General features: G+C 71.6%; 50 protein-coding genes, 1 tRNA gene, 4 pseudogenes and 1 riboswitch (2 of these 56 only partly in view). Of the genes and pseudogenes, 27 read left to right on the top strand and 28 right to left on the bottom strand.

Translation table 11 applies throughout. From position 1 onward, the window contains the following. Positions 1-581, top strand: the final stretch of a protein-coding gene (gene kynU / locus ABZ836_RS16165; RefSeq protein WP_356136753.1) for a kynureninase. Its footprint begins 622 nt before the window's first position; only the last 581 of its 1,203 coding nucleotides appear in the window; its start codon lies off the left edge, out of view; it ends in the stop codon at positions 579-581. Positions 582-648: 67 nt separating this feature from the next. On the opposite strand, the gene ABZ836_RS16160 is transcribed toward kynU, so the two are convergent. From ABZ836_RS16160 to ABZ836_RS16150, 3 genes are all read right to left on the bottom strand, one after another. Continuing rightward, positions 649-1,299 (bottom strand): hypothetical protein, encoded by a 651-nt coding sequence (locus ABZ836_RS16160; RefSeq protein WP_356136755.1) that lies wholly within the window; start codon positions 1,297-1,299, stop codon positions 649-651. 103 nt (positions 1,300-1,402) lie between these two features. Further along, positions 1,403-2,113, bottom strand: a complete 711-nt coding sequence (locus tag ABZ836_RS16155; protein ID WP_356136757.1) for a GntR family transcriptional regulator — start codon at positions 2,111-2,113, stop codon at positions 1,403-1,405. Between the two features lie 543 nt (positions 2,114-2,656). Continuing rightward, positions 2,657-3,520 carry an SLATT domain-containing protein gene (locus ABZ836_RS16150; protein ID WP_356136759.1) on the bottom strand — a complete coding sequence of 288 codons (864 nt, stop codon included), beginning with the start codon at positions 3,518-3,520 and terminating at the stop codon, positions 2,657-2,659. Between the two features lie 383 nt (positions 3,521-3,903). Here ABZ836_RS16150 and ABZ836_RS16145 point away from each other — a divergent pair, with 383 nt between their 5' ends. The 6 genes from ABZ836_RS16145 to ABZ836_RS16120 all read left to right on the top strand — a co-directional run bounded on the left by ABZ836_RS16145 (position 3,904) and on the right by ABZ836_RS16120 (position 9,429). Next, the gene (locus ABZ836_RS16145; protein ID WP_356136761.1) at positions 3,904-4,248 is read left to right on the top strand and encodes a YbaB/EbfC family nucleoid-associated protein; all 345 of its coding nucleotides are present in this window, start codon (positions 3,904-3,906) and stop codon (positions 4,246-4,248) included. Between the two features lie 73 nt (positions 4,249-4,321). Further along, entirely contained in the window at positions 4,322-4,921 is a 600-nt protein-coding gene (gene recR, locus ABZ836_RS16140; protein ID WP_356136763.1) for a recombination mediator RecR, read from the top strand. Continuing rightward, the gene (locus ABZ836_RS16135) at positions 4,914-5,573 is read left to right on the top strand and encodes a DUF5063 domain-containing protein (protein WP_356136765.1); all 660 of its coding nucleotides are present in this window, start codon (positions 4,914-4,916) and stop codon (positions 5,571-5,573) included. The genes recR and ABZ836_RS16135 overlap by 8 nt, the downstream gene beginning before the upstream one ends. A 247-nt stretch (positions 5,574-5,820) precedes the next feature. Then, positions 5,821-7,095, top strand: a complete 1,275-nt coding sequence (locus tag ABZ836_RS16130) for an aspartate kinase (RefSeq protein ID WP_356136767.1) — start codon at positions 5,821-5,823, stop codon at positions 7,093-7,095. 511 nt (positions 7,096-7,606) lie between these two features. Continuing rightward, the gene (locus ABZ836_RS16125) at positions 7,607-8,218 is read left to right on the top strand and encodes a SigE family RNA polymerase sigma factor (protein ID WP_356136856.1); all 612 of its coding nucleotides are present in this window, start codon (positions 7,607-7,609) and stop codon (positions 8,216-8,218) included. A gap of 170 nt (positions 8,219-8,388) precedes the next feature. Next, positions 8,389-9,429, top strand: a complete 1,041-nt coding sequence (locus ABZ836_RS16120; RefSeq protein ID WP_361142578.1) for a hypothetical protein — start codon at positions 8,389-8,391, stop codon at positions 9,427-9,429. 39 nt (positions 9,430-9,468) lie between these two features. On the opposite strand, the gene ABZ836_RS16115 is transcribed toward ABZ836_RS16120, so the two are convergent. Then, entirely contained in the window at positions 9,469-10,398 is a 930-nt protein-coding gene (locus tag ABZ836_RS16115) for an SURF1 family protein (protein ID WP_361142575.1), read from the bottom strand. 68 nt (positions 10,399-10,466) lie between these two features. Between ABZ836_RS16115 and ABZ836_RS16110 the strand changes: the two genes are divergently transcribed. Next, a complete protein-coding gene (locus ABZ836_RS16110; protein ID WP_361142572.1) occupies positions 10,467-12,287 on the top strand; it encodes a prolyl oligopeptidase family serine peptidase in 1,821 nt (606 codons plus the stop codon). Positions 12,288-12,390: 103 nt separating this feature from the next. Next, a complete protein-coding gene (locus tag ABZ836_RS16105; protein ID WP_361142569.1) occupies positions 12,391-12,891 on the top strand; it encodes an ATP-binding protein in 501 nt (166 codons plus the stop codon). A 140-nt stretch (positions 12,892-13,031) separates the two neighbouring features. Here ABZ836_RS16105 and ABZ836_RS16100 read toward each other — a convergent pair whose 3' ends face one another. From ABZ836_RS16100 to ABZ836_RS16065, 8 genes are all read right to left on the bottom strand, one after another. Further along, positions 13,032-13,928, bottom strand: coding sequence for an ATP-binding cassette domain-containing protein (locus ABZ836_RS16100; protein ID WP_361142566.1), 897 nt, complete (start codon positions 13,926-13,928; stop codon positions 13,032-13,034). Then, positions 13,925-14,677, bottom strand: a complete 753-nt coding sequence (gene cbiQ, locus ABZ836_RS16095; RefSeq protein ID WP_361142563.1) for a cobalt ECF transporter T component CbiQ — start codon at positions 14,675-14,677, stop codon at positions 13,925-13,927. Before cbiQ ends, ABZ836_RS16100 begins: the two co-directional genes overlap by 4 nt. 5 nt (positions 14,678-14,682) lie before the next feature. Next, positions 14,683-15,348: an energy-coupling factor ABC transporter substrate-binding protein gene (locus ABZ836_RS16090; protein ID WP_361142560.1), complete on the bottom strand. Its 666-nt coding sequence runs from the start codon at positions 15,346-15,348 to the stop codon at positions 14,683-14,685. Then, on the bottom strand, positions 15,345-16,043 hold the full coding sequence (locus tag ABZ836_RS16085) for an energy-coupling factor ABC transporter permease (RefSeq protein ID WP_361142557.1): 699 nt from the start codon (positions 16,041-16,043) through the stop codon (positions 15,345-15,347). Before ABZ836_RS16085 ends, ABZ836_RS16090 begins: the two co-directional genes overlap by 4 nt. A gap of 29 nt (positions 16,044-16,072) precedes the next feature. Then, positions 16,073-16,259: riboswitch (cobalamin riboswitch) on the bottom strand. A 47-nt stretch (positions 16,260-16,306) separates the two neighbouring features. Next, on the bottom strand, positions 16,307-16,876 hold the full coding sequence (locus tag ABZ836_RS16080; protein ID WP_361142554.1) for a GNAT family N-acetyltransferase: 570 nt from the start codon (positions 16,874-16,876) through the stop codon (positions 16,307-16,309). Positions 16,877-17,165: 289 nt separating this feature from the next. Beyond that, a complete protein-coding gene (locus ABZ836_RS16075; protein WP_356136786.1) occupies positions 17,166-17,915 on the bottom strand; it encodes a response regulator transcription factor in 750 nt (249 codons plus the stop codon). A 143-nt stretch (positions 17,916-18,058) separates the two neighbouring features. After that, positions 18,059-18,250, bottom strand: a complete 192-nt coding sequence (locus tag ABZ836_RS16070) for a DUF397 domain-containing protein (protein WP_361142551.1) — start codon at positions 18,248-18,250, stop codon at positions 18,059-18,061. Continuing rightward, entirely contained in the window at positions 18,247-19,122 is an 876-nt protein-coding gene (locus ABZ836_RS16065; protein ID WP_361142549.1) for a helix-turn-helix transcriptional regulator, read from the bottom strand. The genes ABZ836_RS16070 and ABZ836_RS16065 overlap by 4 nt, the downstream gene beginning before the upstream one ends. Before the next feature lie 152 nt (positions 19,123-19,274). On the opposite strand from ABZ836_RS16065, the gene ABZ836_RS16060 reads away from it, so the two are divergent. Further along, positions 19,275-19,733, top strand: coding sequence for an ATP-binding protein (locus tag ABZ836_RS16060; RefSeq protein WP_361142546.1), 459 nt, complete (start codon positions 19,275-19,277; stop codon positions 19,731-19,733). Between the two features lie 181 nt (positions 19,734-19,914). Here the strand turns inward: ABZ836_RS16060 and ABZ836_RS16055 are convergent, their stop codons facing one another. Then, the gene (locus ABZ836_RS16055; protein ID WP_356136791.1) at positions 19,915-20,325 is read right to left on the bottom strand and encodes a RidA family protein; all 411 of its coding nucleotides are present in this window, start codon (positions 20,323-20,325) and stop codon (positions 19,915-19,917) included. A gap of 76 nt (positions 20,326-20,401) precedes the next feature. Between ABZ836_RS16055 and ABZ836_RS16050 the strand changes: the two genes are divergently transcribed. The 4 genes from ABZ836_RS16050 (at position 20,402) to ABZ836_RS16035 (ending at position 24,901) form a co-directional block, all read left to right on the top strand. Then, the gene (locus ABZ836_RS16050) at positions 20,402-20,776 is read left to right on the top strand and encodes a helix-turn-helix domain-containing protein (RefSeq protein ID WP_356136793.1); all 375 of its coding nucleotides are present in this window, start codon (positions 20,402-20,404) and stop codon (positions 20,774-20,776) included. Between the two features lie 175 nt (positions 20,777-20,951). Next, positions 20,952-21,497: a flavoprotein gene (locus ABZ836_RS16045; protein WP_361142543.1), complete on the top strand. Its 546-nt coding sequence runs from the start codon at positions 20,952-20,954 to the stop codon at positions 21,495-21,497. Between the two features lie 1,645 nt (positions 21,498-23,142). Continuing rightward, positions 23,143-24,246: a DUF262 domain-containing protein gene (locus tag ABZ836_RS16040; protein WP_361142540.1), complete on the top strand. Its 1,104-nt coding sequence runs from the start codon at positions 23,143-23,145 to the stop codon at positions 24,244-24,246. A gap of 13 nt (positions 24,247-24,259) precedes the next feature. Beyond that, complete coding sequence (locus tag ABZ836_RS16035; protein WP_361142537.1) at positions 24,260-24,901, top strand: MAE_28990/MAE_18760 family HEPN-like nuclease; 642 nt, start codon at positions 24,260-24,262, stop codon at positions 24,899-24,901. 403 nt (positions 24,902-25,304) lie between these two features. On the opposite strand, the pseudogene ABZ836_RS16030 reads toward ABZ836_RS16035, so the two are convergent. Continuing rightward, positions 25,305-25,677, bottom strand: a pseudogene (locus ABZ836_RS16030) (hypothetical protein); the annotation flags it as partial. A gap of 759 nt (positions 25,678-26,436) precedes the next feature. Between ABZ836_RS16030 and ABZ836_RS16025 the strand changes: the two are divergent. Continuing rightward, positions 26,437-26,571: pseudogene (locus ABZ836_RS16025) on the top strand (mobile element transfer protein); the annotation flags it as partial. Between the two features lie 3 nt (positions 26,572-26,574). Next, positions 26,575-27,346 (top strand): annotated as a pseudogene (locus ABZ836_RS16020) (site-specific integrase); the annotation flags it as partial. Between the two features lie 83 nt (positions 27,347-27,429). Here the strand turns inward: ABZ836_RS16020 and ABZ836_RS16015 are convergent. The 3 genes from ABZ836_RS16015 to ABZ836_RS16005 form a co-directional block, all read right to left on the bottom strand. After that, positions 27,430-27,503, bottom strand: a tRNA-Pro gene (locus ABZ836_RS16015). A gap of 35 nt (positions 27,504-27,538) precedes the next feature. Beyond that, positions 27,539-28,312 (bottom strand): Pr6Pr family membrane protein, encoded by a 774-nt coding sequence (locus tag ABZ836_RS16010; RefSeq protein WP_361142534.1) that lies wholly within the window; start codon positions 28,310-28,312, stop codon positions 27,539-27,541. A 314-nt stretch (positions 28,313-28,626) separates the two neighbouring features. Then, positions 28,627-29,562: a metallophosphoesterase gene (locus ABZ836_RS16005; RefSeq protein WP_361142670.1), complete on the bottom strand. Its 936-nt coding sequence runs from the start codon at positions 29,560-29,562 to the stop codon at positions 28,627-28,629. Positions 29,563-29,640: 78 nt separating this feature from the next. On the opposite strand from ABZ836_RS16005, the gene ABZ836_RS16000 reads away from it, so the two are divergent. After that, positions 29,641-30,105, top strand: coding sequence for a GatB/YqeY domain-containing protein (locus tag ABZ836_RS16000; RefSeq protein ID WP_356136828.1), 465 nt, complete (start codon positions 29,641-29,643; stop codon positions 30,103-30,105). A 176-nt stretch (positions 30,106-30,281) separates the two neighbouring features. On the opposite strand, the gene ABZ836_RS15995 is transcribed toward ABZ836_RS16000, so the two are convergent. Continuing rightward, positions 30,282-32,612: a transglycosylase domain-containing protein gene (locus ABZ836_RS15995; RefSeq protein ID WP_356136830.1), complete on the bottom strand. Its 2,331-nt coding sequence runs from the start codon at positions 32,610-32,612 to the stop codon at positions 30,282-30,284. Between the two features lie 418 nt (positions 32,613-33,030). Between ABZ836_RS15995 and ABZ836_RS15990 the strand changes: the two genes are divergently transcribed. Then, positions 33,031-33,372, top strand: a complete 342-nt coding sequence (locus ABZ836_RS15990; protein ID WP_356136859.1) for a WhiB family transcriptional regulator — start codon at positions 33,031-33,033, stop codon at positions 33,370-33,372. 337 nt (positions 33,373-33,709) lie between these two features. Here the strand turns inward: ABZ836_RS15990 and ABZ836_RS15985 are convergent. Continuing rightward, positions 33,710-34,996: pseudogene (locus tag ABZ836_RS15985) on the bottom strand (ArsA family ATPase); the annotation flags it as partial. Beyond that, a complete protein-coding gene (locus tag ABZ836_RS15980) occupies positions 34,993-35,970 on the bottom strand; it encodes an ArsA-related P-loop ATPase (RefSeq protein WP_361142530.1) in 978 nt (325 codons plus the stop codon). The pseudogene ABZ836_RS15985 and the gene ABZ836_RS15980, both read right to left, overlap by 4 nt. Before the next feature lie 118 nt (positions 35,971-36,088). Between ABZ836_RS15980 and ABZ836_RS15975 the strand changes: the two genes are divergently transcribed. The 4 genes from ABZ836_RS15975 (at position 36,089) to ABZ836_RS15960 (ending at position 38,867) form a co-directional block, all read left to right on the top strand. Continuing rightward, positions 36,089-36,247, top strand: coding sequence for a DUF4177 domain-containing protein (locus tag ABZ836_RS15975; protein WP_107473408.1), 159 nt, complete (start codon positions 36,089-36,091; stop codon positions 36,245-36,247). Continuing rightward, complete coding sequence (locus ABZ836_RS15970; protein ID WP_356136834.1) at positions 36,244-36,708, top strand: RidA family protein; 465 nt, start codon at positions 36,244-36,246, stop codon at positions 36,706-36,708. Before ABZ836_RS15975 ends, ABZ836_RS15970 begins: the two co-directional genes overlap by 4 nt. A 453-nt stretch (positions 36,709-37,161) precedes the next feature. Continuing rightward, positions 37,162-38,040, top strand: coding sequence for an NUDIX hydrolase (locus tag ABZ836_RS15965; protein WP_361142527.1), 879 nt, complete (start codon positions 37,162-37,164; stop codon positions 38,038-38,040). Continuing rightward, complete coding sequence (locus ABZ836_RS15960; protein ID WP_361142524.1) at positions 38,037-38,867, top strand: MBL fold metallo-hydrolase; 831 nt, start codon at positions 38,037-38,039, stop codon at positions 38,865-38,867. Before ABZ836_RS15965 ends, ABZ836_RS15960 begins: the two co-directional genes overlap by 4 nt. 41 nt (positions 38,868-38,908) lie before the next feature. Here ABZ836_RS15960 and ABZ836_RS15955 read toward each other — a convergent pair whose 3' ends face one another. Then, positions 38,909-39,583, bottom strand: a complete 675-nt coding sequence (locus ABZ836_RS15955) for a Crp/Fnr family transcriptional regulator (RefSeq protein WP_108956964.1) — start codon at positions 39,581-39,583, stop codon at positions 38,909-38,911. A gap of 493 nt (positions 39,584-40,076) precedes the next feature. On the opposite strand from ABZ836_RS15955, the gene nth reads away from it, so the two are divergent. The 3 genes from nth (at position 40,077) to ABZ836_RS15940 (ending at position 43,169) form a co-directional block, all read left to right on the top strand. Further along, positions 40,077-41,093, top strand: coding sequence for an endonuclease III (nth, locus tag ABZ836_RS15950; RefSeq protein WP_361142667.1), 1,017 nt, complete (start codon positions 40,077-40,079; stop codon positions 41,091-41,093). A 109-nt stretch (positions 41,094-41,202) separates the two neighbouring features. Further along, positions 41,203-41,886, top strand: a complete 684-nt coding sequence (locus ABZ836_RS15945) for a CoA pyrophosphatase (protein WP_361142521.1) — start codon at positions 41,203-41,205, stop codon at positions 41,884-41,886. Between the two features lie 83 nt (positions 41,887-41,969). Then, positions 41,970-43,169, top strand: a complete 1,200-nt coding sequence (locus ABZ836_RS15940) for a MarP family serine protease (protein ID WP_356136840.1) — start codon at positions 41,970-41,972, stop codon at positions 43,167-43,169. 654 nt (positions 43,170-43,823) lie between these two features. Here ABZ836_RS15940 and ABZ836_RS15935 read toward each other — a convergent pair. The 5 genes from ABZ836_RS15935 to ABZ836_RS15915 form a co-directional block, all read right to left on the bottom strand. Then, positions 43,824-44,777 carry an alpha/beta hydrolase gene (locus ABZ836_RS15935; RefSeq protein ID WP_356136842.1) on the bottom strand — a complete coding sequence of 318 codons (954 nt, stop codon included), beginning with the start codon at positions 44,775-44,777 and terminating at the stop codon, positions 43,824-43,826. Further along, complete coding sequence (locus ABZ836_RS15930) at positions 44,774-45,265, bottom strand: phage holin family protein (protein ID WP_356136844.1); 492 nt, start codon at positions 45,263-45,265, stop codon at positions 44,774-44,776. Before ABZ836_RS15930 ends, ABZ836_RS15935 begins: the two co-directional genes overlap by 4 nt. Before the next feature lie 314 nt (positions 45,266-45,579). After that, positions 45,580-46,965, bottom strand: a complete 1,386-nt coding sequence (gene nhaA, locus ABZ836_RS15925) for a Na+/H+ antiporter NhaA (protein WP_361142516.1) — start codon at positions 46,963-46,965, stop codon at positions 45,580-45,582. 486 nt (positions 46,966-47,451) lie between these two features. Further along, the gene (gene acs / locus ABZ836_RS15920) at positions 47,452-49,410 is read right to left on the bottom strand and encodes an acetate--CoA ligase (protein ID WP_356136848.1); all 1,959 of its coding nucleotides are present in this window, start codon (positions 49,408-49,410) and stop codon (positions 47,452-47,454) included. A gap of 588 nt (positions 49,411-49,998) precedes the next feature. Further along, positions 49,999-52,500, bottom strand: coding sequence for a SulP family inorganic anion transporter (locus ABZ836_RS15915; protein WP_361142513.1), 2,502 nt, complete (start codon positions 52,498-52,500; stop codon positions 49,999-50,001). 316 nt (positions 52,501-52,816) lie between these two features. Between ABZ836_RS15915 and ABZ836_RS15910 the strand changes: the two genes are divergently transcribed. Beyond that, positions 52,817-54,070: a hypothetical protein gene (locus tag ABZ836_RS15910; protein ID WP_356137591.1), complete on the top strand. Its 1,254-nt coding sequence runs from the start codon at positions 52,817-52,819 to the stop codon at positions 54,068-54,070. Between the two features lie 120 nt (positions 54,071-54,190). Here the strand turns inward: ABZ836_RS15910 and ABZ836_RS15905 are convergent, their stop codons facing one another. After that, positions 54,191-55,171, bottom strand: a complete 981-nt coding sequence (locus ABZ836_RS15905) for an ATP-binding protein (protein ID WP_361142510.1) — start codon at positions 55,169-55,171, stop codon at positions 54,191-54,193. Between the two features lie 200 nt (positions 55,172-55,371). On the opposite strand from ABZ836_RS15905, the gene ABZ836_RS15900 reads away from it, so the two are divergent. Then, complete coding sequence (locus tag ABZ836_RS15900) at positions 55,372-56,196, top strand: oxidoreductase (RefSeq protein WP_356137587.1); 825 nt, start codon at positions 55,372-55,374, stop codon at positions 56,194-56,196. A gap of 416 nt (positions 56,197-56,612) precedes the next feature. Here the strand turns inward: ABZ836_RS15900 and ABZ836_RS15895 are convergent, their stop codons facing one another. Continuing rightward, positions 56,613-56,695, bottom strand: the 3' end of a protein-coding gene (locus ABZ836_RS15895) for an HAD family hydrolase (RefSeq protein ID WP_356137585.1). It continues 748 nt past the right edge of the window; the window shows 83 of its 831 coding nt (coding positions 749-831); its start codon lies beyond the right edge, outside the window; the stop codon is at positions 56,613-56,615.

Below are 56,695 nucleotides of genomic sequence, written 5' to 3'. Positions count from 1 at the left end.
TGCCGGTGGGACTGGACGAGCACGGGGTCGACCTGGCGGTCGGCTGCACGTACAAGTACCTCAACGGCGGGCCCGGCGCGCCGGCGTACCTGTACGTCCGGAGCGACCTCCAGGAACGGTTCGACACGCCGCTGCCGGGGTGGAACTCGCACGCCGAGCCGTTCGGGATGCGCCCCGACTACGCGCCCGCCGCGGGCGCGGTGCGGGGGCGGGTCGGCACGCCGGAGATCCTCTCCCTCCTCGCGCTCGACGCGGCGCTGGACGTCTGGGAGGGCGTGGACATCGCGGCGGTGCGGCGGAAGTCGCTGGCGCTCACCGACTTCTTCCTCGAGTGCGTCGACGCGTACGTGCCCGAGGGCGTCGTCGAGTGCGTGACGCCGCTCCCGCACGAGGAGCGGGGCAGCCAGGTCTCGCTGCGGACCGCACGGGCCGAGGAGGTCATGTCCGCGCTCATCGCCCGCGGCGTCGTCGGCGACCACCGCCGCCCCGACATCCTCCGCTTCGGCTTCACCCCGCTCTACGTCGGCCACGCCGACACCGAACGCGCGGCCCGCACCCTCGCGGAACTCCTCCGTCCCTGACATCCCCTGGCCCGCCCCCGGCCGGGGGGCGGGCCCCACCCCCGCCGGAGCGACGGGGGCCGGGGCGTCAACTGAAGACGATCATGGAACCCTGGGCCAGGCTCCGGACCGCCGCCGCGTGCAGCCCGAGCCACACATGCCGCTCCCGGGCGAACGGACTCGGGTCGTACGGCGCCGGATCCGCCGGTTGCTCCAGCTCCGTCGGCGACGACGGCGGCGCGGGCGCCGCGGGCGGCGCGGCCGGGTCGATGCCCAGCGCCGGGGCCACGAACTGCAGGTCCCGCAGCAGCCCGTGCGAGGACCCCAACGGCCCTCCGTTGTCCAGGAGTTCGTCGTTGACCAGGGGGTAGGGGAAGTCGACCGGCAGGTACGACCCCGCGTGGTCGTAGTGCCACACGAGGTGCGACTGCTGCGCCGTGGACTCGAACATCTCCAGCAACTGCTCGTAGTCGCCGCCGAGTTCGTCCACCGGCGTCACCGGCAGCCCGCAGGCCTGGAGCAGGTAGGCCCGTCGCAGGAAGTGCAGTGCCTCGTAGTCGAAGCCGGCGACCGGGGCGACCTCGCCCGAGGTGCCCGGCATGTACTGGTGGATCGGCACCGGCTGCGCGCCGGTCGCCATCAACGCCCGGTCGTAGAGCGCGAGTTCCTCGGCGAAGGGGTTGTCCGGGGTGTGGCACAACACGTCGACGAGCGGGACCAGCCACAGGTCACAGGCCAAAGGACGACTCCTCGGGTCGGAGGTGGAAGGGGAAGCGTAGTGGGTGGGGGCCGTCCGGCCCCCGCGGAACCCGTGCAGAAGTGGTCCCCCGGGAAGGGGACGTCTACCCGTCCCCGGCGGTGAGCCGCTCCACGAGTTCCAGCGAGAACGCGTTGCTCTCGGCCACCAGCCGCTGCGACTCACCGGTGTCGCCCCGCCCCAGCGCGTCCACCAGGGCGGTATGGCCGGCCCACATGTGGGCCCGCAGGTCGGCGAGCCGCCGCAGGTGCTGCACCGTGCACACCCACGCCTGCACGCGCAGCCGGTGCAGGAAGTCCGACAGGTACGGGTTGCCGAAGAGGCCGCTCAGCTCCCGCCAGTAGCGCAGGTCGTAGCCGATCAGCACGGACAGCTCGCCGGAGTGCGCGGCCCGCTGGCACTCCTCGCCGCGCCGCCGCACCGCCGCCAGCGCCGTGGTCTCCGCCGCGTCGGGGAAGGACGGGCCGGCGACCGCGGCCCGGTCGGCGAGCCGCAGGAACATGCCGTCCGAGATCAGCGCCCGGGCCTGCACGATGTGCCGGAAGTCCTCGGCGGTGAAGGCGCGCACCCGGAACCCGCGGTGCTGCACCGCCTCCAGCAGCTCCTGCGCCGCCAGGTCGACCAGTGCCTCGCGGACGGGGGTGGCGGAGACGCCGTACTGCTCCGCGATCTCCTTCACGGTGAACTCCTGGCCGGGGTGCAGCCGTCCGGCCAGCACCTCGTCCCGCAGGGCCTCGGCGATCTGCTGCCGCAGGGTGCTGCGGGTCACCGGGCCCGGGGCGCCGGTCGCCCCCATCGGCGTTCTCCCTTCCCGGTTCGTCACCGCCGCGCCTCGGCCGAGCCGTCCGTGTACGTGTGTGTACGCGGTCACCTTAACCAGCGGGCGGGAAGCCGGCCCGCGGCCCTCCTCGCCCGGGGGAGAGCGCCGTCACGCTTCCGACCGGAGCTGTCGGGACCGCGGGACACCGGGACGGTGCCCGAGGAGTTCCTGGGGGAGTGGTCCGCCGTCATCGAGAACGCCGCCGGGACGAACGAGCGGCAGCTCACGGTCGTCCAGGGCGACGTGGGGGACCCGGTGCCGACGCTGGTGGCGTCGGGGCCGCTGGAGGGCACGGCCTCCTCCTACCGCTGCGTCTTCGAGGCCGACCTCACCCGGGCGCCCGGCGGTGACGGCGAGCTCCGCCTGGGCCCCTCCCGGGTGGTGGACGGTGCGCCCCTGTCCTCCTGCAGCCCCGGCGACCCCTCGGTCCTCACGGTCTCCCCGGACGGCACCCTCACCCGCCGCATGACCGACGGCGAGAGCCTCACCTGCACCGCGGGCCGACCGGCGGCCCGGGCGTCACCTCGCCTCCGGCGGCCGCTGGCGCGGCATGTTGGGGCGGGGCGCGGCGAGCGAGATGCGGCCGTGGGCGCCGACGGGGACGGGCGGGTCGCTGCGGGAGGGGTCGAGGGACGCGCGGGCCACGGAGGGGAGTTCCCCCCGACGGAACTCCCCCATCCAGTCCGCCGTCTCCGCCCGCACCAGCTCCGTGACGTCCTCGGAGAACCTCCGCAGCACTCCCAGGCACCGCTCCGCGGCCTCCCCGGCCGTGCCCTCCGTCGGTCCCAGGACCTCCCGCACGTTCTCCGACGCCCAGTCGAACTGCAGCGCCTGCAGCCGCCGCTGCACCGCCTGGGCGGTGGCCATGTCCCGCATCCACCCGGAGGTCACCCCGAAGAACCGGTCCGCGCCCGCGCAGCCGAGGGCCAGCAGCAGCGACAGGTACCCCCACGGGGCCGCTCCGTCGACCACCTCGGCGAGGTCCAGCAGCGGCAGGCCGGCCGCGAGGACCGCCCCCGCCGCCGCGCCGCCCCGCAGCGCCCGGGCGGTGCGCCGCTTGCGGACCCGGTCCGCGAGGTACCACGCGCAGGTCTCCAGCGCGCACCGCTCGACCCACCGGTACAACTCGTCCAGCCGCCGGGCCGGGACGTCCCAGTCGCCCTGGGGGAAGGGCCGGCCCGTCAGGTCCCCGGGGAGCCCGGGCCCGGAGCCCCCGGGCCGTCGCCCGGCGCCCGCGCGCCCCCAGGTCCCCGCCGCCTTGCCGGCCCGGCCGCCGCCCACCGGCCGCGCGTCCGCAGCGGACGTCCCCTCGGACCGTCCGCCCTCGCGCGGCGGCGACGGCGGCTCCTCGGACCCGCTCCCCGGCATCTCCGGCTGACTCACCCGGCTACTCCCCACAACCTGTTGACGATCCCTGCCGACCCGTCGGCCGGCACCCTCCCGCACCCGCCCCCCGCAGCGCGACCTCAGCCCGTACCGTCACTGTGGGTAGTGGCATAGTCACGTGGCGTGCTCCGGTGTCGGCGTCCTTCCTACCCCCCAACGAGTGGCACAGGCGGCGGTTTGAAACGCGGTTCCGCGCGAAGTGGCCCGTGATCAGGCGCAGGACCCCCGACACGCTCACCCGAAAGTGTGACGGGGCGCGTGCCGGGTCGACCGCGTAGGCTCGTGCAGGAGGGGTGAATCTTTCCGCCCCGACAGGACAGACGTGTGTTGTTCCGCGCGACCGCAGCGTCGTGCGACCGTACGAGCCCAGGAGCTGAATCGTGTTTCCCGGTGGTGGCCAGCCCAACATGCAGCAGCTGCTCCAGCAGGCCCAGAAGATGCAGCAGGACCTGGCCCGCGCCCAGGAGGAGCTGGCGAACACGGAGGTCGACGGTCAGGCCGGCGGCGGCCTGGTCCGCGCCACCGTGACCGGCTCCGGCGAGCTGCGCGCCCTGGTGATCGACCCCAAGGCGGTGGACCCGGAGGACACCGAGACCCTCGCCGACCTGGTGGTCGCCGCGGTGAAGGCCGCCAACGACAACGCCCAGCAGCTCCAGTCGCAGAAGCTGGGCCCGCTGGCCGAGGGGCTCGGCGGCGGCAGCGGTATTCCCGGTCTGCCTTTCTGACCGGGGCGGCGGCCACTACCGTACGTAGGGAAAGGCGGCTCCGCCGGGAGCACCGAGGAAGGCAGGCAGGGCGTTGTACGAGGGCGTGGTCCAGGACCTGATCGACGAGCTGGGAAGACTTCCCGGCGTCGGTCCCAAGAGCGCGCAGCGCATCGCCTTCCACGTCCTGCAGGCCGAGCCGACGGACGTCCGCCGGCTCGCCCAGGCGCTGATGGAGGTCAAGGCCAAGGTCCGCTTCTGCGCCACCTGCGGCAACGTCGCGCAGGAGGAGCAGTGCGCGGTCTGCCGCGACCCCCGCCGCGACCCCTCCGTCATCTGCGTGGTGGAGGAGCCCAAGGACGTCGTGGCGATCGAGCGGACCCGCGAGTTCCGCGGCCGCTACCACGTGCTGGGCGGCGCCATCAGCCCCATCGAGGGCGTCGGCCCCGACGACCTGCGGATCCGGGAGCTGCTCGCGCGGCTCGCCGACGGCAGCGTCACGGAGCTGATCCTCGCCACCGACCCCAACCTGGAGGGCGAGGCCACGGCGACGTACCTCGCCCGCATGATCAAGCCCATGGGCCTCAGGGTCACCCGCCTGGCCAGCGGCCTCCCGGTGGGCGGCGACCTGGAATACGCGGACGAGGTCACCCTCGGCCGCGCCTTCGAGGGGAGACGACTCCTAGATGTCTGACGCGACGCTGCACTCCACGGCACAGGATCCCGGCGACTTCGCCGTCCAGATCGCCGACCAGGTCGAGAGCTTCCTGGTGGCGGTCACCGAGGTGGCCCGGGGGGACGAACCGGACTCCGCGGTCCCCTTCCTCCTGCTGGAGGTCTCCCAGCTGCTGCTGGCCGGCGGCCGCCTCGGTGCGCACGAGGACATCGTGCCGGACGAGCGGTACGAGCCGGACATGGGCCCGGAGCCCGACGTGGACGAGCTGCGGGAGCGGCTCGCCGCGATGCTGGACCCGGTCGACGTCTACTCGGAGGTGTTCGACCCGTACCAGCCGCGCCGCGCGCCGGTCCCGGCCCGCATCTCCGACGACCTGGCCGGCGTCATCACCGACCTGCGGCACGGCATGGCGCACTACCGCGCGGGCCGGGTGACCGAGGCGCTGTGGTGGTGGCAGTTCTCCTACCTCTCCAACTGGGGCGCGATGGCCTCGGGCGCGCTGCGGGCGCTGCAGTCCGTGGTGTCGCACGTCCGGCTCAACCAGCCCCTGGAGGCGCTGGACGGCCTGGACACCGACGAGCACCTCGAGGAGGAGGCGCTGGCGGAGGCCGCGGGCGAGGTCATGTTCCAGGAGATCGCCGGTCCGCTCGGCCTGCGCCGCGTGAAGTAGTCCCCTCCGTCGCTTCTCGTTCCGGCTGCTCAGGGGTTTACCGTCACCCGTTCGGGGGAGGTGCGGTTCGGCCGGGGTGGTGCGGGAGCCGCCCCGGTCGCCTGTGGGCGGCACCGCACAGCGTCGTGCAGAAAACGGACATCTCATCATCCGGTTGACCGGATGGGATTTTCGGCCGCTCGTTAGACTGAATCGACCGCCGCACACCTGTGCGTGCGGAGAGAAACGAAGCGAGCGAGGAGCGCACGTGGGCCTTGTCGTGCAGAAGTACGGAGGCTCCTCCGTAGCCGATGCCGAAGGCATCAAGCGCGTCGCCAAGCGGATCGTGGAGACGAAGAAGAGCGGCAACCAGGTGGTTGTCGTGGTCTCCGCGATGGGCGACACGACGGACGAGCTGATCGATCTCGCCGAGCAGGTGTCACCGATCCCTGCCGGGCGCGAGCTCGACATGCTGCTGACCTCCGGAGAGCGGATCTCCATGGCGCTGCTGGCCATGGCGATCAAAAACCTGGGTCAGGAGGCCCAGAGCTTCACGGGCAGCCAGGCCGGCGTCATCACCGACTCGGTCCACAACAAGGCGCGCATCATCGATGTCACGCCGGGTCGCATCCAGGCCTCCGTGGACGAGGGCAACGTCGCGATCGTCGCCGGTTTCCAGGGCGTCAGCCAGGACACCAAGGACATCACCACCCTCGGCCGCGGCGGCTCCGACACCACCGCCGTCGCCCTCGCCGCCGCGCTGGACGCGGACGTCTGCGAGATCTACACCGACGTGGACGGCGTGTTCACCGCCGACCCGCGCGTGGTGAAGAAGGCCCGGAAGATCGACTGGATCTCCTTCGGCGACATGCTGGAGCTGGCCTCCTCCGGGTCCAAGGTGCTGCTCCACCGGTGCGTGGAGTACGCCCGCCGTTACAACATCCCGATCCACGTGCGGTCGTCCTTCAGCGGGCTGCCGGGCACCTGGGTCAGCAACGAGCCGAAGCAAGGGGAGCAGCAGGTGGAGCAGGCGCTCATCTCCGGTGTCGCCCATGACACCTCCGAGGCCAAGGTCACGGTCGTCGGCGTGCCCGACAAGCCGGGCGAGGCCGCCGCGATCTTCCGTGCGATCTCCGACGCGGAGATCAACATCGACATGATCGTGCAGAACGTCTCCGCGGCCTCCACGGGCCTGACGGACATCTCCTTCACGCTGCCGAAGTCCGACGGCCCCAAGGCCATCGAGGCGCTGGAGAAGGCCCGCACCGAGATCGCCTTCGACTCGCTGCGCTACGACGACCAGATCGCCAAGATCTCCCTGGTCGGCGCCGGCATGAAGACCAACCCGGGTGTCACCGCGGACTTCTTCGACGCGCTCAGCCGGGCCGGCGTCAACATCGAGCTGATCTCCACCTCGGAGATCCGCATCTCGGTGGTCACCCGCGCCGATGTCGTCAACGACGCGGTGCGCGCCGTGCACAGCGCCTTCGGGCTCGACTCGGAGAGCGACGAGGCCGTCGTCTACGGCGGCACCGGACGCTGATCCTCTCCGTTCGGCCACGACCGGTGGACGCCCGTTCCGGGTGACCGACCGGCCGGTGGAACCGGGGCCCGCCTTTCCTCGTCTTCTGGCGAGGAAAGGGGGCCTTTTCCGCTTTCGGCGGGCCTCAAATTCCCTGGCCAGCGCCTGATTCGTTTATATGATCGACGTCCGGCGGCCCGGGCAGGCCGCCGCGAAGGCACTTGCCTCGGCACCGGTCCTCGTCCGAGGATTCTCCTTTCCTCCCCGCCCTCCGGCGGAGCGGGGGAGGGCCGGTGCGGTCCGGGGGGACGCCGCGCCTCCCGCCGTGAGGGCGGACGGGGGGTGTCGAGGGACATGAGGGGAAGAGCGGGGCGATGAAGAATTTCGCGACGGATTCGACGAGGGCGTACAACCCTCGGCAGGGTCGGGCCGTCCAACGGGCGTGGCAGAGGTTCTCGACTTCCCCGTGGCGGCGCGCAACACCGGCCTGCGCCCCCGCCGGTCCCCCCGACCCGGCGGTCCGCCGGGCGGCATGCCGGTGATCGCGCCGATGCCGTCGGCGCGACGTGCCCGTGTTCCCGCTCCCCGGAAGGGCGACGGCGCCGCCGTGCCGCCCCAGGCCGTCGCGGGCGCCGGCACGACGGCCGAGGCCGGCACCACGGTCGACCTGCTGACCGCGACCTACCGGGAGCACTACCGCTCGCTGCTGCGTCTCGCCGCGCTGCTGCTGGACGACACCGCCTCCTGCGAGGACGTCGTCCAGGAGGCGTTCATCCGCGTCCACTCGGCACGCCGCCGGGTCCGTGACCCGGAGAAGACCCTCGCCTACCTGCGGCAGACCGTCGTGAACCTCTCCCGCTCCGCGCTGCGCCGCCGCATCCTCGGCCTGAAGCTCCTGTCGAAGCCGATGCCGGACATGGCCAGCGCCGAGGAGGGCGCCTACGACCAGCTGGAGCGCGACTCCCTGATCAAGGCGATGAAGGGGCTGCAGCGCCGCCAGCGCGAGGTGCTGGTGCTGCGGTACTTCTCCGACATGACCGAGGCCCAGGTCGCCGAGACGCTGGGCATATCCGTGGGCTCGGTGAAGGCCTACGGCTCGCGCGGCATCGCCGCCCTGCGGGTCGCGATGGGAGCGACCGCATGACCGAGCCCGAGGGCAAGGGGCGGCAGGACGGGCCCGGCCGGTTCCGGCCGTCCCGCGCACGCCGCACCCGCCACTCCTGGCATCCTTTGCTCCCGTCGGACACCGATCCGGCGCCGGAGCCGAGCCGTACCGGCCCGCACCGACCCGAACCGCACGGTGGGAACCAACCTGTGAACGAACGCCCCGACGAACAGAGCCTCGGGTCCGGGCTCGGTCCGGACGAGGCGGAGCTCCGACGGCTGCTGCACCAGGCCGTCGAGGACCTCGAGCCCCAGGACGACACCCTCGACTACCTCCGGCGGGCCGTGCCCGCCCGGCGGGCCCGCAAGCGCCAGGCCCTCGTGGGCGTGGCCGCCGCCGCCCTGTTCGCCGGCACCGCGGTGCCGACGGCGCTGCACGTGTCCTCGGCGGGCTCCGCGGAGGACGTGCGGGCCGGCGGCGCGGCGGGCAGCCCGGAGGTGCAGGGCGGCCAGGGCGACGACCTGAACGCGGGCGCCGGCGGCGCCGGCCGCGAACTCCCCGGCCTGCCCGGCGTGACCGAGGACGTCGAGTCCCCGGGCGCCGACTCCGAGGGAGGCGAGGACGGCGGCGCCGAGACCGCCCCCGCGGCGGCCCCCGCCTGCACGGCGGCCCAGCTGTCGGTCGCCGCCCCCGAACTGGGCGCGGTCGGCGGGGACGGCAGCGTCCCGGGCGTGTTCCGGGTCTACAACTCCTCCATCGCGGGCTGCGCGGTCACCGACCCCGGCACGGTCTCGGTCACCGCCCAGGGCGACGCCGACCCGATGCGCGTCAGCGTCGCCCGGCAGGCGGGCGAGGGCGAGGTGGAGCGGCTGCTGCTCGGCCCCGGCCAGTCCTACCTGATCCGCGTCTCCTGGGTGCCCTCCGCGTCCTGTCCCTCGACCGACCCGGTGGACCCGCCCCCGACCACGGGCTCGGACGGCGGCACCTCCGGCGGCACCGACAGCGGCACCACCGCGCCTCCCACGGTCGGCGGCGGCACCGACGGCCGGGTGGGCGCGACGGGCGGCGACAGCACCGCGGACGGGGTGACCACGCAGCTCGGCACCGCCCGGACGAACTCCGGCGGCGGCAGCGTCCTCGTCACCTACCACCCGCAGGGCTCGGACGGCGCGGCCACGCCGGCCTCCCTGACGATCCCGGGCGCCTGCGCGGGCACCGTGTACCGGACGGGCATCGTCGCGGGCGGCTGACGCGACACCGGGGGCGGCCGGCGCCCGCGCCGCGGAGCCTCAGCGGGCGGCGGGAGCGGACTCCCGCCGCCCGCCTTCCGGGTCCACCGCCGCGCCGTCGCCGCCCTCGCGCTCGCCCTGGCGCTCGTCCCCGCCCTCGCGCTCGTCCCCGCCTTCGCGGGAGTCCTGAGCGGCGTCCTGGACGGAGTCCTCAGCGGCGTCCTCGGGGAGGATGCCCAGCTCGGCGTCGCGGGCGAACTCCACCTCGCGGCGCAGCAGGCGGAACCACATGAAGACGACGAAGCCCGCGAAGACGAACCACTCGCCGGTGTAGCCCAGGTTCTGGAAGGCCTTGAGGTCGAGGCCGCTGTCCGGCGCGGCGGCGGGCGGCACCGCCTTCATCCCCGCGTCGCCCTCGTTGAGCGTGACCCACGCGTCGTACACGTCGTACGGCACCAGGTTCACCAGCGAGGCGGCGCTGATCGCGCCGGTCTGCCCCTCGGGCAGGCCCCCGGCGGCGGGCACGCCGTCCTGGCCGGGCGTCTCGGACACCTGGAGCGCCCCGGTGACGGTCACCTCGCCCCGCGGCGGCGCGGGCGCGGCGGCCGGGTCGGGCTCGCCGGGCAGCCAGCCGCGGACCACCGGGAGCGCCTTGCCGCCGTCGGTGCGGAGCAGGGTCAGCACGTAGTAGCCGGGCCGCTCGTCCAGCGCGCGGTCCGGCACCAGGAGCTGCTCCCCGTACCGACCGGTGGCGGTGGCCTGGTCGCCGACCGTCTGCTTGTCCACGGGCAGCAGTTCGTCCACCGGGCGGGCGGTGCGGGGGTCGGCCTCCCGGTCGGCGGCGGCGCGCGCCGTCGCGTCGCGGTGGCCGTCCACGCGGGCCTCGAACCGGTCGAGCTGCCATGTCCCCATGAACACGCAGAACGGCACGGCGAGCAGCAGGAAGACGTTGATCGCCCACCAGCGGGGCGTCAGCAGGAACCGGTACACGCCGCCAACGGTACCGGTGCCCTTCCCCCGGCCCTCCTGCGGGCGTCCCCGGCAGGCAGTATGGGGGCATGACTGACAGCAGCGGGCCGGCCGAGACGCCGGAGACCATGCCGGACTGGGAGAAGCGGTTCAGGGCGCCCCGGGTGTCCCTCCCCGACTGGGCGGAGGACGCCCCCGACCGCTCCCTGTTCGTCTCCAACGCGACAGGAACCTACGAGCTCTACGCCTGGGACCGTGCCACCGGCGCGCAGCGCCAGGTCACCGACCGACCCAACGGCACCACCGACGGCGTGCTCACCCCGGACGGCGCCTGGATCTGGTGGTTCGACGACACCGACGGCGACGAGTTCGGCGTCTGGCGCCGCCAGCCGTTCCACGGCGGCCCCGACGAGGAGGCGGTCCCCGGCCTGGAGCCGTCCTACCCCGCCGGTCTCGCCCTCGGACGGGACGGCCGCACCGCCGTCGTCGGCCGCTCCGCCGACGAGGAGGGCACCTCCATCCACCTGGCCCGCGAGGGCGAGGACCCGGTGGAGATCTACCGCCACCAGGAGTCGGCCGGCGTCGGCGACCTCTCGCACGACGGTTCGCTGATCGCCGTCGAGCACACCGAGCACGGCGACGCCATGCACTCCGCGCTGCGCGTGCTGCGCCCCGACGGCGCCACCGTCGCCGAGCTCGACGACACCAAGGGCGGCACGGTGGAGCTGGGCCTGGAGGTCCTCGGCTTCGCCCCGGTCGAGGGCGACACCCGCCTCCTGGTCGGGCACCAGCGCCGTGGCCGCTGGGAGCCGATGGTCTGGGACGTCGCCACCGGCGAGGAGACCGACCTGGCCCTGGAGCTTCCCGGCGACGTGAGCGCCGAGTGGTACCCGGACGGCTCGGCGCTGCTGATCGCGCACAGCTTCGAAGCCCGCAGCGAGCTGTTCCGCCTCGACCTGGCGACCCGCGCCCTGGCGGAGATCACCACCCCGCCCGGCACGGTCTCCGGCGCGACCGCCCGGCCCGACGGCAGCGTCGAGTACCTGTGGTCCTCCGCCGCCGAGCCGCCGGTGGTGCGTTCCACCGCCGGCCGCGTGGTGCTGGACCCGCCCGGCGCGAAGGCGCCCGCCTCGGTGCCGGTGGAGGACGTCTGGGTCGACGGTCCCGGCGGCCGCATCCACGCGCTGGTGCAGAAGCCGGCCGGGGCGAGCGGCCCGCTGCCCACCGTCTTCGACATCCACGGCGGCCCCACCTGGCACGACAGCGACTCCTTCGCCGCCGGCCCGGCCGCCTGGGTCGACCACGGCTACGCGGTGGTCCGGGTGAACTACCGCGGCTCCACCGGGTACGGCCGGGAGTGGACGGACGCCCTCAAGCACCGCGTCGGCCTGATCGAGCTGGAGGACATCGCCGCCGTCCGGGAGTGGGCGGTCTCCTCCGGTCTCGCCGACCCGCGCCGCCTGGTCCTCACCGGCGGTTCCTGGGGCGGCTACCTCACCCTCCTCGGCCTGGGAACCCAGCCCGACGCGTGGGCGGTCGGCATCGCCGCCGTCCCGGTCGCCGACTACGTGACGGCGTACCACGACGAGATGGAGGCGCTGAAGGCGATGGACCGCACCCTCCTGGGCGGCACCCCGGAGGAGGTCCCGGAGCGCTTCGAGGCGTCCTCCCCGATCAGCTACGTCGACCGGGTCACCGCCCCGGTCTACATCTCGGCGGGCGTGAACGACCCGCGGTGCCCGATCCGGCAGGTCGACAACTACGTCAAGCGGCTGGAGGACCGCGGCGCGGTCCACGAGGTCTACCGCTACGACGCCGGCCACGGGTCCCTGGTGGTCGACGAACGGATCAAGCAGCTCCGCCTGGAGCTGGACTTCGCGGCGCGGCACCTCCCCGGCGCGGAGGACTGACACGAACTGTCCGTAGCCGCCGGGGGCGCGCGGATATACGCAACGTCACCATTCGTTCACGGTGCGATGCGTCAACGCCCTCCGAGCGGGATACGGATAGGCCGTGCTCACAGATACGACCAGCTCCGACGACAACCCCCGGCGGCGCGCGTCCGAGCGGCGCGCGCCGGCGGCCGGGGGACCCGGACACCCGGAACCCCTGGTGTTCGGGGCCCAGTTCAGGTCATCGCCCCGCGGGGCCCGGCAGGCCCGGCACTGCGCGGTGCGCCGGCTGGCCGAGTGGGGGCATCCCCCGGCCTCCGACCTGTCCTGCGCGGTCGCCCTGCTGGTCGGCGAGCTCGCCGCCAACGCCGTCCGCCACGGCCGCGTGCCGGGGCGGGACTTCGCGCTCCGCCTGACGGTCGACGAGCCGTCCGGCATCGCCCGCGTCGAGGTCGTCGACGCCTCCGAGACCCCGCCGCCCACGACGGCCGCCGCCCAGGCCCCGGGGGACGCGGAGTCGGGCCGCGGCCTGTTCCTGGTCGACACCCTCGCCACCCGCTGGGGCTCCCACCCGCGGGAACCCATCGGCAAGATCGTCTGGGCGGAACTGAAGATCAACTGACGCCGCGGCCACGGGCAGTACTCACGGTGCGCCGGACGGCGCCCCTGGCCCGGCGGCGGCCTCACGCGGCGCCCGGCGCGGTGGCGGGCCCGGGCGGCGGTGACGGTGGCGCGTGGGGGCACCGTCCCGCGTCGGCCGTGTCACAGCTCGCCGTCCGCCACCCACCGCGCGAGTTCCTCCGCCGTGCGCGGCACCGGCACCGGCCACGGCGCCGCACGCGCCCCGCGCGCGTCCCGCAGCGCCGCGCCGACCGCCACCCCCCACGGCAGCCGCAGTCCCGCCTCGCGCAGCACCTCCGCCCGCGCCAGCAGTTCCCCGGCCGCCCCCGCCCGTGGCCCGGACGGCGTCAGCAGGGCCACGTCGTCCGCCCAGCGCAGCGCCAGGTCCACGTCGTGGGTGGCCATCAGCACCGTGGTCCCCGCGTCCCGCAGCCGCTCCAGCGTGCCCAGCAGCCGTTCCTGCCCCTCGGGGTCGAGCCCCGCCGTCGGCTCGTCGAGGACCAGGACCCGCGGCCGCATGGCGACCGCCCCGGCGATCGCCGCCCGCTTGCGCTGCCCGTAGGAGAGGAGATGGGTGGGCCGGTCGGCCAGCGCCGTGATGTCGAGCGCCGCCAGCGCCTCCTCGACCCGCCCCCGGACCTCCTCCTCCGGCAGCCCCAGGTTCAGCGGCCCGAACGACACGTCCTGCGCGACCGAGGCCGCGAACAACTGGTCGTCCGGGTCCTGCACCACCAGCTGCACGGTGGTCCGCAGCCGCGTCAGTCCCGCCCGGTCGTACGACACGGGCCGGCCCTCCAGCTCCACCCGCCCGGACAGCGGCCGCAGCCCGCCGCCCAGCAGCCGCATCAGGGTGGTCTTGCCGCTGCCGTTGCGTCCGAGCAGGGCCAGCGCCCGCCCCTCGCGGACCTCCAGGTCGAGGCCGTCGAGGACCGGCGGCCCGTCCTCGTACCGGAAGGACACACCCCGCAGGGCGACCGGCGGCGGCGGCGAGGGCGGCGGCGACGAGGGGGGTGGTGGTGGCGACGGTGGACGGCTCATCCGAGGGGTCCTTCCAGTACGGCGCTGAGGACGGCGATCCCCGCCAGCAGCGCGAGACTCGCGAGGGTGAACGCCGCGGAGACCCGGGTGGACGGCACCAGCACCCGCAGGGTCCCGTCGTAGCCCCGCCCCGCGAGCCCGTCCTGCAGGCGCCCCGCCCGGTCGAAGGCCCGGACGAACGCGATGGCCCCGAGCCCGCCCAGCGACCGCCAGGTCGCCGCCCGGGTGGTGTGCCCGAGCCGCGCGGCCTGCGCCTGCCGTACCCGCCGCACCGACTCCAGCAGCAGGAACGTCATCCGGTAGGTGACCAGCGCGACGTCCACCACCGCCGGCGGGACCCCGGCCCGCACCAGGCGGGGGAGCAGGTCCGACATCGGCGTGGTGAAGGCGAAGAGCAGGACCCCCAGCGAGGCCGCCGAGCTCCGCAGGAGCAGTTCCCCGGCGCGCACCGGCCCGTCGGGGGCGAGCCCCACCAGCGGGCCGTGCGGACCGCCGACCCGCACCAGCAGCGTCGCCGCGCCCGTGAGGCAGAACCCCAGCGGCACCCGGTACGCCCGCCACAGGCGCCCGGCCGGCACCCGCGCCGGCCCCAGCAGCAGCACCAGCGCTGCCGCCAGGACCAGCGCCGCGCCCGGCCAGGGCGGCAGCGAGACGGCCAGCACGGTCAGCCCGAACCCGAGCACCGCCTTGTCCACGGGATGACGGCGGCGCCAGCGACTGCCGTGCGCCGCCGTGTCGATCGACAGCACCGGCGTCAGACCCGTCCGGAGCCCGGCGCGTCCCCGCGCCCCTCGTCCACGGCCCCGTCCGCGCCCTCGGCCCCCGACCCGGTCACCGAACCGGCAGCCGAACCGGCCCCCGACCCGGCCCCCGACCCGGTCACCGAACCGGCAGCCGACCCGGCCCCCGAACCGGTCACCGACCCGGTGGCGGACCCGGCCCCCGACCCGGCAGCCGAACCGGCGGCGGACCAGGCCCCCGACCCTGCAGCCGATCCGGTCACCGAACGGGCAGTCGATCCGGCGGCGGACCCGGCGGCCGACCCGGCGGCGGGCCCGGTCACCGACCCGGCGGCGGACCGGGCGGCGGACCCGGCGGCCGTCCCCAGGGCCGCCACCGCCCTGGCCTCGCCCTGGCGCCGTCCCCGCCACAGCCCCAGGCAGTAGGCGACCACTCCCGCGCCCACCGCCGCCTGCAGGGCGAACAGACCCGACTCGATCTCGCCCGACGGCGGCTCGTAGACCGGGGAGAACCACGGCCGGTAGTCCGGGTCGATCTCCTGGATCGCCACCTCCGCCTCGGCGTCCGCACCGGCGAACGGCTCCTCCTTGTGGTCCCCCAGCCCGAACGCCACCGGCAGCACGGCCAGCAGGACGACGCCCAGCACCAGCAGCAGGTTGATCCGCGCGTTCCGGCTCATCGGGCCACCGCCTCGGCGTCGGCCTTGCCGCGGGTGCCCGGACGCAGCCCCAGCCGCGCCAGTTGCCCGCCGTTGGACTGCGCCAGCAGCCGGACGACCAGCACCGTGAGCAGCCCTTCGCCGACCGCGAGCGGGATCTGCGTCACCGCGAAGATCGAGCCGAACTTGCCCAGCGCGCCCGCGAATCCGCTCGCCGGGTCCGGGAACGCCAGCGCCAACTGCACGCTGGTCACGCAGTAGGTGCTCAGGTCGGCGACGAACGCGGCGCAGAACACCGCGACTTCGAGCCCCGCCCCGCACCGCCGGGCGAGCAGGTACGCCCCGTACCCGGCCCAGGGGCCGACCACGGCCATGGAGAAGACGTTGGCCCCGAGCGTGGTCAGCCCGCCGTGCGCGAGCAACAGGGCCTGGAACAGCAGGGTGACGGTGCCCAGCACCGCCACCACCGGGGGCCGGAACAGCACCGCCCCCAGCCCGCTCCCGGTGGGGTGCGAGCAACTACCGGTCACGGACGGCAACTTGAGCGCCGACAGAGCGAACATGAAGGCACCCGAGGCTCCCAGCAGGAGCGTGCTCTCGGGATGCTCCCTCACCTCACGGGTGAGTCGGCGTACTCCGTGGACGACGAACGGCGCGGACGCGGCGCCCCAGGCGACCGCGTGCACGGGAGGAAGGAACCCCTCGGCTATGTGCATGGCTCAGCAGACCCTCTCCAGCACCTCGTGGATGGACGACGCGCCTTGGCCGGTCTCCTGGCTGACGGGTACCACACGCCCGTGCTCCGCCTTCCCGGGTCCGTGAGGACCCAGTGGCTGCCCGCGAGGGCCGGAGCCGGACTTCCCGATCACAGTGGCGAGGGCCGCACCGGCATCACACCGGATTTCCCGTTCACCAAGGCGTTGTGACAGTAATGGGGCAGCCGCCCACTGACAAGCGAGCCTCCCGCCGCTCCGCCGGGTCAGGGACGGTCCAGCGCCCAGGTCTGCAGGACGTACGGCCGCCCCTTCTCCTCCCCGGTGATCAGCGGGACGTCCAGCCGCCGGAACCCCGCCCTGGTGGCGACGGCGACGCTGGCCGCGTTCTCCGCCTCCAGCTCGAGGATCACCTGCCGCGCTCCCAGCTCCTCGAAGGCGTACGAGGCCATCACCCGCACCGCGCGGGCCGCGAGCCCCCGGCCCCGGTGCGCGGGCCCCACCGCGTACCCGATCTCCGTCCCCTCCGGCGACCGCCGCAGCATCACCTCGCCGAGCGGTGCCCCGCCGTCCACCGTGACGGCGAGCAGCACGGCCGTCCCCTCCGCCCGCAACTGCCGCGTGCGCACCAGCCGTTGCCGGCCCGCCTCCTCGTCGAAGGGGGAGACGATGGGCGTCCAGTAGGCGATGTCGGGGTGGTCGAACAGGGCCGGCATGGCGGCCACGTCGTCCTCCGTCCAGTCACGGAGGACGAGACCCTCCCCGCGCAGCTCCATCCGCTCCGGGAACGCGGGCTGCTCGGGCCGTTCGGGCTGCTCGGGCGGTGCATCGGTCATGGCAGGGCCTCCAGGCGACGGGCGACGGGCGACGGGCGACGGGTACGAACGCGCATCCTGTCTCCCACCACCCGCCCCTGTCAGCCGCTTTTCCGCCCCGCTGCCACGGCCGCCGCCCCGGCGGCACCGGCCCACCGCCCGCCCGCACGGGCGCCGCACTCCTTCGCACCCTCCGACGCCAGGCACATCCGCCGCCCCCGCACCCCCGGGAGTCCGCCGTCCGCCCCGCCCTGTCCCCCGGCGGGGGGCCCTGCCGGCTCCGCAGGGGCCCCGAGCGGCCCTGCGGCCCTCAGGGCTCGAACCGGTAGCCCATGCCCGGCTCGGTGATCAGGTGGCGGGGGTGCGAGGGGTCCGCCTCCAGCTTGCGGCGCAGTTGGGCCATGTAGACGCGCAGGTAGTTGGTCTTGTTGCTCTGGTAGGCGCCCCACACCTCGTGCAGCAACTGCTTCTGCCCGACGAGCCGGCCGGGGTGGCTGAGCAGGATCTCCAGCAGGTGCCACTCGGTGGGCGTCAGGCGCACCTCCTGCCCCTCGCGGGTCGCCCTCTTCGCCACCAGGTCGACGGTGAACGAGGCGGTCTCCACCACGCTGGTCTCCGTGGCCGACGACACCGCCCGGGTGCGCCGCACCGCCGCCCGCAGCCTCGCCAGCAGCTCGTTCATGCTGAACGGCTTGGTCACGTAGTCGTCCGCCCCGGCGTCCAGCGCGGCGACCTTCTCGTCGGAGCCCTGGCGCGCCGACAGCACCAGGATCGGCACCCTGGTCCAGCCGCGCAGACCCCCGGTGACCTCGACGCCGTCCATGTCGGGCAGCCCCAGGTCCAGCAGGACCACGTCCGGCCGCCGCGCGGCGGCCAGCCGCAGGGCGGTGAACCCGTCGGGCGCCGCGTCCACCCGGTACCCCCGCGCCCGCAGGTTCAGCACGAGCGCACGGGCGAGCTGCGGGTCGTCCTCCACCACCAGCACCCGTGTCGCCGCGGGGCCCCTGTCCCCGCAGCCGCGGTCGGCCGCCACCGGTGCGTCGACGGTCGGGGAAGGCATGGCGGCTCCTGCACGAGGGTCGGAAGAACCTGACCTCCCCAGGAAACGCGCAGTTCAGCGGGTCATCGTACTTTTTGACGCCTTCCATACGACCCCACCGCCGAACTTTGACGCCTCCCTGACGCCGCCACAGATGCCCGGACTCAGCAGGCGGTGTCGGCGGTGTGCGCGGTGAACGCCGCCCAGGCGGCGGGGGCCACGAGCAGGGGCTGGATCCGGGTGTCCTTGGAGTCGCGCACGTGCACAGCCTGCTGGGTCAGGGCCACCTCGACGCAGTTGCCACCGCCGCCGCCGCTGTAGCTGCTCTTGAACCAGACGAGTTCGGTGGTGCTCATAGCGCTCCTCGCATTTGCTCCAGCAGGCTCGCGGTGGCCGTGCGGCTGAGAGCCTGCGAGCGCATCTTTCCATAGCGGCGGAGCATCGCACTGACGAGTCTCGGGTCGGTGACGAGAGCGCTGGTGTCGTGCGCTTCGACGTACCCCACCCACTTGTTGTCCTGGGTTTCCGCCAGGTACTGCGGTCCCTCGAACCCTGAGTGGTCCTCCTGGCACAGCGGCATGACCAGGATCTCCACGTTGCGGCGCTGTCCCTGTTCCAGCAGGTTGTCGACAAGCACGCGAGTGACCTCACCACCTCCCAGTCGGCGTTGCAACAGGGCCTCTTCGATCACGAACGAGAACTCGGTGTTGGGGCGCTCAGCCAGCAGGCGCTGACGTTCCAGGCGAGCCGCAACCTGACGCTCGAACTGTTCCTCGCAGAGGTGCGGCAACCTGCGCTCGAAGATGGCCCGGATGTACGGTTCCGGCTGTAGCAAACCCGGGATGGCGCAGGCCTCGTACGCATACAGAGACACCGCCTCCTCCTCGATGCCCGCCCACTGGCGGAACCAGGACGCCAGCCCCGCCCTCCGCGTGAGGCTCCGCGCCGCGGCGCCCAGCACCTTGGCCGCGGCGGCCCCGAGCGACGGTTCCGCCCGTGCGGGCAGGTCGCTCGGCGGGAACCTCTTCCCCTGCTCGATCTTGGCGACGTAGGCCGTGGAGTACTGCACCCGGTGGGCGAACTCCTCCTGGGTGAGCCGAGCCTGCTCCCGCAGGGCCTTCAGAACCGCCCCGAAGGTCTTGAGGCTGTCGGACAGGTCGTGCTCCCCGTTCGAGCCACCACCCGCCCCGGTCCCGGCACCGCCTCCGCCGCCGTTGTCCGTAGCCATGCAGCCGCCCGCCTCCCTGTACCGTCGCACACCGAACCCCGCCCAGAGTCACGTAACGTGACCCACCCGGTCCACCGGGTGAACCAGTACAGGCGAATCTGTATCGGCGTCGGTCCTGTTGACGAGGCGCGGACGGCGGGACCGTGGGCCGCATGCCGATGCCACAGACCCAAGCCGACGTCACCGTGCGTACGTTCGATCAACGGTTCTCCGCGACCCGCCGTGGCGCGCGCCTCGCCCGCCGTCTCGCCGCGCACCAACTGGACGTGTGGGGCGTGCCCCGCGGCACGCCGGCGTCGGACGCCATCGTGCTGATCGTCGCGGAGCTGAGCGCCAACGCCGTTCTGCACGGACGCGTACCGGGGCGTGATTTCGCGCTGCGGCTCGTCCACGGCCCGGCGGCCGGGCTGGTGCGCGTCGAGGTGTCCGACACGCATCCCGCCCAGCCGGTGGCCCTGGTCCCGGCCGCCGACGCGGACGGGGGCCGGGGCCTGCTCCTGGTCGCCGCCCTGGCCTCGCGCTGGGGCGTGGCGGAGCGCACCGGGCCGGGGAAGACCGTGTGGGCGGAGGTCGACCTGGCGGGAACGGGACCCTCCCCGGTCCCCTCGTGACCGCGCGGCCATCCGTCACCCCTCGCCCGGCCGCCCCCTCTGGCAAGCGGGATGCCCTGTCACCCCAGAAGGGGGGCGGAAGCGCCGGGCGAGGCTCCGGGTACGACCACCAGGTCGGTGCACCGGAGGTCGGCGCCCCCTCGGCCCGTGACGTCACGGCTGAGCCGCATCGCCTGGAGGATCAGTCGATGAGCGCGGTCGCTTCGACCTCGACGAGTACATCCGGTTCGAAGAGGTGCTCGACACCGATGAGGGAGGCGGGCGGCATCGGAAGCCGGAGCCCGATCTCGTCGGCGACCGCCTCCACCCCGCGCATGAAGTCGCTGATCTTCTCAGGGCTCCACCGGGTCACGTAGAACGTCAGGCGCAGCACGTCCGCGAAGGACGCGCCCGCGCCCGCCAGCCCGAGGGAGGTGTTGCGCAGCGCCTGGGTCACCTGCCCGGCCAGATCACCCGGCGCGACCGGAGTCCCGTCGGCCTGGCGCGCGATCTGCCCGCTGACGTGGACGTGCCTCGTCCCGGTGCCCACGGCGACGTGGTGATACGGGGCCGGTTGCAACATCCCTGCGGGCGTGAAGTGCTGAACAGTCATGCTCTTCCCTTCTCCTACTAAGTATCCTCAAGCTACTTAGTAGGAGAAGGACACTTCAACGAGACCAGGTTTCACCATGGATACCGAGGGCGAACTCCGCATCGACGCCCCGCACCGCGAACTGCTCGACCAGATCCTCGACAAGTGGTCGCTCAGCGTCCTCAACGAACTCTGCGAACGCCCGTGCCGCTTCAACGAACTGCGCCGGGCCATCCCCCGGGTCACGCAGAAATCGCTCACCGCGACACTCCGGCGACTCGAGCGCAACGGCGTGATCGAGCGCGAGCTGGTCTCCACCCGCCCCGTGGCGGTCATGTACCGGATCACGCCCCTCGGCAAGACCCTCCGGCACCCCGTGGACGTCCTGCTGGCGTGGGCCTCACAGAACATGCCCGCGATCGAACGCGCACGCGAAGACTTCGACACGAGGGAAGAAGAAGCCCACCTCTGACCGGCGGCACGGTCGAGCGCCGCCACCTCCTCATGCGCCGCCAGATCCCCGTCCCCGACCGCCGAGCGGCCCTGCGGAAATCGAGGCCGCCCGCGCCTACTACCAGCAGGGCCGCCTGGCCGAGGGCCACCGGGCCCGAACTCCACCGCTTCAGCCGTCGACTGGGAGTCCCCGCGTGACCGCAAAGCATCCGTTCCTGTACGTCGTCGTCTGCGCCGCCGGTATCGCGGGCGACGTCCACAAGCTGGTCAGCGCCGCGCAGAAGCGAGGGTGGGGCGTCGGCGTCATAGCCACGCCCCAAGGGCTCGGCTTCCTCGATGCCGAGGCGATCGAGGCCCGGACCGGCTACCCGATCCGCTCAGCCTGGCGCAGCCCCGGTGACCCGCGCCCGCTCCCGCCTGCCGACGCGATCGCCGTCGCGCCGGCGACGTTCAACACGGTCAACAAGTGGGCGGCCGGCATTGCCGACACCCTCGCCCTGGGCATCCTGTGCGAGGCGTACGGGCTGGGTACACCGACCGCTGTCCTGCCGTACGTGAACGCTGCCATGGCCGCCCACCCGGCGTACGGCCGGAGCCTGGAACAGCTGCGGGAGATGGGGGTGCTGGTCGGGACGTACGAGCCGCACCGTCCGAAGGCAGGCGGGGGAGCGGACCGCTTCCGGTGGGAGGAAGCACTGGAACTGCTGGCTCCCGCGTTGGTGCGAAGAGGGGCCGACTGAGGTTGGCGGTGGAGGCGCCAGGTGGGGGCTTGGCTGAGGCCGGTGGCGGTGTTGAGTTCCGGGGCCGCATCTCGCTGAAGCGACTCGGCGGGCCGGGTTCCACACTGCTGGGGCACGACCGGCGGCTCCGCGGCCGCCGCGCGGTAGGCGCGGCGCAGGTGCGGTGCCGGTGCTGAGTGGCCTCCAACACAGACCAGGCCCGGTGCTGATCTCTCAGCACCGGGCCTGATCTGGTGCTTCGGCTGTCGGGGTGGCGGGATTTGAACCCACGACCTCTTCGTCCCGAAGCAACTCGGGCGGACGTCTGGCCTTGGGCTGGCGTGGCACTCACCTGCACTGACGGTCCGTAGACGTTCGTGCTCGTCTGCCGAAGTTCGTCAGCGTTGTCACGCAGTTACAGTAGGCACTCACCGCGCAACTCTGACTCACTTCTTGCGGCGCTTGCTCGCCCTCTTCTGCAGCTCAGCTTGGCCACGCTTCGTCCAGTCACCTTGGTGGCGGTAACAACGCGAGGTGCCCTTCATCGTCTTGTTGCGGCAGCTGCCTCGATCCGTCGGCCAACCACACTTGCCCTGCTTCCACTCACCCACGGTCCTTACCCCTCCCACTGGTCCGCCTTGGGTTCGGGAATTCAGTCTGGAGCACCTTGCCTACGCAGGGCAGGGCGCATGGCCGATGGCATCAGGGGATCCGGGCGCACACCGGTCAGTACGTCGAACCTCACGGGTCTGCCACTGACCACCCCTATAGGAGAGAGGTTGGGGGATGTACGGGCTGAGTTGTGACTTTGCTGGCCGTGTAAGCGCGCGGCTACTCGACCAGTGAGCACCGGTGTTGATCCTGAATGACCCTTGTATCTGCCACGGTTGTGGCACGAACCTCAGCCGATGACAGTCAGCCACGATGGCGGGTGAGCCGACCGACCAGGCCCGCGTGTGCCTCGCCGCACCCTCACCGGCCTCGGCCACGCTGCCCTGGAGTCGACCTGAGCCATGACGGCCAGCACGTGATGTCGTTGCCTGAGCCCTCAGCCTGGGAAGCTGCGGGCATCTGGCGTCTTTACGGGCGCTGACCTGCGCGAACATTCATTGTGAGGCATGGCCGGGCCAGACCGTCTCACTGTGGTTCCCTGCGGCTCCCCGCTCGATCTGGTGCGGTTGTGGAACCGTGTGGCGTCGGGGGTTCTACTCGCGAGGCGCGTGTGGGGTGGCGAGCTGGGTGCGGCAGCGTTCACCTGGGTCATGGACGGCTGACCGCTGGAGCATGCGGACGGCTCCGGGCCCCACCCGAACGGTTGTGCACAGCGCTGAATGAGAAGGAAACTGAGAGGGCGCACGGCAGCAGGAGTTCGATCAGCTCTTGTGCCGGCCGTCGTGCTTGCCTCCCTACGGGACTGTCCCTCACCCCGCTTCCATCAACCTCCGTCACGCCGCCAACCGCCGTCGACCAGAGCAAGCCACAACGGTAGACCAGTGAGGCTCAGGCACGCTCCCACTCCCAAAGCCATCGCTTGGCCCATGACACCTGGCCCGGATCAACGACCGGCCCGGCGAGTCAAGATCACTCCGACTTGAGTACGAAGACAGAGACAGGCAGCTTTGGCAACTCCTGCCCGTATGAAACGGACGACTGCTATTCTTCATGCATGACTCTAGAGGAACAAATCAGCGGTTATCGTCGGCAAATCGCCACTGATTCTTACCCGATGTCGATCGGAGAGCTTTCCAATCTTTATCGTGACGGCGAGATCGATATTCATCCTGAGTTCCAAAGGATTTTTAGGTGGGAAGAAAGCCAGAAGAGTCGGCTGATTGAGAGCATTCTCCTGGGAATCCCGCTTCCTAGCGTGTTCGTGGCACAGAATGAAAATGGTGTTTGGGACGTAGTCGATGGCGTGCAACGCCTTTCGGCAATCTTCCAGTTCATGGGCATTTTGAAGGACGAGGAAGGCGTACGGTATAAGCCGCTTGTCTGCTCAACTGCGCCTTTCTTGACTCTACTGGACGGCTGCTCTTACGAACCCGTAGAGGGAGCACAGCGATCGCTTGATTCAACTCAGCGCTTGGATTTCAAGCGCGCTCGCGTGGATATGAAAATCATCAAGAGGGAAAGCGACAATAGGGCGAAATATGACCTGTTCCAGCGACTTAATTCATTCGGCTCGGTCGCCACTCCGCAGGAGCTTCGTAACTGTCTGCTCGTCAGTATGAGCAAGTCCCACTTTGAATGGCTCACCGAAGTTTCACAGATCCCTGCTTTCCTAGAGGCATTGGAGCTTCCTGATCGGCTCGTTGATGAGCGCTATCATATGGAGTTGGCTCTACGATTCGTATTTCTCCGCAACCTTGCAGAATCGGAAATTGCGTCGATTGGTAACATTGGTGACTTTCTTACCTCCGAGCTCGTCGCTTTCGCCGAATATGACACTGCACGCCTCGAGGCGGAGAGTGCCATCTTCAGGAAGGTGTTCGAGGTGATTGTGGCGGCTGGTGGAGGAGAAGTTCTGCGGCGGTGGAACCCCGAAAAGGGGCGTGCGGAAGGCCCGTTCTCCTTGACGGCGTTCGAAGCAATCACGTTGGGCATGGGTTACCACCTTCCGCGGATCGAAGCAGATCCTTCCGAAGTGCGGAGTAAGCGTGTGGAGCTTTGGATGGACCCTGCCTTCTCGGCCCGCCACGCGACTGGCGTACGCGCCGATCAGCGAATGAAAAAGACAATTCCATTCGGTCGTCGGCTTTTCGCGCGCTGAACGGAGAGCCCTCGTGGATCTGCAAAAGTTCGGCGAAAAGGTGCAAAAGGATCTAGCTCACCGAAAGCTGGAACTATCTCGGCTTACTGTAGCGATCCAAACTCCCTTCACTGACCAATCGCAGAAGAAACTGATGTGTCGAGCGACGGTCGTTTTCACTTACGCTCATTGGGAAGGGTTTGTTAAAAGCGCGAGCGCGTTCTACATCAGGCATATCAACGGGCAGCGAATTCCGGTCCATAATCTTAGAAACTGCTTTCAGGCTGCCTACGTGGCGAGTCACTTCAAACGCGCCCAGAATAGTTCCAAAATCAGTTTCTTGGAAGAGGTGTTGACGTCGATCGACGCGGACCGAAATGGGATATTTTCGATAGCCCCGGATAAATACATAGACACGGAGAGCAACCTCTCGTCGACGGTATTTAAGTCGCTCGTTACTGGGTTGGGTCTTCCATATTTGGGTGCATATTCAACTCGCCAGGCATTTATCGACGAGAAGCTCGTGTGCGGGCGTAATCAGGTAGCGCATGGTGAGTTGACTGTCTTCACTGAGACAGATGCTGCTGAGAGGCTAAGTTCCGTTCGGGACCTCCTGGATCTTTATGCCAACCAGCTACTTGATGCCGCCCGGGACAAAACGTACTTGGCCTCTTAATTTGCAAAAGTTATCGACTAGAGAAATTGCATTGCTCCCGTTGCGGCTTGATGTTGCACAGCGGTTGGCGTAGCGACTTTGGGCTGGAGCTGCTTTGGCGCGAGTGATCATGACCCCGTTAAGATTCCGGCGCGTCGGGCAGGTAATGGACCTGCCCGGTAAAGCACGACGTTGGGGTCATGATCTGCGAGGCTCGGGTCAACTTGGCTGCCTAAAAGCCGCGAAGCCGATCGCCCCAGCCGCGACGTAGCCTTCTCTGACATCAAGCGGCTGACTGCTCAGTGCGCGGTACGGGCGCCGGCCGGGTTGGAGCGGGTCGGAGGTAGGAGCGCAGGCCCGGCCGGGGCTGGGCCTCGCGCGGTGAGCGGAGCGAGCTGCCTTGACCAGTGAGGTCAGTTGTAACTCAGTCTGTGGTGCCCGGCTGGAAGCTGTGTGCGCAGGCCGGGAGTTCAGCGTTCTGCCGGTGTGCGAGGGGCACGAAGAGGACGCCGCATTGTCCATGTGACGCGGATGTGAGCGTGCGTGATGGTCACGGTGCATGGCTCGGAGGGCAGGGGGCCCGTCGGGGTCTCGGCGCGTTGATCGTGCAGCCATGCCCATGCTTGGTCAGATGCGTCGGAGTCGAGAGCCGGTGAAGATGGTGCGCAGGGCGATGGCCACCCATCGGTTCGCCTGGGGCGCCGACTACGCGTCGAAGAGGCCAGGAGTGCCGGCCCCTGTGTGGTGGTGACGTCCTCGGTCCAGCATTCGCACCAGTAGCCGCGGGTAGGCCCGTTCCATAGGGCTGCTCCCGGGGTGGGAGACGAGGACGTAGCGGGTGCTCTTGTCGTACAGGGTGATCTGGTAGCCGATGCCTACAGTTAGGTAGGCGAGGGCTCGTTCGCGCTCTGCCTCGTCCGACAGCCATGTAGTCCGGGCTGCGAGTATGGGGCGTCGAGTTGGTTGGTGATGTGGCGCGTGCGCCCCTGTGACCAGTGCAGGGCCAGGCGCGGGCTGCTGGCCTCGTGTGCCGCCATGGGAATGGAGCACGCCTCGTTGAGGGGTAGGCGGCGGCCCTGCACTGGCACGGAAGAGGCTGCCTGCCGGGGTTCGGCGTTTCGGGGAGCGCGGATGTTCTCCCTGCCGGGTGGATTCGGGTGATGAGTTCCGCGGTGACCGTGTGGCCGCCGTGGCTGTCGTGGACGACGACCCGGTCGGCGAGTCGCGCTGACCACGGCACCCTCCTCGTCCACTCGTCGCCGACCATGCGCGACAAGGCCAGTGACACCGCGGGCAAGGAGGCATCCGAGGGCGTCGAGGACCAGGAGGACGCGCCCGATACCGCGCCGGAACCTCCGGCGCCTCTGGCAGTCGAGTCGGCACCGACCCCGGTTTCGGCCCCGCCGCCGGTCGCCACTCTCCGCCGCCTTGGTCGAGCACGCCCGCAAAGTTGCCGCCGAGCAGCACGCCCGCACCGGAACGGCCATCGACACCTCGACTCTGCGCGCCCGCCCATGGCCGACGCCATCGCCGCCCACCTCTGAAAGGAGGCCCACATGAGCGCCAAACGCCGCTTCCGCTCCGTTACCGGCATTGGCCCAGTCCAGGTCGGCACGTACTACGACGGCCGCGGCCGGGAGAAGCGCATCGCCGCCTGCACGGCCCCGCGCTGCGGCTTCTCCGCCGACTACGGCTGGCTGGCAGCCAAGGCGAAGACGCTCCGCACGCGCACTCTCCAGGCAATTCACTCGTGCCCCAACCGCGCGGTCAAGCGGGCCATGGCCCGGGACAAGGTGAAGCGGAACATCGTCGAGCTGTGCTCGTGCCCTGGGGCAAGCCGGGCGCCCTTCGAAGGCGCACACCTTCGCTCATGCCGGGGCCGTGCGCAAGGGGGCGAGGGAACCTCGGTGTACGCGTACATTGTCGTCGCCTTGCTGACCGGTGCCCGTACCGAGGAACTGCGGGCGCTCACCTGGGCCCACGTCTCCCTCAAGGGCAAGCCGGATGTTGACCCGCCGCAGCTTCCGCACATCGCGGTGTAGCGCTCGGTCCGGCGGGGCGGGGACACCAAGACCCGGAAGTGCCGGCGCACGCTCTTTCTGTCTGCGCGCTGCGTCGAAGCCCTTCGGCAACAGTTCGAAGCTCAGGGATGGGATCGGCTGGCGGCAGGCGAGAAGTGGGAGGAAAACGGGCTCGTCTCGCCAACGTCCGCCGTGCCTTCCGCCAGGCGCTCAAGGGCATCGACGGGATCAACGCTGACGAGTGGACGCCCCGGGAGCTCCGACACGGCTTTGTGTTCCTGCTGTCCGACCGTGGCGCACCGCATGGAAGTGATCTCCCAGCTCGTCGGGCACTCCCGGGACGGCCGCGACCGAGGAGGTCTACCGGAAGTCGATCCGGCCCGTGATCGACACCGGCGCCGTGGTCATGGACGGGATCTTCAGTGTTGATCAGCAGCGACCGTAGACACACGGGAAGCGGTAGTCACGCAGACCAAACAGGTGAGGCACCTACTGGAATCAGTAGGTGCCTCACCTGGTGTTTCTCTGTCGGGGTGGCGGGATTTGAACCCACGACCTCTTCGTCCCGAACGAAGCGCGCTGCCAAGCTGCGCTACACCCCGATCATCTCCGCGTTCCCGCGGCGACGACGTTTACTTTAGCCCACCGGTGGCCTGAGACGAAATCCGGTTTTCGGGCGGCTGCGGACGAACCCCGGGCACAGGCGGTCGACGCCGACCAGCAGGACGCCGAGCCCGTAGCAGGCGAGGATCAGGAGGAGGGCGTTCCCGACGGCGGAGAGGGTGCCGTCGTGGCCGGCGTCGAGGAACGGGAGCGGGGCGCGGCCGGGCGCGTCGGCCGGGAGCAGGGTGGTGCGGACCAGGACGAGGCCCGTGTAGGTGAGGGGGTAGAGCAGCCAGGCGGTGGCGTGGCGCAGCCGCAGGGTGCGTGGGGCGGTCAGCAGGAGCCAGTCCAGCAGCGCCGCGACCGGGGTGACCACGGTGAGCAGCAGGGCGGCGACGGTCGCCCAGGGGGCTTCGGGGCCCGGGTCGGAGAAGGAAGGGCGGCCGGGGATCGCGAAGGCGTGGACCAGGGCCGCGAGCAGGACGTACAGGAGCGCGGCCCCGGTGAGGGCGGGCCGCACCGGGCGACCGGCGCTCCAGGCGCGCTGGGCGGAGACGGCCAGGACGACGGCGAGCAGGACGTTGGCCTGCACGGTGAAGTGGGTGAGGGCCTGGAACGGGCGGCCCAGGACCAGGCAGATGGTCACACCGCCTGCCGCCGCCAAGGCGGTGAACAGACGGAACAGCGCCGTGAAGGGGCGACGTGAGGGGGGTATGACGGCTGTCGGCGGGACGTACGAGGGCGTCAGCCTGGCCCAGCCCGGCACCGCGGGGAGGCCCGGTATGTCCCTGGGAAGGGGAGCGGTCATGCCTTCACGCTAGGCAGAACGGGGCATACCGGGCGATTTAGCGCGGCTGAACGGGGGAATTCTGCGGGCGTTGCGGCAGGTGGGGGCGGCGGTCGGACCTTCTCGCCGGTCAGACCGCCGCCCGTCAGACCCGGCTGCTGCCGAGCAGGCCCGGCTGCCGGACAGGCCCGGCTGCCGAGCCGAGCCCGCTGCCGAGCAGAGCCCGCTGCCGAGCCGAGCCCGCTGCCGAGCAGAGCCCGCTGCCGAGCCGAGCCCGCTGCAGAGCCGAGCCCGCTGCCCGTCAGCCCCGGCTGCCGGGCAGATCCCCGCGCCGGTCAGACCGCCCAGTCCGTGCCGACCAGCGTCAGCAGCGTCGCCTCCGGCGGGCAGGCGAACCGGAACGGGGTGTACCGGTTGGCGCCGCAGCCCGCCGAGACGTGGAGGTAGGAGGTGTTGCCGTCGGCCGTGTGGGTGGACAGGCCCTTCACCCGGTCGGTGTCCAGGTCGCAGTTGGTCACCAGGGCGCCGTAGAAGGGGATGCAGAGCTGCCCGCCGTGCGTGTGCCCGGCGAGGATCAGCGGGTAGCCGTCGGCGGTGAACGCGTCCAGCGACCGCAGGTACGGGGCGTGCACGACGCCCAGGGCGAAGTCGCCGGCCCCGGACGGGCCGCCCGCGACCTCGTCGTAGCGGTCCCGCTTGATGTGCGGGTCGTCCAGCCCGGTCAGCTCCACCGACACGCCGTCGACCTTGAGGGTGCCGCGCGTGTTGGTGAGGTTCAGCCAGCCCGCGTCGTCGAACGCGTCCCGCAGCCCCTCCCAGGGGTTGTGGATCGCGCCGACCGCCGGCTCGTTGCCGTTCAGCCCGTGCTTGCCCTGCGCCTTCTCCACCAGGTAGCGGGCGGGGTTGCGCAGCTTCGGCCCGTAGTAGTCGTTGGAGCCGAAGACGTACGCCCCCGGGAACTCCATCAGCGGCTCCAGCGCGTCCAGCGTCTCCGGCACGCCCTCCGGGTCGGAGAGGTTGTCCCCGGTGTTGATGACGAAGTCGGGCCGCAGCCCGGCCAGCGAACGCAGCCACCGCTGCTTCTTGCGCTGCCCGCTCACCATGTGGATGTCGGAGACCTGCAGGACCCGCAGCGGTCGCATCCCGGGGGGCAGCACCGGAACGGTCACCCGTCGGAGCCGGAACGAACGGGACTCGAACCCGGCGGAGTAGACGAGACCGGCGGCGGCGACCGCCGTGATGCCGAGGGGGACCTTGTAGAGCGCGCGCATGCCGTCCATCGTGTCAGGGTGCCCGCTGGACCGTAAATCAAGGGGCGTTGGCTGCGACGCACCTGCGACAATCAAGCCATGACCACGCTCAAGTCGAAGCTGCAGGAAGACCTCAACGCGGCGATCAAGGGGCGCGACGAGCTGCGCTCCTCGACGCTCCGGCTCACCCTCACCGCGATCACCAAGGAGGAGGTCTCGGGTACGGAGAAGCGCGAGCTCTCCGACGACGAGATCCTCAAGGTGATCACCCGCGAAGCGAAGAAGCGCCGGGAGGCCGCGGAGGCGTTCGCCCAGGGCGGGCGGGCGGAGAGCGCCGAGCGGGAGAAGGCCGAGGGTGAGGTGCTCGCGGAGTACCTGCCCCAGCAGCTGGGCGACGACGAGCTGAACGAGCTGGTGGACCAGGCCGTCGAGGAGGCCCGCGCGGCCGGCGCCGAGGGGCCGAAGGCCATGGGGCAGGTCATGAAGATCGTGAACCCGAAGGTGGCCGGGCGGGCGGAGGGCGGCCGGGTGGCCGCCGCCGTGAAGCGGCGCCTGCTGGGCTGACACGGCTCCCGTCGCTCGGATGACAGCCCCTGGGGTGCCCAGGTGACTGCCCCGCGGCGGCCCGGCTCCCCAACGGTCCCGGCTTCCCAACGGCCCCGTTCCGTAACGCGATCGGCCCCTTCCCGCAGCGTGCGGGAAGGGGCCGATCGCCGTACGGGCGGAAGGGCGGGCGGGCGCTAGGGGCCGTTGCCCCCGCCGTTCTCGTTGCCCTGGATCCAACCGCCGATGGTCGGATCGGTGGGCTGTGTCGTGCCGCCGGTGAGGTCGCCGCCGGTCAGACCGCCGAGGGTGAGACCCGCGTTCGTGGCCGTCCCGCCGCGGTCACCGCCCCCGTTGCCGCCTCCGTTGCCGTTTCCGCCGTTCAGGAAGCCGCCGAAGAGGCCCTCGCCGGGCCGGCCGTCGTTCTCGTCCTCGTCCTCGTCCTTCTCCCGGTCCAGGTCCGGGATGTCGACCTTGCTGAAGGACGGGGCCTCCTTGCCGGCGAGGGCGCCGGTCATGGCGTCCTTCCAGATGGGCCCGGGAACCTGGCCGCCGTAGACCAGGGCGTGGAACCGGCCGCCGATGGTGATGTTGCGCATTTTCACCTGCTGCGTCGGGCTGCCCACCCAGACCGCGCCGGACAGGTTCGGCGTGTAGCCGACGAACCAGGCGTTGCGGCGCTCGTCGGTGGTACCGGTCTTGCCCGCGTTGTCACGGTCGCTCAGGCCCGCCTGCTTGCCGGTGCCGGAGTCGACCACGCCGCCCAGCAGCGTGTTGATGGTGTCGGCGGTCTTCTCCGACATGGCCCGCGAGCAGGTCGACTTCGGGACCTCGAGCGTCTTGGTCTCGTTGCCGATCTTCTGCGTCACCGACTCGACGGCGACCGGGGTGCAGTACATGCCGCGCGAGGCGAAGGCCGCGTAGGCGGAGGCCATGGTCAGCGGGGAGACCGACTCGGTGCCCAGGACCACCGCGGGGCTGGCCTGCGGCAGCTTCTTGCCGTCGCCCTGGACGACGTGGAGCTTGTTGGCCATGTCCAGCACCGGGCAGAGGCCGATGTCCTGGACCATCTGCACGAAGTAGGTGTTGACCGAGAGGGCCATCGCCTCCTTCAGCCGGTACGGGCCGACCTCCGACTCGCTCTCGTTCGGAACCTTCTCGCCCGTGGTGTTGACGTACCGCTCGCCGCCGCAGCTCTCCACCGTCGGGTAGGGCATCTCGTACGGCGAGGAGTACTGCTGAGTCGCCGGCCGGCCCGCCTCTATCGCGGCGGCGGCGACGAACGGCTTGAACGTCGAGCCGGTCGGGAAGCCGGCGCTGTTGCCCATCTTCAGGTCGGCCGAGAAGTTGATGACCGTCTGGTTCTCCTTGGCCACCGAGCCGTACGGCCGGGACTGGCCCATGGCCACGATCTTGCCCGTGCCGGGCTCGACCAGGGTGGCCGCGGCGGCCACCTTGTCGTCCTTGTTCACGTGGTTCGCCAGCGAGGCCTGCACGGACTCCTGGGCCTTCGGGTCCAGGGTGGTGCGGATGGTCAGACCGCCCTGGTACCAGAGCTTGGCGCGGGTCTCGCGGTCCTTGCCGAACACCGGGTCGTTGAGGAAGACGCTGCGCACGTAGTCGCAGAAGAACGCGGCGCCCTTGGTGGCCGTGATGCAGCCGTTGCGCGGCTGCTTGATCTTCAGACCCAGCGGCTTCTCCTTGGCCGCCGCGGCCTGCTTCTGCGATATGTCCCCGACCTGGGCCATCCGGTCGATGACGACGTTGCGCCGCTTCTCGGCCGTCTTGGGGTTGTTGACCGGGTCGTAGCGGGTCGGCGACTGGACCAGGCCGGCCAGCAGAGCGGCCTCCTGGAGCTCCAGGTCCTCCGCGGACTTCGAGAAGTAGCGCTGGGAGGCGGCCTCGACGCCGTAGGCGGACTGCCCGAAGTAGGTGATGTTCAGGTAGTTCTCGAGGATCTTCTTCTTGCCGAGTTCCTCTTCGACCTGGATCGCGTACTTCAGCTCCTGGATCTTGCGGCCCAGGGTCTGCTGGGTGGCCTGCGCGACCTTGTCCGGGTCGTCCCCGGCCTCCTCGACGAAGACGTTCTTCACGTACTGCTGCGTCAGCGTGGACGCGCCCTGGGTGACCTCGCCGCTGCGCGCGTTGCTGTTGAGCGCGCGCAGCACGCCCTTCAGGTCGATCGCGCCGTGCTCGTAGAAGCGGGCGTCCTCGATCGCGACGATCGCCTTCTGCACCAGCGGCGACATCTTCTTCAGCGGCACCACGGTGCGGTCGCGGGAGTAGACGGACGCGATCTTCTCGCCCTCGGCGTCGAGGATGGTGGTGCGCTGACTGAGCGGAGGCGTCTTCAGGTTGGCCGGGATCTCGTCGAAGCTCTCGACCGACCCCTTGGCCGCGAGGCCGAGTGTCCCGAAGGCGGGCAGGGCGATGCCGGCCAGCACGCCTCCCGCGAGGACGCTGATCCCGAGGAACTTCGCGGCCTGCTGGACTGGCGACAGGCCTCCACCCGAGCGCTTGTTTGGCATGAGGGCAGCCTACGTTCTCGTTTGCCGGACAGAGGTAAATGCCTTGGCCTAAGCTGCTCCCGGCTGTCACGACAGCGGGTGCGAGCGAGGACCCGTATGTCGGGACGTCCGACGGCCCCGGATCGTTCCTGGACCGCCCGATCTTCTTCCCGGGGGATGCCCGAATCATCCCTCCGTGAGCAACGCCATCCGTATTGCGGGGAGTGGTCTGTCCCGATCCGCCGCGATGATCAGATTTGTCGCCAGGCCACTCCTCCGGGTGATCTGCCGCTTACCCATAGTCCGTTCGGACCATTCAAGATTGGGCCCGTCGGGGGTGTTGCACTCTGTCCACCTTCCGTAACGTCCTCAACTGGCGGCGGTGAATATGCCGCTGCCGCCGTGGGGGAGCCTCGATTCGGGAGAGGACGGCGCCGGTATGGGCTGGGTAACCGACTGGAGTGCGCAGGCGGCCTGCCGCACTACCGATCCGGATGAACTGTTCGTTCAAGGAGCAGCGCAGAACAGGGCCAAGGCGGTGTGCACCGGATGCCCGGTGCGGACGGAGTGCCTGGCCGACGCGCTCGACAACCGCGTCGAATTCGGCGTGTGGGGAGGCATGACGGAACGGGAGCGCCGTGCGCTGCTGCGCCGGCGGCCGACCGTGACGTCGTGGCGTCGCCTGCTGGAGACGGCGCGCATGGAGTACGAGCGGGAGGCGGGAATCCTGCCGCTCGACGAGACGGACGAGCACTACGAGAACTACGCGGCGGTGAGCTGACCGCCGCGGTGTGGTGAGCCGTCGGCAGGGCGGCCGTGGAGGGCGGGAGCCGGGGTCAGGTCATGACCCCGGGCCGCCGCTTCGCCGTTTCCGCCCGGCCGGGTCGGTGACGTCACCGCGTCCGGGTGCCCGCCTGGTCGGCCGCGTCCGACCGCCCCGGAGGCGCCGGGGGTGATGGGGGTGCCGGGGTCTTCGAGTCCGGCTCCGCGCCGCGCTGCGGCGGCTCGGGTGACACCGGCTGTGCCGGCAGGTCGGCCTGAGCGGTCTGCTGCTCGGTCGCGCCTTCGGATCCGCGCGCGTCGGCATGGCCGGCGCGGGGTGCGGAAGCGGTACGGGGTGCGGCGAGGTGTTCCCCGATGCCCCGGAGCCCGGCGAGGTCGTGGACGTCGCCCGCCATCGCGGGCACCTCGGTCACGGGCACCTCGGGGTGGAGGGCCGTGAATCGGTCCCGGGTGCGCTGCTCGCGGGCGATCAACCGCATGCGCTCGGCGTGCAGGCGCAGCAGTCCGGCGGTGAGCCGGTCGACATCGGACGGTGCCTGCGCCGCGGGCCTGGACGTGGCGGGGGAGCCTGGATCCGGGTGGCCGTCGGGAGCAGGGAAATCTGAACTGCCTTGTGTATCGGGTGAGTTACCCGCAGCTTTCCCGCTCGTGTGATCAACAATGCCGTCGGCCGGGAAATTTTCCCCCTCCAGGGTTTCCGCCGCGGCGATCGCCCGTTCGGCCGACAGGTCGGCCGCCTCGCTGCCGTGCACCCGGTTGAGCACCAGGCCGGCCAGGGGCATCCTCTCGGCCGCCAGCCGCTCCACGAAGTACGCCGCCTCGCGCAGCGCGTCCCGTTCGGGGGCCGCCACCACCAGGAAGGCCGTGCCGGGGGCCTGGAGCAGCCGGTAGGTGGCCTCGGCCCGGCTGCGGAAACCGCCCAGGGTGGTGTCCATGGCGGCCACGAAGGTCTGCACGTCCTTCAGCAGGGAGCCGCCGAGCAGCTTGCCCAGGGTGCCGGTCATCACCGACATGCCGACGTTGAGGAACTTCATCCCCGCCCGGCCGCCCAGCTTCGCCGGTGCGGTGAGGAGACGGATCAGCCGGCCGTCGAGGAACGAGCCGAGCCGCTCCGGGGCGTCCAGGAAGTCCAGCGCCGAACGGGAGGGCGGGGTGTCCACCACGATCAGGTCCCACTCGTCCCTGGCCCGGAGCTGCCCCAGCTTCTCCATCGCCATGTACTCCTGCGTGCCGGCGAAGCCCGCGGAGAGGGACTGGTAGAAGGGGTTGGCCAGGATGGCGGCGGCCCGCTGCGGGTCGGCGTGCGCCTCGACGATCTCGTCGAAGGTGCGCTTCATGTCCAGCATCATCGCGTGCAGCTCGCCGCCCGCGGCGTCGTCCGTCCCGGGCACCCGGCGAGGGACGTTGTCCAGCTCGTCGATGCCCATCGACTGGGCCAGCCGCCGGGCGGGGTCGATGGTCAGGACGACCACCTTGCGGCCGCGCTCGGCGGCCCGCAGACCCAGCGCCGCCGCGGTGGTCGTCTTGCCGACGCCACCGGACCCGCAGCAGACCACGATGCGGGTCCGGTGATCGTCGAGCAGGGGGTCCAGGTCGAGTTCTCGCTCGGCGTCCAGGCTCATGACATCCCTCGGGTCCGCAGCAGTGCGGCCAGCTCGTAGAGGCCGGCCAGGTCGACTCCGTCGGTCAGCAGGGGCAGCTCGGCCGTCGGGAGGCCTATCGCGTCCAGCGCCTTCCGTTGCCGGCGCTCCAGGGTGTGGCGCTCCGCGTACTCCTCGGCCTGCCTCAGCAGCGGGTCCACCAGCCGCTCCGCCGCCCCGCCCCGCCGGGCGCCGCCCAGCCCCGCCGCCGCCAGCGAGCCGGCCACCGAGGCGCGCGGCACCGAGTCGGCCAGCCGCAGCCCGTCGTCGTCCAGGAGGGGCGGACGGACCATGTTCACGATCACGCGGCCGGTGGGCAGGTCCGCCGCGTGGAGCTCGGCGACGCCGTCCGCCGTCTCCTGCACGGGCATCTCCTCCAGCAACGTCACCAGGTGCACCTGCGTCTGCGGGGACTTCAGCACCCCCATCACCGACTGCGCCTGATGGTGTATCGGCCCGATGCGCGCCAGGCCCGCCACCTCGTCGTTCACGTTGAGGAAGCGGGTGACGCGGCCGGTCGGAGGAGCGTCCATCACCACGTGGTCGTAGACGAAGCGGCCCGCCTTGTCCTTGCGGCGCACGGCCTCGCAGGCCTTGCCGGTCAGCAGGACGTCCCGCAGGCCGGGGGCGATCGTGGTGGCGAAGTCGATGGCGCCGAGCTTCTTCAGGGCGCGGCCGGCGCTGCCGAGCTTGTAGAACATCTGGAGGTAGTCCAGCAGCGCCAGTTCGGGGTCGATGGCGAGGGCGAACACCTCGCCGCCGCCGGGCGCGACGGCGATCTTCCGCTCCTCGTAGGGCAGCGGCTCGGTCTCGAAGAGCTGCGCTATGCCCTGACGGCCCTCCACCTCCACGAGTAGGGTGCGCTTCCCCTCGGTGGCGAGGGCGAGCGCGAGGGCGGCGGCGACCGTGGTCTTCCCGGTCCCGCCCTTGCCGCTGACTACCTGGAGCCTGCTCACGTCGTGAGCCTAACCATTCGCGGTTCCCTCACGCCGGTGCCTGTGGACAAACGCCGTGCCCGGCGCACGCCCTGTGGACAACTCGGGGGGCCGTCGGGCCAGCGGTTAAAGTCGCCCCATGAAGAAATGGGAATACGCGACCGTCCCGCTCCTCGTGCACGCCACGAAGCAGATCCTCGACACCTGGGGCGAAGACGGCTGGGAGCTCGTCCAGGTCGTGCCCGGGCCGAACCCGGAGCAGCTGGTGGCCTACCTGAAGCGGGAGAAGCAGGCGTGAGCAGCGTCGAGGCCCGCCTCGCCGAGCTGGGGGTGACGCTGCCCGAGGTGGCCGCCCCGCTCGCCGCCTACCAGCCGGCGGTGCGCTCGGGTGCGTACGTGTACACCAGCGGGCAGCTCCCGATGATCGAGGGCAAGCTGCAGGTCACCGGCAAGGTCGGGGCCGAGGTCACGCCCGAGGAGGCCAAGGAGCTGGCCCGGGTCTGCGCGCTGAACGCGCTGGCCGCGGTCAGGTCGGTGGCCGGGGACCTGGACCGGGTCGCCCGCGTCGTGAAGGTCGTCGGCTTCGTCGCCTCCGCCCCCGACTTCACGGGCCAGCCGGCCGTGATCAACGGCGCCAGCGAGCTGCTCGGCGAGGTCTTCGGCGACAAGGGTGTCCACGCCCGCAGCGCCGTGGGCGTGGCCGTCCTTCCCCTGGACGCGCCCGTCGAGGTCGAACTCCAGGTGGAACTCACCGATTGATTCCCCGGCCCCCGGCGGCCCGCACCCCACCGCCGCCGGGGCCCACGGACCAGCCCCCGCCCACCCCACGCCGCCGTCCGGCACGGGGTGGGCTCAGGCCCCACGTCCGCAGGCGGCGGCTCGCTTCGCGTCCGACGGAGCCCTTCGGGCAGGGAGCGGGGCGGGAAGCAACCAGTGCCGTCCGCCGCGCCGCCGTCCGCCGTCCGCCGCGGCGCCGTCCGCCGTCCGCCGCGCCGCCGTCCGCCGCGGCGCCGTCCGCCGTCCGCCGCGCCGCCGTCCGCCCGGCCTGCGCACGTGCCGCGCCGGGTTCGGTCCGGGACGGTTCGGTCCGGTCCGGTCCGGGACGGTCCAGAAGCCGCTCTGCCGCGGACCTGCCGGGCGGGAGCGGCCGAGGACCATGCGCCCCACCCGGCACCCCTCGAAGATTCCCCCGGCTCCGGATAGCCTCCCCGCATGGCGAATGGTCAGTGGTACCCCCCGGAGTGGCCCGAACGGATACGCGCCCTCGCGGCCGGCACCCTCACCCCCGTGACCCCCCGCCGGGCGGCCACGGTCATGCTGCTGCGCGACACCGGTCACGGCCCCGTCGTGCACATGCTCCGCCGCCGCGCCTCCATGGCCTTCGCCGGCGGCGCCTACGCCTACCCCGGCGGCGGGGTGGACCCCCGCGACGACGACCGCCAGGTCCGCTGGGCGGGACCCTCCCTCGCCGCCTGGGCCGACCGCCTCGGGGTGGACGAGCCCGCCGCCCAGGCCATCGTGTGCGCCGCAGTGCGGGAGACCTTCGAGGAGGCCGGCGTCCTGCTGGCGGGCCCCACCGAGGACACCGTCGTCGGCGACACCACCGGTGAGGACTGGGAGAAGGACCGCGCCGCCCTGGCCGGGCACGAGCTGTCGTTCGCGGAGTTCCTCGACCGCCGCGGCCTCGTCCTCCGTTCCGACCTGCTCGGCGCGTGGGCCCGCTGGATCACCCCGGAGTTCGAGACCCGCCGGTACGACACCTTCTTCTTCGTCGCCGTCCTCCCCGAGGGCCAGCGCGCCCGCAACGTCTCCACCGAGGCCGACCGCACCGTGTGGACCCGCCCGGCGGACGCCGCGGCCGGCTACGACCGGGGCGAACTGCTGATGATGCCGCCCACCATCTCCACCCTGCGCACCCTCGAGGCGCACGCCACGGCCGCGGAGGCGCTCGCGGCAGCGTCCGCCCGCGACATGACGCCGGTGCTGGCCGAGGCACGCCTGGTGGACGGCGCGGTCGAACTGGTCTGGCCGGGCCACGAGGAGTTCACCAAGCGGGTGACCGCCGACGTCACGGAAGGACCGGGCGCATGACGAACGCCGCCGCCCTGCCAGGACAGCCCCGCGGCGGGGTCCTGTCCGGCCCCGCAACCGCCCGCACCGTCAACGTGCTGGCCCCCAACGCGTCCCCGATGACCCTGGACGGCACCAACACCTGGATCGTCGCCGAGCCGGACTCCGGGCTGGCCGTGGTGGTCGACCCGGGGCCACTGGACGAGGGCCACCTGGCGAACGTCGTCGCCACCGTGGAGCGCTCCGGGCGCCGGGTCGGGCTGACCCTCCTCACCCACGGCCACGCGGACCACGCCGAAGGAGCGAAACGTTTCGCCGAACTGACCGGCACCGCGGTCCGCGCCCTCGACCCCGCCCTGCGCCTCGGCGACGAGGGGCTCGCGGCCGGGGACGTGGTGGACGTGGGCGGGCTGGAGATGCGCGTGGTGCCGACCCCGGGCCACACCTCGGACTCGCTCTCGTTCCACCTGCCGGCCGACCGGGCGGTCCTCACCGGCGACACCGTCCTGGGCCGCGGCACCACGATGGTGGCCCATCCGGACGGACGGCTCGGCGACTACCTGGACTCGCTGCGGAGGCTGCGCTCCCTGACCGTCGACGATGGCGTGCACACCGTGCTCCCGGGCCACGGACCGGTGCTGGACGACGCCCAGGGGGCCGTCGAGTTCTACCTGGCGCACCGCGCCAGCCGCCTGGCCCAGGTCGAGACCGCCGTGGAGAGCGGCTGCCGGACCGCCGAGGAGGTCGTGACCCACGTGTACGCGGACGTGGACCGCAGCCTGTGGCCGGCGGCCGAGCTGTCGGTCCGCGCCCAGCTGGAATACCTGCGGGAGCACGGGCTGGTCTGACCGGCCCGTGCTCCCGTCCGGAGCCCCCGCGGGGCGTTCGCTCAGCGGCTGCGCTTCGCCAGGCGCTCGACGTCCAGCAGGATCACCGCACGCGCCTCCAGCCGCAGCCAGCCACGGCCGGCGAAGTCGGCCAGCGCCTTGTTCACGGTCTCGCGGGAGGCGCCGACCAGCTGGGCCAGCTCCTCCTGCGTGAGGTCGTGGACGACGTGGATGCCTTCCTCGGACTGCACGCCGAAGCGGCGCGACAGGTCGAGCAGCGCACGGGCGACGCGGCCCGGAACGTCCGAGAAGACCAGGTCGGACATCTGGTCGTTGGTCTTGCGCAGGCGCCGGGCGACGGCGCGCAGCAGGGCGGCGGCCACCTCCGGACGCGCGTTCAGCCAGGGCTGGAGGTCGCTGTGGCCGAGGCCCAGCAGCTTCACCTCGGTCAGCGCGGTGGCGGTCGCCGTGCGCGGGCCCGGGTCGAAGAGCGACAGTTCGCCGATCAGCTCACCGGGGCCCAGGACCGCCAGCATGTTCTCGCGGCCGTCCGGGGACGTGCGGTGGAGCTTCACCTTGCCCTCGGTGACCACGTACAGGCGGTCACCCGGGTCGCCCTCGTGGAACAGCGCGTCGCCGCGTGCGAGGGTCACCTCACTCATCGAAGCGCGGAGCTCCGCGGCCTGCTCGTCATCGAGCGCCGCGAAGAGCGGGGCGCGCCGCAGAACGTCGTCCACGAGATCTCTCCTATTCGACCTGCTCAGGGAATCCGGTCCCCCCGGTTACCGTCCGTACCACCGGTCTTCCAGGGGTCCCAGTTCCCCATTTTGCCGGACGGTCCAAACAGTGTGATCTGTCACAAGGATGCCGCACTGGTGTGCCAGACATCGCGCCAGGGGCCCAATTGGGCCGTGATCCCCGGGGTACGCGGCGGATGTCGGTGCGGAGCCTTAGGCTGGCCGGGTGTCCGAAACGCCGACGACTACACGGCCCACGCGGTCCGACCGGGTGATCGGACAGGGTGATTCCGCCGACGGCGAACAGACCACGAATGGAGCGACGAACGTGGCGGACGACGAGGCTCGCCGACCGGACCGAACCACCGAGCAGCGTCCCCGGCGGACGTCGAACGCCGGGACGAGCCCCGTGGTGGGCGGGGAGGAGAACGCGGCGGAGAACGCGGCGGAGAGCGCCCCTTCCGCACGCGCGCCGCAGGAGAAGGGCTCGGCGGTGAAGGCTCCCGCGAAGGCGAGCCCTGCGAAGAAGTCCGTCGCGAGGAAGACCCCTGCGGCGGCGAAGAAGGCTCCGGCGAAGAAGACCCCCACGGCGAAGGCCCCCGCGGCGGAGAAGACCGCGGCGGAGAAGACCGCGGTGAAGAAGACCGCCGCGGCGAAGGCGCCTGCGGAGGGTGCTCCCGCGAAGAAGGCGCCCGCGGGTCAGGGCCCGGCGGCGCGCAAGGTGGCGGCGGGGAAGCCGGAGTCGCGGGTGGCGCTGGTGCGGCGTGCCCGGCGGATCTACCGCGAACTCGCCGAGGTGTACCCGTACGCGCATCCCGAACTGGACTTCGAGAGCCCGTTCCAGCTGCTGGTCGCCACCGTGCTCTCCGCGCAGACCACCGACCTGAGGGTCAACCAGACCACGCCCGCGCTGTTCGCGGCGTACCCCACTCCCGAGGACCTCGCCGCGGCCGACCCGGAGAAGGTGGAGGAGATCCTCCGCCCCACCGGTTTCTTCCGGGCCAAGACCCGTTCCGTGATGGGCCTTTCGAAGGCCCTGGTGGAGGAGTTCGACGGAGAGGTCCCCGGCCGGCTGGAGGACCTGGTCAAGCTGCCCGGCGTGGGCCGCAAGACCGCCTTCGTGGTGCTCGGCAACGCCTTCGGCCGCCCGGGCATCACCGTGGACACCCACTTCATGCGCCTGGTGCGCCGCTGGAAGTGGACCGAGGCCACCGAGCCGGACAAGATCGAGGCCGAGATGGGCGCGCTCTTCCCCCAGCGCGACTGGACCATGCTGTCCCACTACGTGATCTTCCACGGCCGCCGGATCTGTCACGCCCGCAAGCCCGCCTGCGGGGCCTGCCCGATCGCCGAGCTCTGCCCCTCCTACGGGGAGGGCGAGACGGACCCGGAGAAGGCGAAGAAGCTGCTGAAGTACGAGAAGGGCGGCTTTCCCGGCCAGCGCCTCAAGCCGCCGCAGTCCTACCTGGACCACGGCGGCATCCCGGCCCCGCCCCTGGGCAAGGAATGAAGGAACCGGCAGACCTGTTCCGGCGTGAGGAACGATGGGTGGCCCACGGGACGTTGGAGAGGGAGCGGGGGTGGCGATGACACGGGCGAGTGATGCGGACCGCGGTGCGATGACGATGTCCGGCGGCGGGATCCGCCTCTCCGGTGAAGGGCTGCCGTCCTGGCTCGACCCCGTGGTGCGGGCCGCCGAGACGGTGGAACCGCGCCAGCTCAGCCGCTTCCTGCCGCCCGCGGACGGCGGCGGCCGCCAGTCCGCCGTGCTGGTCCTGTTCGGCGAGGGTGAGCAGGGCCCGGAGATGCTGCTCACCGAGCGGGCCGGTTCACTGCGATCGCACGCCGGCCAGCCGTCCTTCCCCGGCGGCTCCCTCGACCCCGAGGACGGCGACCCGCACACCGACGGCCCGCTGCGCGCCGCGCTGCGCGAGGCCGAGGAGGAGACCGGCCTCGACCCGGCCGGCGTCCAGCTCTTCGGCGCGCTCCCCAAGCTCTACATCCCGGTCAGCGGCTTCGTGGTGACGCCGGTGCTGGGCTGGTGGCGCGAGCCCAGCCCGGTCGGCGTCGTCGACCCGGCCGAGACGGCCCGTGTCTTCACCGTCCCGGTCGCCGAACTCACCGACTCCGCCAACCGGGCGGTCGCGGTGCACCCGAGCGGTTACCGCGGCCCGGCCTTCCTGGTGCGGTCGGCCCTCGTCTGGGGGTTCACCGCGGGGATCATCGACCGGCTGCTGCACTTCGCCGGCTGGGAACTCCCCTGGGACCGCAACCGCGAGGTGTCCCTCGACCACAGGTCATGACCGGGGACCCGACGGGAAATGGATGACGGTGGGCCCCGGCGGGCAAGACGCTGCCGGGAGAGGACGAGGCGAGGCGTGACGCGTTGAACGTGCTGGACATTCTGTTGCTGATCGCCGCCGCCTGGTTCGCGGTGGTCGGATACCGCCAGGGCTTCGTGGTCGGCATCCTGTCGGTGATCGGCTTCCTGGGCGGCGGCCTGATCGCCGTCTACCTGCTCCCGGTCATCTGGGACGCGCTCACGGACAACTCCGAGGTCAGCACGGTCGCGGCGGTGGTCGCGGTGATCGTGGTCATCATCTGCGCCTCCGTGGGCCAGGCGCTGACCACCCACTGGGGAGGCAAACTCCGCCGCCGCATCACCTGGTCGCCCGCCCGGGCGCTCGACGCGACCGGCGGCGCGCTGGTCAACGTGGTGGCGATGCTGCTGGTGGCCTGGCTGATCGGGTCGGCGCTGGCCGGGACGACGCTGCCGACGGTCGGCAAGCAGGTGCGGTCCTCCCAGGTGCTGCAGGGAGTCTCGCGGACCCTGCCGGAACAGGCCGACACCTGGTTCGCGGACTTCTCCTCCGTACTCGCCCAGAACGGCTTCCCGCAGGTCTTCAGCCCCTTCGCCAACGAACCCATCCGCGAGGTGGCCCCGCCGGACCAGGCGCTCGCCAACAGCGAGGTGGCGGTACGGGCCAAGCGGTCCATCGTCAAGGTGGTGGGCACGGCGACCGGCTGCAGCAAGGTGCTCGAGGGCACCGGTTTCGTCTTCGCCGGGCAGCGGGTGATGACCAACGCGCACGTGGTCGGCGGCGTCGACGAGCCGACCGTGCAGATCGGCGGCGAGGGCCGCCGCTACGACGCCACCGTGGTGCTCTACGACTGGCAGCGGGACATCGCCGTCCTCGACGTGCCGGGCCTGCCCGCCGATCCGCTGCGGTTCGCCTCCACGGAGGCGGAGAGCGGGGACGGCGCCATCGTCGCCGGGTTCCCGGAGAACGGCGGCTACGACGTGCGCGCCGCCCGCGTGCGCGGTCAGATCCCGGCCAACGGGCCCGACATCTACCGCCGTTCCACGGTCCAGCGCGAGGTGTACTCGCTGTACGCGACGGTCCGTCAGGGCAACTCGGGCGGGCCGCTGCTGACCGCGCGCGGCGAGGTCGTCGGGGTCATCTTCGCCAAGTCGCTCGACGACCCGGACACCGGCTACGCGCTCACGGTCGACGAGATCCGGGAGGACATCGAGCGGGGCCGCACCGCGGACCAGCAGGTCGACAGCGACCAGTGCGCGCTGTGACACTGCGGTCCTGACGCCGCCGTCCTGCCCGCCGCCGTCCTGGCGCCGGACTCACGGACGGGAACGGCACGGCGGGTGACACCGGAGCTCGGGCAGGGCCGCGGCTCGGCCGGACGCCGGAGCCGCGGCGCCGGAGAAGGGGAAAGGGCCGCCGTCGGGGCCCCGTAGGCGGAGGTCGCCCAGCGCGCGGGCGCTCCCGTTCCGGGGGCTCGCGCGCCGGGCGGCGCCGGTCGAAGGGTCAGGGGCGCTGTTGGCGCAGGCGCACGGAGACCCAGCGGGCCCGCCGGCGCAGTATGCCGCCGATGCCCACGCGGAGCTCCGTCGCCGGTGGCTGCGGTGCCCCCCGGCGGCTGCCGGCCGGCCCACCGGCCGAGCGGCGGTCACGTGCTGCGTCACTGAAGTCGTACGTCCAGCCCATACCCCGACGTGTGCCCCTGGCCCAAGGTCGATAACCGTGCCGGAAGGCCCTATTTGGCCTATGCGGCAGGCATGGGCTGTTCGTAGGACAGACATCCCGGTCCGCATAACGGGCGGCGAGCCGACCGGACCGGGCTCCGGCCGGGGGGCGCACGCTCCGTGTGTGCGCGCCGGGGTGCGCCTCCGCGCCCCTGGGGGAGGGGCGGGCTGCGAGAGCGAGGCGGACCTCGCCGGCCCTCAGCGGTCCGGCTCGGGGTCCTTGAGCCAGTTCACCAGCTCCGTGGAGAAGGCCACCGGGTCCTCCTCGTGCGGGAAGTGGCCCAGGCCGTCGAAGAGCCGCCACCGGTACGGCGCCTCCACGTACTCCCCGGACCCCGCGGCGGTGCGGGTGCGCATCACCGGGTCCAGCGACCCGTGCAGGTGGAGCGTCGGTACCCGGACGGGACGTCGCATGCGCCGGTTGAACTGCAGGCCGTCCGGCCGCACGAGGGAACGCACCATCCAGCGGTACGGCTCCACGGAGCAGTGGGCCGTGGAGGGGATGCACATGGCCTGCCGGTACAGGTCGATCGCCTGCTCGTCCGGCCCGCCACCGGGCCCCGACCACTCGCGGATCAGACGGCCGACCAGCTCCCCGCCGTTCGCGGTGAGCTGCCGCTCCGGGACCCAGGGCCGCTGGAAGCCCCATATGTGGGACCCGGCGGAGCTCTGCCGGACGTCGGAGAGCATCGCCGACCGCCACCGGCGCGGATGGGCCATGGACGAGACCGCCAGCCGCCGCACCAGCTTGGGCCGCATCGCCGCCGCCGTCCACGCCAGATAGCCGCCCAGGTCGTGGCCGACCAGAGCGGCGTCCGGCTCGCCCAGCGACCGGACGACGCCGGTGATGTCCAGCGCCAGGTTGGCCGGGTCGTAGCCACGAGGCGTGCGGTCGCTGCCGCCGACGCCCCGCAGGTCCATCGCCACCGCACGGAAGCCCGCGTCGGCGAGCGCGCCCATCTGGTGGCGCCACGTCCACCAGAACTGCGGGAAACCGTGCAGCAGCAGGACCAGCGGACCGTCGCCCAGCTCGGCGATGTGGAACCGGGCGCCGTTGGCGGCGACGTCGCGGTGGATCACCTTCCTGCCGTCGGGCAGGTCGATCCGTACCGCCGAGGCGGGCTGCGCCCAAGGAGTGGCTGGGTCGGTCATGACGTCGAGCGTGCCACAGAGTCGAGCTGCTTGGCGTACGGGTCGGCGGGCGCCGTGGCCGGGCGCGGGTGCGGCTTGGCCTTCTGCAGGATCTCGGCGGTCCGCTTCATCTCGGCGCTCACCTCCTGCGGGGCACGGCTCTTCTTCGCCTTCTTGAAGGAGACCGTGCCGATCAGCGCCAGCACGCCCGCGACGAGCAGGGAGGCCGCGAAGGACAGGAGGAAGCAGATCGCCAGGTTCCAGTCCGACCAGGTGTGGATGCCGTAGGCGAGCGCGAAGCTGAGCATCGGCAGCGAGAAGACCAGCAGGGCGAGCGCCGCCATGAAGGCCCCGGAGCCGATCGCCCCCCGCTTGGCGTCCTGCTTGAGCAGCGCCCTCGCGTACGCGATCTGGTCCTGGACCAGGGCGGACATCTCGGTCGACGCCGAGGCGAACAGCTGTCCCATGCTGCGTTCGGTGCCGACCGGGTTGCCGTCGGGTGCGCTCATCGCGGACTCCCTTTCCTGCCGAGTTCTGTACTGTCCAGTCAGATCATGCCGGACCCGCACGAACCTTGCGCGCACCGGCCGGTACTAGAGGTACCCCCGATCGCTCCGGCCGTACGTGGGTGCCTGGAGAAGGCCTGAAGGAGAGTCACGGGAGGACCCGCGCCGGACCCGCTTCGGGCCCGCGCCGGACCCGCTTCGGACCCGCTTCGGGCCCGCGCCGGACCCGCTTCGGGCCCGCGCCGGGCCCGCGCCGGGCCCGCGTCGGCGCTGCGGAGAGCCGCCCGCGCGGTGGGGCGGAGCGGCGGCCGGGGGTCCTACTCGGACCGGCCGGACGTGATCGCCTCCGCCGTGCGCCGGTGCTCCGCCGCCTTCGCCTCGAGCATCTCCGCCATCCGCAGGTGGTACTCCGGGTCGTCCTGCGTGTAGACGTCCGGGATGCCGTCGCGGTCCTCGTCCCGCTCCTCGGCCTCCGTCATCCGCCGGTACTTGGCGTTGCGGAGCTTCAGCAGGACGGCGGCCAGCAGTGTCGCCAGCAGCGAGCCCACCAGGACGGCGGCCTTGACGTGCTCGGTGAGGAGGTCCTCGCCCTCGAAGGCCAGCTCGCCGATCAACAGGGAGACGGTGAAGCCGATGCCCGCCAGCGTGGCCAGGGCGAAGACGTCGGCCCACTCCAGCTCGTCGCTGAGGGAGGCGCGGGTGAACCGGGCGGTCAGCCAGGTGCCGCCGAAGATGCCCAGCGTCTTGCCCAGCACCAGCCCCAGGGTCACGCCCAGGGTCTCCGGCTTGGTGAACACGGCCGCCAGGTCGCCTGCGGCCACCGGCACTCCCGCCGCGAACAGCGCGAACAGCGGCACGGCGAGGCCCGCGGACAGCGGCCGGACCTGGTGCTCGATGCGCTCGCCGGGGGAGAGCTCCTCGTCCTCCCGGCGGGTGCAGCGCAGCATCAGGCCCATGGCGACGCCGGCGATGGTGGCGTGGACGCCGCTGTTGTACATCAGCGCCCAGATCACCAGGCCGAGCGGCACGTACACCCACCAGCCGCGCACACCCTTGCGCAGCAGCAGCCAGAAGACGACCAGACCCGCCACCGCGCCGCCCAGCGCGGCGAAGTTCAGCTGGTGCGTGAAGAAGATGGCGATGATCACGATCGCCAGCAGGTCGTCGACGACCGCGAGGGTCAGCAGGAAGGCCCGCAACGCCGAGGGCAGCGAGGTGCCGATCACCGCGAGGACGGCCAGCGCGAAGGCGATGTCAGTGGCCGTCGGGACCGCCCAGCCGGCCATCGAGCCGCCCCCGATGCCGTTGACCGCCACATAGACCAGTGCGGGCACCACCATGCCGCAGACGGCGGCGATCACCGGGAGCGCGGCGGCCTTCGGGTCCTTGAGGTCGCCGGCCACCAGCTCGCGCTTGAGCTCGATGCCCGCCACGAAGAAGAAGATCGCGAGCAGGCCCTCGGACGCCCAGTGCTCGATCGACAGGTCGAGGCCGAGGGCGGAGGGGCCGAAGTGGATGTTGCTGAACGACTCGTAGCTTTCCTTGATGCCGGGCGTGTTCGCCCACACCAACGCCGTGACCGCCGCCAGCAGGAGGAGGACGCCACCGACCGTCTCGGTGCGCAGGGCGTCCGCGAGGAAGCCGCGCTCGCGCAGCGACACCCGGCGGAATGCCTGGTGGGGTGCGGATTCGTCGCCGTTCAAGGGCGCGCGGTCAGGGGTGCGGTCAGGGTTGTGCTCGGGGTTGCGCTCGGGCCGGGCCACGAAGGAGCCTCCAGGGTGGTCGGGGCATGGGCGTACTCATGCCGACCAGACTTCCCGGCGCACCTATGGTCTTTCGGTCACCACGCGGAGAGCGCGACGACGGAGGACACGATCATTAGCTTACCTAATCTGATCCGCGAACGGCAGAGCGGGCCGGACACCCCGGTGATTCCGGATCCGGTGGGGATCCGGTGACGGGGGAGTCCGGCCCGCTCAGCGCCGCCCGGTCGGCCCTCGGGCCGTGGCCTGGATGCGGGGCCTGGATGCGCGGCCCGTTTGAGGGATGAGGTCCATCACCCCGGCGTCGCTCAGCTTGGTGACGTCGCCCAGGGCGCGGTTCTCGGCCACGTCCGGCACATCCCGCAGCAGGCGCCGCACGATCTTGCCAGCTGTCGCTGCCGGCCAGCCGTGCTGCCGGTCAGTCCGTCATTCCGCGTCGCTCTGCGCGGACGGCAGCTTGGCCTGGATGAGGTCCATCACCCCGGCGTCGGTCAGCGTGGTGACGTCGCCCAGGGCGCGGTTCTCCGCCACGTCCCGCAGCAGACGCCGCATGATCTTGCCGGAGCGGGTCTTGGGCAGCTCCGCGACCGGCAGGATCCGCTTCGGCTTGGCGATCGGCCCGAGCGTGGCGCCCACGTGGTTGCGCAGTTCGTCGACCAGGCCCTCGTCCTCCGAGGCGCTGCCGCGCAGGATGACGAAGGCCACGATGGCCTGACCGGTGGTCTCGTCCGCGGCGCCCACCACGGCCGCCTCCGCCACCTTCGGGTGCGAGACCAGCGCCGACTCGACCTCGGTGGTGGAGATGTTGTGGCCGGAGACCAGCATCACGTCGTCGACCCGGCCGAGCAGCCAGATGTCGCCGTCGTCGTCCTTCTTGGCGCCGTCGCCGGCGAAGTACTTGCCCGGGAAGCGCGACCAGTAGGTGTCGATGAAGCGCTGGTCGTCGCCCCAGATGGTGCGCAGCATCGACGGCCACGGCTCGGTCAGGACCAAGTAACCGCCGCCGCCGTTCGGCACCTCGTTGGCCTCGTCGTCGACCACGGTGGCGGCGATACCGGGCAGCGGGGTCTGCGCGGAGCCCGGCTTGGTCTCCGTCACGCCGGGGAGCGGCGAGATCATGATCGCGCCGGTCTCGGTCTGCCACCAGGTGTCCACGATCGGCTTCGCGCCGGCGCCGATGCGCTCCCGGTACCAGATCCAGGCCTCGGGGTTGATGGGCTCGCCGACCGATCCGAGGACGCGCAGCGTGCTCAGGTCGAACTTGGCCGGGATGTCGTCGCCCCACTTCATGAACATGCGGATCACGGTGGGGGCGGTGTAGAGGATGGTCACGCCGTACTTCTGGACGATCTCCCAGAAGCGGCCCTGGTGCGGGGTGTCCGGGGTGCCCTCGTACATGACCTGGGTGGCGCCGTTGGCCAGCGGGCCGTAGACGATGTACGAGTGGCCGGTGACCCAGCCGACGTCGGCGGTGCACCAGTAGACGTCGGTCTCCGGCTTGAGGTCGAAGACGGCGTGGTGGGTGTACGCGACCTGGGTGAGGTAGCCGCCGGAGGTGTGCAGGATTCCCTTGGGCTTACCGGTGGTGCCCGAGGTGTAGAGGATGAACAGCGGCTGCTCGGCCTCGAACGCCTTCGGTGTGTGCTCGGGGGACTGGCGCTCGGTGATCTCGTGCCACCAGACGTCGCGGCCCTCGGTCCAGGCGACCTCCTGGGCCGTCCGGCGGACCACGAGCACGTGCTCCACGCCCTCGACCTTGGTCAGCGCCTCGTCCACCGCGGGCTTGAGGGCGGACGGCTTGCCGCGGCGCCAGCCGCCGTCGGCGGTGATGACCACCTTGGCGTCGGCGTCCTTGATGCGGGTGGCCAGCGCGTCGGCGGAGAAGCCGCCGAAGACCACCGAGTGGGCGGCGCCGATCCGGGCGCAGGCCAGCATGGCGACGGCCGTTTCCGGGATCATCGGCATGTAGACGGCGACCCGGTCGCCCTGGCGGACGCCCAGCTCCAGCAGCGCGTTGGCGGCGCGGGAGACCTCGTCCTTGAGCTCGGCGTAGGTGATGGCGCGGGTGTCGCCGGGCTCACCCTCGAAGTGGATGGCCACCCGGTCGCCGTTGCCGGCCTCGACGTGACGGTCCACGCAGTTGTAGGCGACGTTGAGCTTGCCGTCCTGGAACCACTTGGCGAACGGGGGGTTCGACCAGTCGAGCGTCTCGGTCGGCTCGGTTGCCCAGGTCAGTCGGCGGGCCTGCTCGGCCCAGAAGCCGAGCCTGTCAGCCTTGGCCTGCTCATACGCCTCCGCGGTGACGTTGGCCGCGGCGGCCAGGTCGGCGGGGGGTGCGAACCTGCGCTCTTCTTTGAGCAGGTTGGCCAGGCTTTCGTTGCTCACGACATCTCCCTTTCCAAGGGTGTCCGCTGTGTCCCAGGCCACAGCTCATCAGACCGGAGGGACCACTGACAAGGGTCGTCCGGAAATTGGTGTAGACCTGTGTCTGATTCTGCTGTGGCTGCGACCTCGGGATTCGCGGATGGCTTGCGCGGATCGGTCATCCGTTGTCACGTACGGCCGGGCGAAGGAGTTCAGCGGTGTCGCGCCGAAGAGGCGACGGCATGCACGACCCGCACGGCGTACGTCGGCCGGTGGACCGGGGTCGTCCACCTGGGCCGTGCAGTGCACTACCCCGAGGTCGGGGGGTCTACCCATGGACGTGCGTCGCGGGGGGTGGTGGGGATTCGGCACGGGGCGGGTCGGCAGCGAGGGAGGTGCGGTGGGGGCGGGAGAGGGAAAGGTGGCGAGGGTCGGTGTGCGGGGCAGGTGGGAGCGGGTTGCGCGGCCCCCCGGCGGGGGCCGCGCAACCGGAGCCCGGGGAAGAGGCCGAGGCCAGGCCGCCTCGCGAGGCCACCCGCCCCCGGATCACCGGCGCCTTGGCCGCGGGTGCCAAAGCCGGACCGGCGGGGGCGGCCGGTCGGCCCGCTGTCAGTTGCCGGCGCCGGTCAGATCGGCCTCCGTTTCCCTGATGTCCTCGAAGACGGGTGTGTCCGCGGAACCGCCGAGGAGGTAGGCCTGGGCCTCACCGACGTGGAAGTACATCCCGTGCAACTCCAGTCGGCCTTCGCGCATCGCCCGGGCGACCGCCTCGTGGGCCTCGAGATGCTCGAGCTGCTGCGCCACATTGGTGAGGCAGAGCAGCTCGACCGCGTCCGCGGGCTTCCGTCCGGCCAGCCGGACCGGTCGGTCGGATCCGGAGGCCATCCGGCGGAGGCTCGGGAGGCCGTGGCGGAGCCATCGCTGGAGCGGAGTCCCGTCGTCGCCGGGCTCGGAGTCGATGAGTGCCTGCATGGCGCCGCAGCCCGAGTGGCCGCAGACGGTGATGGAGCGGACTCCCAGGACGTCCACCGCGTACTCGATGGCGGCGGCCACCGAGTCGTCTCCCGACTCCTCGCCGGGGGCGGGCACGAGATTGCCCACGTTGCGGACGACGAACAGGTCACCCGGGCCGCTGCTGGTGATCATCGACGTCACCAGCCGGGAGTCGGCGCACGTCAGGAACAGCTGGGCCGGCCGCTGGCCTTCCCGGGCCAGCCGGGCGAGCTCGCTGCGGACCAGCGGTGCCGTCTCCCGCTGGAAGGCGCTGATACCGCGGACGAGCTCGTGCTCGCTGGGTCGAGGGCCGGCGGGCTCGTCGGCGGCGGGTGCCGTGGGTGCCGCGGATGCCGTGGTTGCCCTGTGGGGCTCGTCGGGGCGCCCGCTGCCGGATCCGGCGGCGTGGGCGGACGGAGCGGCGGCGTCGGAGGACGGGACGGTGGCGTCGGCCGGCTCGGTGGAGCCGCCGGCCGCCGTGGTGGAGGTGTCGGGCGGTGGGGCGGGGGCGTCGGCCGGCGGGGCAAGGGCGTCGGGGGCCTGCGGGGTGGGGGTGGCCTCGGCCGGGGTGGCGGCGCCTGCCGCGGTGAGCCCTCTGCGCAGTCCGGTGAGGCGGACCGAGCCGCCGTGTGCCCGGTGGCTGTTGCGCCAGTCCTCCAACGACTCGTACGCGGCGTGGTCAACGAAGGAGCCGTGCAGCTCCACCACCGCGTCGGCCCCCTCCGGGATCAGGTGGAGCACCCGGCTGAGCCGGGGCACCACCAGGAACGTGAGCTGACCCCGGACGTGGACGTGGTGCACGCCGTCGCGCACCTCGTGGACGATCCGGGTGCGGGTCAGGCGGTGCAGGGCGACGGCGACCGCGGCGAGCACGCCGACGCCCACACCCTCCAGGACGCCGAGGAAGGTGACCGCGACAGCGGTGACCGCGTACACCAGCGCCTCGCGGTGACGGTTCACCGTGCGGATGTGAATGATCGAGACCATCTGGACGCCGATCACCATCACCAGCGCCGCGAGCGCCGCCAGCGGGATCAGCTCCAGGACCGGCACCAGCAGCAGGGCTGCCGCGGCGATCCACAGGCTGTGGAGCATGGCCGCGTTGCGCGTGACGGCGCCGCAGCGGGCGTTGGCCGAACTGCGGACCGCGACGCCGGTGACCGGCAGGCCGCCGAGAGCACCGGACGCCATGTTGGCGAAGCCCTGGCCGCGCAGCTCGCGGTCCAGGTCCGCGCGCGGCACCGGCGGCCCGCCGCGGGTCGCGGCGATCTTGTCGACGGCCACCGCGGAGAGCAGGGTCTCCACGCCGCCGACCAGGGTGATGGTCAGGACCGCCGCGGCCAGGGGCAGGACGGGGCCCTCGGGGAAGCCGGCCAGCGCGTGGTTGGACCACGAGGGCAGGTCGACCCGGGGCAGCCGCATCCCCGCGACCAGGGCGGCGGCGGTGGCGATCAGCATCGCGGCGAGCGCCGCGGGAACGAGCCGCATGAGACGGCCGGCCCGTCCGGGGATCCGGGACCAGCCCAGCAGCACCACCAGCGTGAGCGCGCTGACGGCCAGGGCGCCCGGATGGAGTTCCGCGAGCTGTGCGGGCAGCGCGCGGAGGTTGTCGAGGACGGAGCTCTGGGGGGTGCCGCCCAGGACGATGTGCAGCTGGGCCACCGCGATGGTGACGCCGATGCCGGCCAGCATGCCGTGGACGATGGCCGGGCTGACGGCCAGGGCGGTCCGGGCCACCCGGAGCCAGCCGAGGGCGACCTGGGTCACGCCGGCGAGGATGGTGACGGCGCAGGTGGTGCGCCATCCGTACTGCTGGATCAGGTCGGCCGTGACCACGGTGAGCCCGGCCGTGGGCCCGCTGACGGTGAGCGGTGCTCCGCCCAGCCGTCCGGCCACCAGGCTTCCCACGGCGGCGGCGACGAGGCCGGCCTGGAGGGGCGCGCCGGTGGCCAGGGCGATGCCCAGGGACAGGGGCAGCGAGATCAGGAAGACCGTGACCGAGGCCGAGAGGTCGGCCGGGGCGATGTGGAACCGGCGGGACCCCTGGGGTGGACTGTGCGGTCGGTGGATGCGTCCGGCCTCATGGGCCTCGGCGTGGTCGGGGATGCACGAAGACATGTTCCCGTTTCTCCTCAAGGACGGCGTGGTCGCGCGAAGGCCTTCGGCGACCACGGGGAACGGCACCGCGGACGATGCGGCGAGTGCCAACACTCAGTAAATGAACAGTAATTCTGGGTAAAGGCTTTGTTCGGAGAAAACGGGCAAATGGCCGGATACCTCATTCAAAAGAGTGAAGCCATGCTTTCTTCGGCTTGTCATACAAATACCTGCCCGGTGGCGTGCGAACGTGGCCGCCCGCCGGGTCCCCGGCGGTCCACCGGGGAGCGCCTGTCGGGGCGCTCGGTCTGAGCGAAGGAAGAAGGTGGGGCGGGTCATGACCGTCAACCGGAGAATCACCGCCGCCGTCGTGGCGGCGGCCGCCTGTGCCGTGTCGCTGGCCGGATGCGGGGCGGGGAGCGACGGCGCGGCCGGCGCCCAGGGCGAGGCCGGCGCCAGGAAGGCGGGGCCGAAGGAGGCCCCTCGGGCGGTCCGGCTCATCGGAGACGGTTCCACCGCCTACACCGGGGCGCAGCCCAACCTGCCGAGGCCCGAGCGGCTGGCCCCCGGGCAGCGTCCGCCGCAGTTCGTCGTCTTCTCCTGGGACGGCGCGGGGGAGGACGGGCAGCGGCTGTTCTCGCACTTCCGCAAGGTGGCGAAGGAGAACAACGCCACCATGACCTACTTCCTCAGCGGCGTGTACATGCTGCCGGAGGAGAAACGTTCCCTCTACCAGCCGCCCGGCCGTGCCGCCGGAGCCTCCGACATCGGCTTCAACGATGTCGAGGGGGTGACCGCCACCGTCGCGCAACTGCGCCAGGCGTGGCTGGAGGGCAACGAGATCGGCACCCACTTCAACGGCCACTTCTGTGGCAGCGGTGGCGTGGGGGACTGGTCGGTCGAGCAGTGGAAGAGCGAGATCGCGCAGGCCAAGAGCTTCGTGCAGAGCTGGAAGACCAACACCGGCCTGAAGGACGCGCAGCCGCTGCCGTTCGACTACGAGAAGGAGCTGATCGGCGGCCGGACCCCCTGTCTGGAGGGGCAGCAGAACTTCCGCGCGGCCGCCCGTGAGCTGGGCTTCCGCTACGACACCAGCGGGGTCCGCGAGCAGGTCTGGCCGGAGCGCGAGGACGGGCTGTGGGACCTGTCGATGCACATGGTCCCGGTGCCAGGCCGGAGCTTCGAGACCATCTCCATGGACTACAACTTCATGGTCAACCAGTCCGGGACCAGCACCCGCGGCAACCCGGCCATGCGGGAGCTGTGGGGCGACCAGATGCGGGACGGCCTCCTGGCCGGCTTCCGCCGCTCCTACGAGGGCAACCGGGCGCCGGTCATCATCGGCAACCACTTCGAGTCCTGGAACGGCGGCGTCTACATGCGGGCCGTCGAGGAGGTCGTCAAGGAGGTGTGCACCAAGCCCGAGGTGCGCTGCGTGTCGTTCCGGCAGCTGACCGACTGGCTGGACGCGCAGGACCCGCAGTTGATCGCCAAGCTGCGGACCTTGGGAATCGGGCAGGCACCGAGGGAGGGCTGGCAGCGCTTCACGGCGTCCCCCGTGGCCGCCTCGGCGGCTCCGGCCGGTCGCTGACCCGAGCGCCCGGACCTCCTCCGAGACTCCGCTGCCCGCCGGATCGAGCAGGTCCGACGGGGGTGCGGCCGGAGGACCGCGGCCGCACCCCCAGCGGCGCTCACGCCACCCCAGCGGCGCTCACGCCGGCTCGGCCACCCGCTCACCGAGCACGAAACCGGGATCCACCTGCCGTGTCAGGTCGGTCCCGGTCCTGGCGTTCCCCCAGGACTCGGCGTTCCGAAGGTGGAAGTGGATCATCTGACGCGTGTAGCGCCCCCAGTCCCGGGCGTCGTAGCGGGCGTCGGCGGCGCCGCGCAGCGTCTCCAGGGCCGCCCTGTTCTCCGGCTCCAGCCGGTCGAAGCGGGGCGGCCTGCCCTTCTCCATGGCACGCACCCAGTCCGAATGGCCGACCGTCACCAGGAGGTCCTCACCGACCTGCTCCCGCAGGAAGTCCAGGTCGTCCGGGCCCTGCACCTTGTTGCCGACGACCTTGAGTGCGACCCCGTAGTCCCGGGCGTACTCCTTGTACTGACGGTAGACCGAGACGCCCTTGCGGGTGGGCTCGGCGACCAGGAAGGTCATGTCGAAGCGGGTGAACATCCCGGAGGCGAACGAGTCCGAGCCCGCCGTCATGTCCACCACCACGTACTCGTCCCGCCCGTCGACCAGGTGGTTCAGGCACATCTCGACCGCGCCGGTCTTGGAGTGGTAGCAGGCGACCCCGAGGTCGGCCTCGGTGAACGGGCCGGTGACCATCAGCCGGACCGTGGACCCGTCGAGCTCGACCGGACGGGCGCAGGCCGCGTAGACAGGGTTGTCCTCCCGCACCCGCAGCAGCCGGGAGCCCTCGCCGGGCGGAGTCGTCTTGATCATCGCCTCGGCCGATGCGATCCGGGGATTGGTTCCGCGCAGGTAGTCCTTGATGAGCGGCAGGTGCTGGCCCATCGCGGGCAGCGCGGCGGCCTCCGTCTCGTCCAGTCCGAGAGCGGCGCCGAGGTGCTGGTTGATGTCGGCGTCCACGGCGATGACCGGCGCCTGTGATGCGGCGAGGTGACGGACGAACAAGGAGGACAGGGTCGTCTTGCCGCTGCCGCCCTTGCCAACGAAAGCAATTTTCATGTTCACCTAGCGTAGTGCGCCCGCTCCGGTGCGTGGCAGATCCATGACGATCGCTGGTGACGAACCACTCCATCGTGGGGTTTCCGCCGGAACCCGCCCCGTAGGGCGAAAGGTCAAGTCCCGTCCGTCTCCGTCACTTGCCCCGGTGGACCCCGGGCCGGGCAGGGTGGGGCGGCGTGAGGGCGCGTAATGTCGTACTCATGAGTACGACTGGCGCGTCCGCCGACCCGCTCGCGGCCCTGGGTTCGCTTCCCGGCGTGGCCGACTCCGTGGAGTCCGTCCGCACGTACGTCGACCGGGTCTACGGCCACCGCATCATGCGCCGCCGCAGCAACGAGATCACCTCCGAAGCGGCTCTGCGCGGATCGCGCGGGTCCGCCGCGCTCGCCGGGGCCGACTGGGCCCTGGAGGAGGTCAGGCGCAGGACCGACTTCAGCGGTGACGACGACGCCCGGGTGGTGGGCGCCGCCCTGCGGCTCACCGCCGAGGCGGGCCAACTGCTCTCCATCTGGCGGCAGTCGCCGCTGCGGGTCCTGGCCCGTCTGCACTTGGTGGCCGCCGCCGGGCAGGGCGACGACGTCGGGCGTCCCCGGCTGGGCGGGGAGACGGTCGACGAGCCGTTGATCGAACTGCCGTTGCCCGACGCCGACGAGATGGCCGGGCGGCTGGACGGGCTCTCGCGGCTGATCATCGACGGCGGCTCCGCGCCCGCACTGGTCAAGGCCGCCGTCGTGCACGGCGAGATCCTCGCGCTCCGCCCCTTCCGCTCCCACAACGGCCTGGTGGCCCGGGCGGCGGAGCGGATCGTGCTGGTGGGCAGTGGTCTCGACCCGAAGTCGATCTGCCCCGCGGAGGTGGGGCACGCCGAGCTCGGACGGGCGGCCTACCGCGCGGCGCTGGACGGCTACGTGTCGGCGACCCCCGAGGGGATGGCGACCTGGATCGCCCACTGCGGCAAGGCGGTCGAACTGGGAGCGCGTGAATCCACCGCGGTCTGCGAGGCGCTGCAGCGAGGCGCCGCCTGACGGGCGGAAGCGGCCGACAGTACCGGGGAAAGGGTTGCGGCGGCACGAGTCATCGTGCCGCCGCTCGCATGTCCGGCCGGGTTACCAAGCGTCCTCGTAAGCTGCCCATCAGGCCGGGAACTTTGTCCCGTGGCCTGGTGCGGCTGGCCCGTAATCGACGGGTCGACGTCGCGTGGGTGCCCGGTGTTTCATGCTCCGGTCCGTGGGGCCATTGCGTTGCGAAGGTCATCCCGTCGGATGTCCTTGGTCTCGCGGGCCGTTAAGTCCTTTGTACTCCTGTTCCGTCGCTTATGTGAACCCCTGGCCCGAACTGCTGGGCATCCGGTGCGCGTGCTCGCCGCGACGGCCGTGTCCGGAGCCCTCCGACCAGCGGCCATCAGGTCGCGGGGGCACCGCGGATCTCACGGGCTACGGAGTCAGACCGTGGCCGACCGCCGGCGGCTGGCGTACCAGACCAGGGCCGCGGCCGCGGCCGCTCCCACCGTCGCCGCCGCGACCA

The sequence above is a fragment of the Streptomyces sp. NPDC047130 genome (assembly GCF_040643475.1).
Classification (GTDB): Bacteria; Actinomycetota; Actinomycetes; order Streptomycetales; family Streptomycetaceae; genus Streptomyces.
The sequence above is the reverse complement of the archived record's forward strand: the minus strand, read 5'-3'. Positions and strand labels throughout refer to the sequence as shown.

Bases quoted from the DNA above. Each gene is read 5' to 3' on its own strand.
- ABZ836_RS16070 (WP_361142551.1), bottom strand. From the start codon at position 18,250: ATGAGCACCACCGAACTCGTCTGGTTCAAGAGCAGCTACAGCGGCGGC.
- ABZ836_RS16040 (WP_361142540.1), top strand. From the start codon at position 23,143: ATGACTCTAGAGGAACAAATCAGCGGTTATCGTCGGCAAATCGCCACT.
- ABZ836_RS15965 (WP_361142527.1), top strand. From the start codon at position 37,162: ATGGCGAATGGTCAGTGGTACCCCCCGGAGTGGCCCGAACGGATACGC.
- ABZ836_RS15990 (WP_356136859.1), top strand. From the start codon at position 33,031: ATGGGCTGGGTAACCGACTGGAGTGCGCAGGCGGCCTGCCGCACTACC.
- ABZ836_RS15975 (WP_107473408.1), top strand. From the start codon at position 36,089: ATGAAGAAATGGGAATACGCGACCGTCCCGCTCCTCGTGCACGCCACG.
- ABZ836_RS16085 (WP_361142557.1), bottom strand. From the start codon at position 16,043: ATGCACATAGCCGAGGGGTTCCTTCCTCCCGTGCACGCGGTCGCCTGG.
- ABZ836_RS16075 (WP_356136786.1), bottom strand. From the start codon at position 17,915: ATGCCTTCCCCGACCGTCGACGCACCGGTGGCGGCCGACCGCGGCTGC.
- ABZ836_RS16005 (WP_361142670.1), bottom strand. From the start codon at position 29,562: ATGCGCGCGCTCTACAAGGTCCCCCTCGGCATCACGGCGGTCGCCGCC.
- ABZ836_RS16135 (WP_356136765.1), top strand. From the start codon at position 4,914: ATGTCTGACGCGACGCTGCACTCCACGGCACAGGATCCCGGCGACTTC.
- ABZ836_RS15995 (WP_356136830.1), bottom strand. From the start codon at position 32,612: ATGCCAAACAAGCGCTCGGGTGGAGGCCTGTCGCCAGTCCAGCAGGCC.
- ABZ836_RS15960 (WP_361142524.1), top strand. From the start codon at position 38,037: ATGACGAACGCCGCCGCCCTGCCAGGACAGCCCCGCGGCGGGGTCCTG.
- ABZ836_RS15900 (WP_356137587.1), top strand. From the start codon at position 55,372: ATGAGTACGACTGGCGCGTCCGCCGACCCGCTCGCGGCCCTGGGTTCG.
- ABZ836_RS16100 (WP_361142566.1), bottom strand. From the start codon at position 13,928: ATGAGCCGTCCACCGTCGCCACCACCACCCCCCTCGTCGCCGCCGCCC.
- ABZ836_RS16125 (WP_356136856.1), top strand. From the start codon at position 7,607: ATGCCGGTGATCGCGCCGATGCCGTCGGCGCGACGTGCCCGTGTTCCC.
- ABZ836_RS15935 (WP_356136842.1), bottom strand. From the start codon at position 44,777: ATGACCGACCCAGCCACTCCTTGGGCGCAGCCCGCCTCGGCGGTACGG.
- ABZ836_RS15945 (WP_361142521.1), top strand. From the start codon at position 41,203: ATGACGATGTCCGGCGGCGGGATCCGCCTCTCCGGTGAAGGGCTGCCG.
- ABZ836_RS16155 (WP_356136757.1), bottom strand. From the start codon at position 2,113: ATGGGGGCGACCGGCGCCCCGGGCCCGGTGACCCGCAGCACCCTGCGG.
- ABZ836_RS15930 (WP_356136844.1), bottom strand. From the start codon at position 45,265: ATGAGCGCACCCGACGGCAACCCGGTCGGCACCGAACGCAGCATGGGA.
- ABZ836_RS16000 (WP_356136828.1), top strand. From the start codon at position 29,641: ATGACCACGCTCAAGTCGAAGCTGCAGGAAGACCTCAACGCGGCGATC.
- ABZ836_RS15915 (WP_361142513.1), bottom strand. From the start codon at position 52,500: ATGTCTTCGTGCATCCCCGACCACGCCGAGGCCCATGAGGCCGGACGC.
- ABZ836_RS16080 (WP_361142554.1), bottom strand. From the start codon at position 16,876: ATGACCGATGCACCGCCCGAGCAGCCCGAACGGCCCGAGCAGCCCGCG.
- ABZ836_RS16110 (WP_361142572.1), top strand. From the start codon at position 10,467: ATGACTGACAGCAGCGGGCCGGCCGAGACGCCGGAGACCATGCCGGAC.
- ABZ836_RS16055 (WP_356136791.1), bottom strand. From the start codon at position 20,325: ATGACTGTTCAGCACTTCACGCCCGCAGGGATGTTGCAACCGGCCCCG.
- ABZ836_RS15905 (WP_361142510.1), bottom strand. From the start codon at position 55,171: ATGAAAATTGCTTTCGTTGGCAAGGGCGGCAGCGGCAAGACGACCCTG.
- ABZ836_RS15910 (WP_356137591.1), top strand. From the start codon at position 52,817: ATGACCGTCAACCGGAGAATCACCGCCGCCGTCGTGGCGGCGGCCGCC.
- ABZ836_RS16090 (WP_361142560.1), bottom strand. From the start codon at position 15,348: ATGAGCCGGAACGCGCGGATCAACCTGCTGCTGGTGCTGGGCGTCGTC.
- ABZ836_RS16050 (WP_356136793.1), top strand. From the start codon at position 20,402: ATGGATACCGAGGGCGAACTCCGCATCGACGCCCCGCACCGCGAACTG.
- ABZ836_RS16060 (WP_361142546.1), top strand. From the start codon at position 19,275: ATGCCGATGCCACAGACCCAAGCCGACGTCACCGTGCGTACGTTCGAT.
- ABZ836_RS16010 (WP_361142534.1), bottom strand. From the start codon at position 28,312: ATGACCGCTCCCCTTCCCAGGGACATACCGGGCCTCCCCGCGGTGCCG.
- ABZ836_RS16065 (WP_361142549.1), bottom strand. From the start codon at position 19,122: ATGGCTACGGACAACGGCGGCGGAGGCGGTGCCGGGACCGGGGCGGGT.